This is a genomic window from Cognatishimia sp. F0-27, assembly GCF_020667845.1.
Lineage (GTDB): Bacteria > Pseudomonadota > Alphaproteobacteria > Rhodobacterales > Rhodobacteraceae > JAFMPQ01.
In genome coordinates this window covers 1-55,744 of record NZ_JAFMPQ010000022.1, presented here as the reverse complement: position 1 = coordinate 55,744, position 55,744 = coordinate 1, and the positions used below count along the sequence as shown (strand labels likewise).

Annotated in this window: 57 protein-coding genes (1 of these 57 cut by a window edge); 38 read left to right on the top strand and 19 right to left on the bottom strand. The window is 64.7% G+C overall.

Annotated elements, in window-relative coordinates; genetic code table 11:
• Positions 1-249 carry the 3' end of a M48 family metallopeptidase gene (locus tag J1C49_RS12995; RefSeq protein ID WP_227446258.1) on the top strand. Its footprint begins 468 nt before the window's first position, so only the last 249 of its 717 coding nucleotides appear in the window; its start codon lies off the left edge, out of view; it ends in the stop codon at positions 247-249.
• A 104-nt stretch (positions 250-353) separates the two neighbouring features.
• Here J1C49_RS12995 and J1C49_RS12990 read toward each other — a convergent pair whose 3' ends face one another.
• Together J1C49_RS12990 and J1C49_RS12985 are read right to left on the bottom strand one after the other, a co-directional pair.
• Positions 354-1,043, bottom strand: a complete 690-nt coding sequence (locus J1C49_RS12990) for an RES family NAD+ phosphorylase (RefSeq protein WP_370639413.1) — start codon at positions 1,041-1,043, stop codon at positions 354-356.
• Positions 1,040-1,453, bottom strand: a complete 414-nt coding sequence (locus tag J1C49_RS12985; protein WP_227446257.1) for an MbcA/ParS/Xre antitoxin family protein — start codon at positions 1,451-1,453, stop codon at positions 1,040-1,042. The genes J1C49_RS12990 and J1C49_RS12985 overlap by 4 nt, the downstream gene beginning before the upstream one ends.
• A 214-nt stretch (positions 1,454-1,667) precedes the next feature.
• Between J1C49_RS12985 and trbB the strand changes: the two genes are divergently transcribed.
• The 11 genes from trbB (at position 1,668) to J1C49_RS12930 (ending at position 11,231) form a co-directional block, all read left to right on the top strand.
• A complete protein-coding gene (gene trbB, locus J1C49_RS12980; RefSeq protein ID WP_227446256.1) occupies positions 1,668-2,666 on the top strand; it encodes a P-type conjugative transfer ATPase TrbB in 999 nt (332 codons plus the stop codon).
• A 65-nt stretch (positions 2,667-2,731) separates the two neighbouring features.
• Complete coding sequence (locus J1C49_RS12975; protein ID WP_367274677.1) at positions 2,732-2,995, top strand: TrbC/VirB2 family protein; 264 nt, start codon at positions 2,732-2,734, stop codon at positions 2,993-2,995.
• Positions 2,995-3,276, top strand: coding sequence for a VirB3 family type IV secretion system protein (locus tag J1C49_RS12970; RefSeq protein WP_227446254.1), 282 nt, complete (start codon positions 2,995-2,997; stop codon positions 3,274-3,276). Before J1C49_RS12975 ends, J1C49_RS12970 begins: the two co-directional genes overlap by 1 nt.
• Before the next feature lie 10 nt (positions 3,277-3,286).
• A complete protein-coding gene (gene trbE / locus J1C49_RS12965; protein ID WP_227446253.1) occupies positions 3,287-5,782 on the top strand; it encodes a conjugal transfer protein TrbE in 2,496 nt (831 codons plus the stop codon).
• Complete coding sequence (gene trbJ, locus J1C49_RS12960) at positions 5,779-6,567, top strand: P-type conjugative transfer protein TrbJ (RefSeq protein ID WP_227446252.1); 789 nt, start codon at positions 5,779-5,781, stop codon at positions 6,565-6,567. The genes trbE and trbJ overlap by 4 nt, the downstream gene beginning before the upstream one ends.
• Positions 6,568-6,580: 13 nt before the next feature.
• Entirely contained in the window at positions 6,581-6,853 is a 273-nt protein-coding gene (trbK-alt, locus tag J1C49_RS12955; protein ID WP_227446251.1) for a putative entry exclusion protein TrbK-alt, read from the top strand.
• 3 nt (positions 6,854-6,856) lie between these two features.
• Positions 6,857-8,206 (top strand): P-type conjugative transfer protein TrbL, encoded by a 1,350-nt coding sequence (gene trbL, locus J1C49_RS12950; RefSeq protein WP_227446250.1) that lies wholly within the window; start codon positions 6,857-6,859, stop codon positions 8,204-8,206.
• Positions 8,203-8,892, top strand: a complete 690-nt coding sequence (gene trbF / locus J1C49_RS12945) for a conjugal transfer protein TrbF (protein ID WP_227446249.1) — start codon at positions 8,203-8,205, stop codon at positions 8,890-8,892. Before trbL ends, trbF begins: the two co-directional genes overlap by 4 nt.
• A complete protein-coding gene (gene trbG, locus J1C49_RS12940) occupies positions 8,889-9,863 on the top strand; it encodes a P-type conjugative transfer protein TrbG (protein ID WP_227446248.1) in 975 nt (324 codons plus the stop codon). The genes trbF and trbG overlap by 4 nt, the downstream gene beginning before the upstream one ends.
• Complete coding sequence (locus J1C49_RS12935; RefSeq protein WP_227446247.1) at positions 9,860-10,996, top strand: TrbI/VirB10 family protein; 1,137 nt, start codon at positions 9,860-9,862, stop codon at positions 10,994-10,996. Before trbG ends, J1C49_RS12935 begins: the two co-directional genes overlap by 4 nt.
• A gap of 1 nt (position 10,997) precedes the next feature.
• Positions 10,998-11,231, top strand: coding sequence for a DUF2274 domain-containing protein (locus tag J1C49_RS12930; RefSeq protein WP_227446246.1), 234 nt, complete (start codon positions 10,998-11,000; stop codon positions 11,229-11,231).
• Positions 11,232-11,378: 147 nt separating this feature from the next.
• Here J1C49_RS12930 and J1C49_RS12925 read toward each other — a convergent pair whose 3' ends face one another.
• From J1C49_RS12925 to J1C49_RS12915, 3 genes are read right to left on the bottom strand one after another with little or no spacing between them, the layout of a single operon-like run.
• Positions 11,379-14,480, bottom strand: a complete 3,102-nt coding sequence (locus J1C49_RS12925) for an efflux RND transporter permease subunit (protein ID WP_227446245.1) — start codon at positions 14,478-14,480, stop codon at positions 11,379-11,381.
• Entirely contained in the window at positions 14,477-15,775 is a 1,299-nt protein-coding gene (locus tag J1C49_RS12920) for an efflux RND transporter periplasmic adaptor subunit (protein ID WP_227446244.1), read from the bottom strand. Before J1C49_RS12920 ends, J1C49_RS12925 begins: the two co-directional genes overlap by 4 nt.
• A 4-nt stretch (positions 15,776-15,779) precedes the next feature.
• Positions 15,780-16,277: a cytochrome b gene (locus J1C49_RS12915; RefSeq protein WP_227446243.1), complete on the bottom strand. Its 498-nt coding sequence runs from the start codon at positions 16,275-16,277 to the stop codon at positions 15,780-15,782.
• 138 nt (positions 16,278-16,415) lie between these two features.
• Between J1C49_RS12915 and J1C49_RS12910 the strand changes: the two genes are divergently transcribed.
• The gene (locus J1C49_RS12910) at positions 16,416-16,988 is read left to right on the top strand and encodes a TetR/AcrR family transcriptional regulator (protein ID WP_227446242.1); all 573 of its coding nucleotides are present in this window, start codon (positions 16,416-16,418) and stop codon (positions 16,986-16,988) included.
• A complete protein-coding gene (locus tag J1C49_RS12905) occupies positions 16,981-17,358 on the top strand; it encodes a hypothetical protein (protein ID WP_227446241.1) in 378 nt (125 codons plus the stop codon). The genes J1C49_RS12910 and J1C49_RS12905 overlap by 8 nt, the downstream gene beginning before the upstream one ends.
• Here the strand turns inward: J1C49_RS12905 and J1C49_RS12900 are convergent.
• On the bottom strand, positions 17,337-17,750 hold the full coding sequence (locus J1C49_RS12900; protein ID WP_050930825.1) for an Rrf2 family transcriptional regulator: 414 nt from the start codon (positions 17,748-17,750) through the stop codon (positions 17,337-17,339). The two genes, J1C49_RS12905 and J1C49_RS12900, sit on opposite strands and share 22 nt — an antisense overlap.
• Before the next feature lie 118 nt (positions 17,751-17,868).
• Here J1C49_RS12900 and J1C49_RS12895 point away from each other — a divergent pair, with 118 nt between their 5' ends.
• From J1C49_RS12895 to J1C49_RS12860, 8 genes are read left to right on the top strand one after another with little or no spacing between them, the layout of a single operon-like run.
• Entirely contained in the window at positions 17,869-18,351 is a 483-nt protein-coding gene (locus tag J1C49_RS12895) for a hemerythrin domain-containing protein (RefSeq protein WP_227446240.1), read from the top strand.
• Positions 18,320-18,892, top strand: a complete 573-nt coding sequence (locus J1C49_RS12890) for a DUF2478 domain-containing protein (RefSeq protein ID WP_370639412.1) — start codon at positions 18,320-18,322, stop codon at positions 18,890-18,892. Before J1C49_RS12895 ends, J1C49_RS12890 begins: the two co-directional genes overlap by 32 nt.
• Positions 18,889-19,575 (top strand): 5-formyltetrahydrofolate cyclo-ligase, encoded by a 687-nt coding sequence (locus tag J1C49_RS12885; RefSeq protein ID WP_227446238.1) that lies wholly within the window; start codon positions 18,889-18,891, stop codon positions 19,573-19,575. Before J1C49_RS12890 ends, J1C49_RS12885 begins: the two co-directional genes overlap by 4 nt.
• Entirely contained in the window at positions 19,572-20,099 is a 528-nt protein-coding gene (locus J1C49_RS12880; protein ID WP_137701859.1) for an SCP2 domain-containing protein, read from the top strand. The genes J1C49_RS12885 and J1C49_RS12880 overlap by 4 nt, the downstream gene beginning before the upstream one ends.
• The gene (locus tag J1C49_RS12875) at positions 20,096-21,094 is read left to right on the top strand and encodes a peptidase U32 family protein (protein ID WP_050930809.1); all 999 of its coding nucleotides are present in this window, start codon (positions 20,096-20,098) and stop codon (positions 21,092-21,094) included. The genes J1C49_RS12880 and J1C49_RS12875 overlap by 4 nt, the downstream gene beginning before the upstream one ends.
• Positions 21,095-21,099: 5 nt before the next feature.
• On the top strand, positions 21,100-22,011 hold the full coding sequence (locus J1C49_RS12870) for a U32 family peptidase (RefSeq protein ID WP_227446237.1): 912 nt from the start codon (positions 21,100-21,102) through the stop codon (positions 22,009-22,011).
• A 20-nt stretch (positions 22,012-22,031) separates the two neighbouring features.
• On the top strand, positions 22,032-23,237 hold the full coding sequence (locus tag J1C49_RS12865) for an NnrS family protein (RefSeq protein ID WP_227446236.1): 1,206 nt from the start codon (positions 22,032-22,034) through the stop codon (positions 23,235-23,237).
• Between the two features lie 11 nt (positions 23,238-23,248).
• Positions 23,249-23,914: an NnrU family protein gene (locus tag J1C49_RS12860; RefSeq protein ID WP_227446235.1), complete on the top strand. Its 666-nt coding sequence runs from the start codon at positions 23,249-23,251 to the stop codon at positions 23,912-23,914.
• A 3-nt stretch (positions 23,915-23,917) separates the two neighbouring features.
• Here the strand turns inward: J1C49_RS12860 and J1C49_RS12855 are convergent, their stop codons facing one another.
• Both J1C49_RS12855 and J1C49_RS12850 read right to left on the bottom strand, forming a co-directional pair.
• Positions 23,918-24,229 carry a carboxymuconolactone decarboxylase family protein gene (locus J1C49_RS12855; protein WP_050930797.1) on the bottom strand — a complete coding sequence of 104 codons (312 nt, stop codon included), beginning with the start codon at positions 24,227-24,229 and terminating at the stop codon, positions 23,918-23,920.
• Between the two features lie 11 nt (positions 24,230-24,240).
• Positions 24,241-24,939 (bottom strand): cyclic nucleotide-binding domain-containing protein, encoded by a 699-nt coding sequence (locus J1C49_RS12850; RefSeq protein ID WP_050930795.1) that lies wholly within the window; start codon positions 24,937-24,939, stop codon positions 24,241-24,243.
• A 256-nt stretch (positions 24,940-25,195) separates the two neighbouring features.
• Between J1C49_RS12850 and J1C49_RS12845 the strand changes: the two genes are divergently transcribed.
• The 10 genes from J1C49_RS12845 to J1C49_RS12800 all read left to right on the top strand — a co-directional run bounded on the left by J1C49_RS12845 (position 25,196) and on the right by J1C49_RS12800 (position 38,577).
• A complete protein-coding gene (locus J1C49_RS12845) occupies positions 25,196-27,919 on the top strand; it encodes an MFS transporter (RefSeq protein WP_227446234.1) in 2,724 nt (907 codons plus the stop codon).
• 64 nt (positions 27,920-27,983) lie between these two features.
• Positions 27,984-31,742 carry a nitrate reductase subunit alpha gene (locus J1C49_RS12840; protein ID WP_227446291.1) on the top strand — a complete coding sequence of 1,253 codons (3,759 nt, stop codon included), beginning with the start codon at positions 27,984-27,986 and terminating at the stop codon, positions 31,740-31,742.
• On the top strand, positions 31,739-33,265 hold the full coding sequence (gene narH / locus J1C49_RS12835; RefSeq protein WP_050930785.1) for a nitrate reductase subunit beta: 1,527 nt from the start codon (positions 31,739-31,741) through the stop codon (positions 33,263-33,265). The genes J1C49_RS12840 and narH overlap by 4 nt, the downstream gene beginning before the upstream one ends.
• The gene (gene narJ / locus J1C49_RS12830; protein ID WP_227446233.1) at positions 33,265-33,969 is read left to right on the top strand and encodes a nitrate reductase molybdenum cofactor assembly chaperone; all 705 of its coding nucleotides are present in this window, start codon (positions 33,265-33,267) and stop codon (positions 33,967-33,969) included. The genes narH and narJ overlap by 1 nt, the downstream gene beginning before the upstream one ends.
• A 1-nt stretch (position 33,970) precedes the next feature.
• On the top strand, positions 33,971-34,756 hold the full coding sequence (gene narI / locus J1C49_RS12825) for a respiratory nitrate reductase subunit gamma (protein WP_227446232.1): 786 nt from the start codon (positions 33,971-33,973) through the stop codon (positions 34,754-34,756).
• A 5-nt stretch (positions 34,757-34,761) separates the two neighbouring features.
• Entirely contained in the window at positions 34,762-35,556 is a 795-nt protein-coding gene (locus tag J1C49_RS12820) for a peptidylprolyl isomerase (protein WP_227446231.1), read from the top strand.
• Positions 35,557-35,576: 20 nt separating this feature from the next.
• Complete coding sequence (locus J1C49_RS12815) at positions 35,577-36,146, top strand: hemerythrin domain-containing protein (protein ID WP_227446230.1); 570 nt, start codon at positions 35,577-35,579, stop codon at positions 36,144-36,146.
• A complete protein-coding gene (locus tag J1C49_RS12810; protein WP_050930779.1) occupies positions 36,136-36,768 on the top strand; it encodes a carbonic anhydrase in 633 nt (210 codons plus the stop codon). Before J1C49_RS12815 ends, J1C49_RS12810 begins: the two co-directional genes overlap by 11 nt.
• Positions 36,765-38,042, top strand: coding sequence for a gephyrin-like molybdotransferase Glp (gene glp / locus J1C49_RS12805; protein ID WP_227446229.1), 1,278 nt, complete (start codon positions 36,765-36,767; stop codon positions 38,040-38,042). Before J1C49_RS12810 ends, glp begins: the two co-directional genes overlap by 4 nt.
• Before the next feature lie 13 nt (positions 38,043-38,055).
• Positions 38,056-38,577, top strand: a complete 522-nt coding sequence (locus J1C49_RS12800; RefSeq protein WP_227446228.1) for a DUF2478 domain-containing protein — start codon at positions 38,056-38,058, stop codon at positions 38,575-38,577.
• A gap of 855 nt (positions 38,578-39,432) precedes the next feature.
• Here J1C49_RS12800 and J1C49_RS12795 read toward each other — a convergent pair.
• From J1C49_RS12795 to J1C49_RS12745, 11 genes are all read right to left on the bottom strand, one after another.
• Positions 39,433-40,059: a hypothetical protein gene (locus J1C49_RS12795; RefSeq protein ID WP_227446227.1), complete on the bottom strand. Its 627-nt coding sequence runs from the start codon at positions 40,057-40,059 to the stop codon at positions 39,433-39,435.
• A gap of 172 nt (positions 40,060-40,231) precedes the next feature.
• Complete coding sequence (locus tag J1C49_RS12790; protein ID WP_227446226.1) at positions 40,232-41,050, bottom strand: DUF2189 domain-containing protein; 819 nt, start codon at positions 41,048-41,050, stop codon at positions 40,232-40,234.
• A 438-nt stretch (positions 41,051-41,488) separates the two neighbouring features.
• Positions 41,489-42,013 carry a DUF3833 family protein gene (locus J1C49_RS12785; RefSeq protein ID WP_227446225.1) on the bottom strand — a complete coding sequence of 175 codons (525 nt, stop codon included), beginning with the start codon at positions 42,011-42,013 and terminating at the stop codon, positions 41,489-41,491.
• 137 nt (positions 42,014-42,150) lie between these two features.
• On the bottom strand, positions 42,151-42,540 hold the full coding sequence (locus tag J1C49_RS12780; RefSeq protein WP_227446224.1) for a dihydroneopterin aldolase: 390 nt from the start codon (positions 42,538-42,540) through the stop codon (positions 42,151-42,153).
• Positions 42,541-42,576: 36 nt separating this feature from the next.
• Positions 42,577-42,774, bottom strand: a complete 198-nt coding sequence (locus J1C49_RS12775; protein ID WP_227446223.1) for a hypothetical protein — start codon at positions 42,772-42,774, stop codon at positions 42,577-42,579.
• A gap of 300 nt (positions 42,775-43,074) precedes the next feature.
• Positions 43,075-43,425 carry a hypothetical protein gene (locus J1C49_RS12770; RefSeq protein WP_227446222.1) on the bottom strand — a complete coding sequence of 117 codons (351 nt, stop codon included), beginning with the start codon at positions 43,423-43,425 and terminating at the stop codon, positions 43,075-43,077.
• Positions 43,426-43,662: 237 nt separating this feature from the next.
• Positions 43,663-44,205 (bottom strand): hypothetical protein, encoded by a 543-nt coding sequence (locus J1C49_RS12765; RefSeq protein WP_227446221.1) that lies wholly within the window; start codon positions 44,203-44,205, stop codon positions 43,663-43,665.
• 760 nt (positions 44,206-44,965) lie between these two features.
• Positions 44,966-45,679, bottom strand: a complete 714-nt coding sequence (locus tag J1C49_RS12760; protein ID WP_227446220.1) for an SDR family NAD(P)-dependent oxidoreductase — start codon at positions 45,677-45,679, stop codon at positions 44,966-44,968.
• On the bottom strand, positions 45,676-45,906 hold the full coding sequence (locus J1C49_RS12755) for a hypothetical protein (protein WP_227446219.1): 231 nt from the start codon (positions 45,904-45,906) through the stop codon (positions 45,676-45,678). The genes J1C49_RS12760 and J1C49_RS12755 overlap by 4 nt, the downstream gene beginning before the upstream one ends.
• Positions 45,896-46,576, bottom strand: a complete 681-nt coding sequence (locus tag J1C49_RS12750) for a GntR family transcriptional regulator (RefSeq protein ID WP_227446218.1) — start codon at positions 46,574-46,576, stop codon at positions 45,896-45,898. Before J1C49_RS12750 ends, J1C49_RS12755 begins: the two co-directional genes overlap by 11 nt.
• Entirely contained in the window at positions 46,576-47,478 is a 903-nt protein-coding gene (locus tag J1C49_RS12745) for a hydroxymethylglutaryl-CoA lyase (RefSeq protein ID WP_227446217.1), read from the bottom strand. Before J1C49_RS12745 ends, J1C49_RS12750 begins: the two co-directional genes overlap by 1 nt.
• 72 nt (positions 47,479-47,550) lie before the next feature.
• On the opposite strand from J1C49_RS12745, the gene J1C49_RS12740 reads away from it, so the two are divergent.
• From J1C49_RS12740 to J1C49_RS12715, 6 genes are all read left to right on the top strand, one after another.
• Positions 47,551-48,762 carry a CaiB/BaiF CoA-transferase family protein gene (locus J1C49_RS12740; protein WP_227446216.1) on the top strand — a complete coding sequence of 404 codons (1,212 nt, stop codon included), beginning with the start codon at positions 47,551-47,553 and terminating at the stop codon, positions 48,760-48,762.
• 4 nt (positions 48,763-48,766) lie between these two features.
• Complete coding sequence (locus J1C49_RS12735; protein WP_227446215.1) at positions 48,767-49,603, top strand: hypothetical protein; 837 nt, start codon at positions 48,767-48,769, stop codon at positions 49,601-49,603.
• A 36-nt stretch (positions 49,604-49,639) separates the two neighbouring features.
• On the top strand, positions 49,640-51,823 hold the full coding sequence (locus J1C49_RS12730) for a hydantoinase/oxoprolinase family protein (RefSeq protein ID WP_227446214.1): 2,184 nt from the start codon (positions 49,640-49,642) through the stop codon (positions 51,821-51,823).
• Between the two features lie 103 nt (positions 51,824-51,926).
• Entirely contained in the window at positions 51,927-53,819 is a 1,893-nt protein-coding gene (locus J1C49_RS12725) for a hydantoinase B/oxoprolinase family protein (RefSeq protein ID WP_227446213.1), read from the top strand.
• Positions 53,820-53,925: 106 nt separating this feature from the next.
• Positions 53,926-54,585, top strand: coding sequence for an isochorismatase family protein (locus tag J1C49_RS12720; protein WP_227446212.1), 660 nt, complete (start codon positions 53,926-53,928; stop codon positions 54,583-54,585).
• A complete protein-coding gene (locus J1C49_RS12715) occupies positions 54,582-55,667 on the top strand; it encodes a substrate-binding domain-containing protein (RefSeq protein WP_227446211.1) in 1,086 nt (361 codons plus the stop codon). The genes J1C49_RS12720 and J1C49_RS12715 overlap by 4 nt, the downstream gene beginning before the upstream one ends.
• The last annotated feature ends 77 nt before the right edge of the window (positions 55,668-55,744 follow it).

Sequence of the window (55,744 nt, the reverse complement as noted above, 5' to 3'; positions counted from 1 at the left end):
GCATTCCGGCCGAAGGGGCTCATCGTGCGTCAGACCCGGCAGCGATGGGGGTCCATGTCGCCCGCCGGACGTCTGCTACTGAACCGCCGCCTCGTGCAGGCGTCGGTCGACGCCATCGACTACGTGATCACACATGAGCTCTGCCATGTGGCCGAGCCTCATCACGGGGCGGCATTCTTTGACCTTCTCGACAAGGTGATGCCCGATTGGGACCGTCGAAAGCAAAGGCTCGAAAGGGCGATGGCCTAGCGGGATTAACACCAATCAATTCGACAACGTCCTGATGCTTTCTATTTGCTCAAGAAACGAGGCCAAGAATCTCCAGACGGCCTCTCACCTTTGGTCTTAAAGCGTCACAAGACGCGCAATACCTCCCCATCATCCAGCCGCTTAACATAATCGACTGCCGTGCCGTTCCAGTGGTACGCGAAATGCGCCCCTTGGGTCGGGATCGGGATCACGTCGGGCCAGAAGACGGCAATGCACTGGCCCTCGGGAAAGCGCACGCTGGGCCAGGTGATGCCGTTCGAGCCGGCCGCGCGGCGCTCTGCTCCGAAGAGTTGCGAGGGGCGGTAGTCGTCGGGGTCCAGCAGATCGGCGCGGCCCGTGACGTCGTCGAGATCGGTGTCGATCGACCCGATCAGCTCGCGGAATTGCGAGGTCCAGCCCGGCGCCTCGTCCGTGGCGCGCATGAAGCGGGCGTGGTGATGGGCGGTCTCGGCGATCGCCACCTCGGTGCGATCGCCCGCATAGTAGAGACCGAAGCTGCCGTCCGAGAACCGTCCCGGACGGAGCGGCGAGCAATGCACGAAGGGCGCCATGACCCAACTGGCGCCGGGCCCGGTCACGCGGCGGGCGACTGGCACCTTGGAGAGGTCGCCGATGCTCTCGCGGATGCGCGGGTTGAACTTGGCCTCGGCCGAGGCCAGCGCCTCCCAATCAGCCGGATCGGCGATGTCCTCGAAAAGGTCGATGGGCGGGTGGATCGAGCGGATGATGCGGACCGTCCGAGGCCAGGTGACGCGCCGGACAGGCACATTCACCAGGCGCCCCGTTCGGCATCGAGATAGGCGCGCAGATCGATCAGATCGGTGATCTCTCCCCGGAGCATGACGTCGAGCGCGCTCCGGCCCGCGAAAGCGGCGTTCGGCTTGCGAATCCAGGCATAGCCCCGGGCGGGGTCGGTGAAGAGATAGCGCAGCGCCTTGTGGATCCCCATCAGGATCGCCATGCGCGCGCGCAGGTCGCGGTCGATCCGGCCGATATCGCCGGTCTTCCACCGCGCCCACGTCCGTTGCGCCATGTCGCCCAGCAAGGTGCGGGCTTCGGTATCCGTCAGCTCCCAGGCCCGGAACAGGTTGACGGTGGTGCGTGCCAGCGCTGCGGCCTCCTCATTGGTGATGACGGGAAGGTCGGTGCGGGCGGTGACAGGCTGGACCGTGGCGAATTGCATGGCTTTCTCCTTTGGCATCAATATAGAGAATATGTGCCAAAAGGCAAGATGGGCTGTGCTGTGCCGCTTTGATCGTCTCTAACTCTATTCCCTGTCTTTGCACGCCACAGCTCTACGCCCCTTGAAGGCCTGTTGAGCGCAGCCGGGTTCCGGTTTTCTTGATGGACCCGATCCAGGGCCGCCCGTCGGTGGCCACTCACGGAACGGGGACAGCATGGCAGAGGCAGCTCGGAAACCGGAAGCGATGGCCCGCGGCGCGCGGATGCTGCGCACCGCGCTCGGGCCCGCCATCGCCGGGTTTCTGGAAGACCCGATGACCGTCGAGGTCATGCTCAATCCCGACGGGCGGCTCTGGATCGACCGGCTGTCCGAGGGACTCTCCGATACCGGGGCCATGCTGTCCCCCGCCGATGGCGAGCGGATCGTGCGCCTCGTCGCCCATCACGTCGGGGCCGAAGTGCACGCCGCGCGGCCGCGCGTCTCGGCCGAACTGCCCGAGACCGGGGAACGCTTCGAGGGGCTCCTGCCGCCCGTGGTCACCGCGCCCTGTTTCGCGATCCGCAAACCCGCCGTCGCGGTCTTCACGCTCGCCGATTACGTCTCTGCCGGGATCATGACCGAGACTCAGGCGGCACTCTTGCGCGACGGCGTCGCCACGCGGGCCAATATCCTCGTGGCGGGCGGGACCTCCACCGGCAAGACGACGCTGACCAATGCGCTCCTGGCGGAAGTGGCCGGATCGTCGGACCGCGTCGTGATCATCGAGGACACGCGAGAGCTGCAATGCACAGCACCCAACCTCGTGGCCCTGCGCACGAAGGACGGCGTCGCCTCGCTCTCCGATCTCGTCCGCTCCTCGCTGCGCCTGCGCCCCGACCGCATTCCCATCGGCGAGGTGCGCGGGGCCGAGGCGCTGGACCTCCTGAAGGCCTGGGGCACCGGGCATCCCGGCGGGATCGGCACCATCCATGCGGGCTCGGCGCTGGGCGCCCTGCGCCGGATGGAGCAGCTCATCCAGGAGGCGGTGGTCACCGTGCCGCGCGCCCTCATCGCCGAGACCATCGATCTCATCGCCGTCCTCTCTGGGCGCGGGGCCAACCGCCACCTCGCCGAGCTGGCCCATGTCGGCGGGCTGGGACCGGACGGCGACTACCGCATCACCCCAGCGGCGCTGTTGGCTGGGCTGGAAACTGACACAGGAGACTCTTCATGACCCGAAACCTGCATCATCTGCGCGCGCAGGCCGCGCATACCGTCATCTACGCCAGCGTCACCCTGATGCTGGCCGGACCCGCCCGGGCGGCAGGGTCCTCCATGCCCTGGGAGGCGCCGCTGCAATCGATCCTCGAGTCGATCGAGGGGCCTGTCGCCAAGATCATCGCGGTGATCATCATCATCGTCACCGGCCTGACGCTGGCCTTCGGCGACACCTCCGGGGGGTTCCGCCGCCTGATCCAGATCGTCTTCGGCATCTCCATCGCCTTCGCGGCGAGCTCCTTCTTCCTGAGCTTCTTCAGCTTTGGCGGCGGGGCACTGATCTGATGGACGGTACATTCGAACAGCTGGTGGACGTCCCGGGCTTCACTGTCCCGGTGCACCGCGCGTTGACCGAGCCGATCCTGCTGGCCGGTGCGCCGCGGGCCTTCGCGATCCTGAACGGCACGCTGGCCGGGGCCATTGGGCTCGGGCTGCAGCTCTGGGTCGCGGGAGTCGTCATCGGCCTTCTGGGCCACCTGGTCGCGGTCTGGGCCGCGCGGCGCGATCCGCTCTTCGTCGAGGTCGGACGCCGGCATCTGCGGCTTCCCGGTCATCTCGAGGTCTGAGGGCACGCCCATGATGAACCTCGCGGAGTATCGCCGGAAAGGGACGCGGCTCGCGGATTACCTGCCCTGGGCGGCGCTGGTGGCGCCCGGCGTGGTGCTGAACAAGGATGGCAGCCTGCAGCGCTCGGCCCGGTTTCGCGGCCCCGATCTCGACAGCGCGGTCGCGGCGGAACTCATCGCCGTGGCGGGCCGCATCAACAACGCCTTTCGCCGTCTTCGCTCCGGCTGGGCGATCTTCGTCGAGGCGCAACGGGTCGCGGCGGCCGGCTATCCCGACAGCCGCTTTCCCGATCCGGCCTCGGCGCTGCTCGATGCCGAACGCCGCGCGGGGTTCGCCGAGCAGGGGGCGCATTTCCAGTCGGATTATCTTTTCACCCTCCTCTACCTGCCCCCCGCCGAGGAGGCCGCGCGGGCCGAGACCTGGCTCTACGAAGGCCGCGACAAGACCGGCGTGGATGCCGGCGAGGTGCTGCGCGGCTTCATCGACCGCACCGACCGGGTGCTGGCGCTCTTCGACGGCATCATGCCGGAATGCCGCTGGATGGGTGACAGCGAGACACTAACCTACCTGCATTCGACGATCTCGACGCAAGCCCACCGTGTTCGTGTGCCGGAAACCCCGGCCTATCTCGACGCGCTTCTGGCCGATCAGCCGCTGACCGGCGGGCTCGAGCCCCGGCTGGGGAATGCCCATCTGCGCGTTCTCACCCTCTCGGGGTTTCCGACCGCCACCACGCCGGGGATCCTCGACGACCTCAACCGGCTGGCCTTTCCCTATCGCTGGGCAACCCGCGCGATCCTGATGGACAAGATGGAGGCCGCGCGGATGGTCGCGCGCATCCGCCGCCAATGGTTCGCCAAGCGCAAATCCATCGCCGCGATCCTGAAGGAGGTGATGACCAACGAGCAATCGGCGCTAGTCGACACGGACGCCGCCAACAAGGCCGCCGATGCCGACATGGCGCTCCAGGAACTCGGCGCCGATATCGCGGGCGAAGCCTATGTCACGGCGACGCTCATCGTCTGGGACGAGGACGCGCGCCGCGCCGACGAGAAACTCCGTCTCGTCGAGAAGGTCGTGCAGGGCCGGGACTTCACCGCCATGGTCGAAACGGTCAACGCGGTCGATGCCTGGCTCGGCTCGCTGCCAGGACACGCCTATGCCAATGTCCGCCAGCCGCCGATCTCCACCCTGAACCTCGCCCATATGATCCCCCTCTCCGCCGTCTGGGCCGGGGAGGAGCGGGATGCGCATTTCGACGGGCCGCCGCTCCTCTACGGCAAGACCGAGGGGGCAACGCCGTTCCGCCTTGCACTCCATGTGGGCGATGTGGGCCATACGTTGGTGGTCGGCCCGACCGGGGCGGGCAAATCCGTCCTGCTCGCGCTCATGGCGCTGCAGTTCCGCCGCTACTCGGACGCACAGGTCTTCGCCTTCGATTTCGGGGGCTCGATCCGCGCCGCCACCCTCGCGATGGGCGGGGACTGGCATGATCTCGGCGGCGAATTGACCGAGGCGGTGGATGCGACGGTCTCCCTCCAGCCGCTCGCCCGGATCGATGATCCCGCCGAACGCAGCTGGGCCGCAGGCTGGATCGGTGCAATCCTCGCCCGCGAAGGCATCGCAATCACCCCGGAGGTGAAGGAGCATCTCTGGTCCGCCCTGACCTCGCTGGCCTCGGCCCCGGTCGGCGAGCGCACCATCACCGGTCTCGCGGTCCTGCTGCAATCCTCTGAGCTGAAACAGGCCCTGCGCCCCTATTGTCTGGGCGGCGCCCATGGGCGGCTGCTCGATGCCGAGACCGAAGAGCTCGGCGCGGCCTCGGTCCAGGCCTTCGAGATCGAGGGGCTGGTCGGCACCGCCGCGGCGCCTGCGGTCCTCTCCTATCTCTTCCATCGCATCGGCGACCGGCTCGACGGGCGGCCGACGCTCCTGATCATCGACGAGGGCTGGCTGGCCCTGGATGACGAGGGCTTCGCGGGCCAGCTCCGCGAATGGCTGAAGACGCTGCGCAAGAAGAACGCCTCGGTGATCTTCGCGACCCAGTCGCTCTCGGATATCGACGCCTCCGTCATCGCGCCCGCGATCATCGAAAGCTGCCCGACCCGGCTGCTCCTGCCCAACGAACGCGCCATCGAGCCTCAGATCACCGCGATCTACCGCCGTTTCGGCCTCAATGACCGGCAGATCGAGATCCTCGCCCGCGCCACGCCCAAGCGCGACTACTACTGCCAGTCGCGGCGTGGGAACCGGCTTTTCGAACTCGGCCTCTCCGAGGTCGGCCTCGCGCTTTGCGCCGCCTCTTCCAAATCCGACCAGGCCATGATCTCGGAGCTCCTCGCAGAGCATGGGCGTGAGGGCTTCCTCGCAGCCTGGCTCGACGCCCGCGGGGTCGGCTGGGCTGCCGAGCTGATCCCGGACCTCACCAATCTCGCGCCGGAGTCTGAAGTTCCGGATGCACCGATCCCCCAAGCCCCCGAACCCGCAGAGGAGACCACCCCATGACCCATGCCGCCCATCAACTGTCCCGTCTCGCCAGCGCCTCCGCGCTCGCCCTTGCGCTCGCCGCCCCCCTCGGCCTTTCGCCGATCTTCGCGACGCCCGCCCAAGCCTTCCTCTTCGGCGGGGGCGGGCGCATCGTCTACGACCCGCGCAATCACGCCGAGAACATCCTCTCCGCCGCCCGGGCGCTTGAGCAGATCAACAACCAGATCACCCAGCTGCAGAACGAGGCGCAGATGCTGATGAACGAGGCGCGCAACCTTGCGAGCCTGCCCTATTCCTCGCTGCAGGCACTGCAGCAGAATGTCGACCGGACGCGGCAGCTTCTGAGCCAAGCGCAGAACATCGCCTTCGATGTCGCCCAGATCGACCAGGTCTTCCAGCAGGACTATGCCAATATCCCGATGGCCGCGCCCGAGGCGCAGCTTCTGGCCGATGCGCGCTCCCGCTGGGAAAACACCGTCGGCGGGCTGCAGGACGCGCTTCGTGTGCAGGCGGGCGTCGTCGGCAATCTCGACGGCCAGCGTGCCGAGCTCTCCGCCCTTGTCGGCGAAAGCCAATCCGCGGTCGGTGCATTGCAGGCCACGCAGGCCGGCAACCAGCTCCTGGCGCTGCAATCCCAGCAGATCGCCGACCTGATCGCGGTCGTGGCCGCCAATGGCCGTGCAACCGCGCTGGTCGAGGCCGAACGGTCCGCGGCCGCCGAACAGGGCCGGGTCCAGCGCGAGCGGTTCCTCACCCCGGGCGCGGGCTACCAGCCCGGCAATGCCCGGATGTTCAACAACTGAAGGGAGGTAATCCATGGAGGGATCGGTCCTCGCGCGCATCGCCGCCATCGTCTTCGTCGCCATCGCGATCACCGCGGCACTGGTGGAGATGGGCCGGGACGAGGAAGGGCAGGCGACGCGTTCGGCGGCGCCCCTCATGCCGGAGGTCGATCCGCTGCGCGCCGAACAGAGGCGCTGCCAGGAACTGGGCGAGGCCGCGGCTTCCGATCCTGACTGCCTCGCCGTCTGGGCCGAAACCCGCGACCGCTTCCTCGGGCGGGACCGCGACCGGGCCGGGGGCGAGTGAGCCATGGGCGGCACCGGCGTCATCGACACCTTTCTCGGGGTCTTCACCTCTTACATCGACAGCGGCTTCGGGCTGCTGGGCGGCGAGGTCGCCTTCATCGCCAGCACGCTCATCGTGATTGACGTGACGCTGGCCGCGCTCTTCTGGGCCTGGGGTGCGGATGACGACATCATCGCCCGCCTCGTGAAAAAGACCCTCTTCGTCGGTGTCTTCGCCTGGCTCATCTCGAACTGGAACAGCCTCGCCGCCATCGTCTTCGACAGTTTCGCGGGGCTGGGGCTCTTGGCCTCCGGCACCGGCTTCTCGCCCGCCGATCTCCTGCGTCCGGGCCGGGTCGCGCAGACCGGTCTCGATGCCGGGCGACCGCTTCTCGAATCCACCGCCGATCTCATGGGCTTCGTTGCCTTCTTCGAGAACTTCATCCAGATCGCCTGTCTTCTTTTCGCCTGGGCGCTGGTGCTCCTGGCCTTCTTCCTGCTCGCGGTGCAGCTCTTCGTGACGCTGATCGAGTTCAAGCTGACGACGCTCGCGGGCTTCGTGCTGATCCCCTTCGGCCTCTTCGGCAAAACCGCCTTCATGGCCGAGCGCGTGCTCGGCAATGTCGTCTCCTCCGGCATCAAGGTGCTGGTGCTGGCGGTGATCATCGGCATCGGCTCGACGCTTTTCGGCCAGTTCACCGCCGGGTTCGGGGGCGTAACGCCTACGATCGACGAGGCCATGGCGATCGTGCTGGCCGCGCTTTCGCTCCTCGGTCTCGGCATCTTCGGACCGGGCATCGCCACGGGCCTCGTCTCGGGCGGGCCGCAACTGGGCGCGGGGGCCGCCGTCGGCACCGGGCTTGCCGTGGGCGGCGCGGCCGTTGCGGCGGGTGGCGGGGCGATGCTCGGCGCCCGCGGGGCCGGGGCGCTCGCCTCGGGTGGGGCCGCCGCCACGCGCGGAGCTGCTGCCGCCACCGGGGCCGCGTCCACCGCCTACAGTCTCGGATCCATGGGTCAGACTGGGGCCGCCGGTGTGGTCTCTGGTCTCGGCGGCGTAGCAAGAGCCGCGGGATCCGCGGCTGCATCGCCCCTGCGCCGGGCCGCCGCTTCGGCTTCCGAAGCGGTCAAGTCAAGCCACGCCGGAGGCGCGCGCGCGGGCTTCGCCGCCACCGGCGGCACCTCCTCGCTCGGCAGCGGGACAGGCGCGTCGACCGCCATGTCCGCCCCCGCAGGCAGCCCGCCTGCCTGGGCGCAGTCCATGCGCCGCAGCCAGGCCATGAGCCATGGCGTTTCCGCCGCCACCCATGCGCTGCGCGCCGGGGACAGCCCCGGCTCCGGCGCCTCCGTTTCCCTCTCCGAAAGTGACCGCCAATGAGCCTCTTCAAACGCGCCGCCGCGCATTACGGCAAGACCCCAGCCCCCGAGACCCCTTACCAGAAGGCCGCCCAGGTCTGGGACGAGCGCATCGGTTCCGCCCGGGTGCAGGCGAAAAACTGGCGCCTCATGGCCTTCGGCTGCCTGATCCTCGCGGGCGGTTTCGCGACCGCGCTGGTCTGGCAATCGGCGCGCGGCACCGTTGTTCCTTACGTCGTCGAGATCGACCGGCATGGCGAGGCGCGCGCCGTCGAGGCCGCGAGCGCCGAGTATCGTCCGAGCGACCCGCAGATCGCCTGGCATCTCGCCCGCTTCATCGAGGAGGTCCGGGGCCTTCCGGCAGATCCCATCGTCGTCCGGCAGAACTGGCTCCGCGCCTATGAGTTCACCACCGACCGCGGCGCGCTGGCGCTGAACGATCATGCCCGCGCCAACGATCCTTTTACGCGGGTGGGCGAGGATCAGGTCTCGGTCGAGGTCTCGAGCGTGATCCGTGCCTCGCCCGACAGTTTCCGGGTGGCCTGGTCCGAGCGGCACTATGAGAACGGCCAACTCGCCCGCACCGAACGCTGGACCGCGATCCTGACCCTCGTGATCGACCCGCCGCGCACGGCGGACCGCCTGCGCGCCAACCCCCTCGGAATCTACGTGAACGCGATCAACTGGTCGCGGGAGATGAGCCAATGACCCGACCGATCCTGCCTACCGTTCTTCTGGCCACCACGCTTCTGACCGGCTGCGCCAGCGACCCCCCGCCTGCATTCGCCTATGACGAGGCGGTTCCGCCTTTGCCGTCGCTGCCTGCCACCACGCCCGATGATCGGCCGCGCCCGCTCCATGTCCCGCCGGCCTGGACGCCGAGCCGGGGCGGCGAGGCCGCCGCCACACCCGTCGCCCAGGTCGGCAATGCCAATGCGGCCGCGCGTGTCGAGCCGCGGCAGGCCGGGTATTTCAACGCGATCCAGATCTACCCGTGGTCCGAGGGCGCGCTCTATCAGGTCTATGCAGCGCCGGGTCAGATCACGACGATCGCGCTCGAACCCGGCGAACGCCTGGCCGGCACCGGCCCGATCGCGGCAGGGGACACGGCGCGCTGGATCATCGGCGACACCGAAAGCGGCGCGGGTCGCGACACCCGCGTCCTCGTCCTCGTGAAGCCCACCCGGCCCGATATCAGCACCAACCTCGTGATCTCGACCGACCGGCGCACCTACCTGATCGAACTCAACGCCAGCGAAGAGACCTGGATGCCCGCCATCTCCTGGGCCTATCCGCGCGCACCCGAGACTCCCCGTGTCGCGCCGGCCACGCCGCGCATCCCGCCCGCGCATGCGCGCAACCACCGCTACGGGCTGCAGGGCGACAGCCCGCCCTGGCGGCCGGTTTCGGTCTTCGACGACGGGCGCCGGGTCTATGTCGTCTTCCCACGCGGCATCGCCCAGGGCGAAATGCCGCCGCTCTTCGTTCTCGGGGCCGATGGCGAGTTGGAGATTGTGAACTCCCGCATCCACGGCAATGTGCTGATCGTCGACCAGCTCTTCGGTGCGGCCGAGTTGCGTCTCGGACACGGACCCCGGCAGCAGGTGGTCCGCATCCTGCGGATCGAGCCCCAGACCGAGGCGACCGTGGTGCGGCAGGGCGCGGGGCTGGGCACATGAGCGGGGCACCGACCGACACCGCTGCCGGCATGCGCCTGCGCGCCGATCCGCCGCGCGTCACGCGGATTTCCCGCAAGGTGATCATCGGCCTCGGCGTCATCGCAGGCCTCGGTGTCGGCGCGGCGCTGATCTACGGGCTGCAACGTCCAGACCGCACCACTGCCCCGGAAGAGCTGATCACCACCGATCGCCGCCAGCCCGCCGACGGCCTCCGCGATCTACCCGGCAGCTATGACACGATCCCGCGCCTCGGACCGCCCCTGCCGGGCGACCTCGGCGGCGGCATCCTCGACGCACAGCAACGCGGCCAGCCCATCGCGGCTCCAAGCCTCGCGCCCCCGACCATGGACCCGGCGGAGCAGCAGCGGCTTGCGGAACTGGAGGCCGCCCGGGTCAGCGACCTCTTCTTCCAGACGCGCCCCGGGACACCCGCGTCCACCGGGTTGCAGATGCCGCCTGCCGCACCGGCTGGCGGTTTGACCGCTACCTCGGAGACCGATCCACGCCAGGCCTTCCTGACCGGGCCGATCGACCGCCGCACGGTCGCCCCTGACCGCGTGCAGCCACCAGCGTCTCCGTACCTCCTGCAGGCCGGCTCCGTCATCCCGGCCGCGCTGATCACCGGGATCCGGTCAGACCTTCCCGGTCAGATCACCGCGCAGGTCACCCAGAGCGTCTATGACAGCCCCACGGGAAGCCTCCTTCTGATCCCTCAAGGCACCCGCCTGATCGGCGCCTACGACGACAGCGTGACCGTCGGCCAGCGTCGTGTGCTCCTGGTCTGGACCCGGCTGATCTTCCCCGATGGGCGATCCCTCGTGCTCGAACGCCAGCCCGGGGCGGATGCTGCGGGCTATGCCGGTCTCGAAGACCGCGTCGACAATCACTGGGCCAGCATCCTACGCGCGGCTGGGCTTTCGACCTTGCTCGCCGCCGGCGCGGAGCTTTCCCTCGACGAGGAAGACCGCCTCGCTCGGGCCCTCCGCGACGGAGCCCTCGATACAGTAAACGAGTCCGGGCAGCGCATCGTTCAACGCCAGCTGGAGGTCCCGCCGACCCTCACCATTCGCCCGGGCTTTCCGGTCCGCGTGATCGTCACTCGGGATCTTGTTTTCGCGCCATCCGGAGGCTGACATGACCAAGCTGAAACTCGGTCCGATCCCGGACGACAAGCCGGTGAAGCTAACCGTGGACCTGCCCGCGGAACTGCATCGCGACCTGATCGCCTATGGTGAAATACTTGGCCGGGAGGCAGGGCAGGGACCAATCGAACCGAAAAAGCTGGTGGTTCCCATGCTGGAGCGGTTCATCGCAACGGATCGCGGCTTTGCAAAAGCACGTCGAAGCGAGGTGTCCCATGGTCCATAGTATGCGAAGTACGGATCGCCTTGATCACCTGATCCAGTATTGGAAATCGCGTGGGTGTGCGTTGACTGGTTTTGTCTGCGTATGCTCTGGGGCGCGGAGGATTGAATAGCAGACGCGCAAAGCCGTCTCTTGAGAAAGCGTGAAGGGTCATTGACCAATTGGGCCCACGGCGTAGGTCTGTTTGCGTGGCCGGATATCCTCGAGCGCTGAGTAGAATGCAGGTAGCACGACCAGTATAAGCACGGTTGCGGCGAGAAGGCCGAACACCACGGAAATTACGAGGGGCTTGAGCGTCTGGGCCTGGGTGGAGGATTCCAGCAGCAGCGGTGCCATGCCCATGATCGTGGTCGAGACCGACACGAAGATCGGGCGGAAGCGGGCGCGCACGGCCTCTCCTGCGGCCAGCGCGGCCGACAGTCCCTTGGCGCGACGGGCGTTGATGACACCGACCAGCAGGATTGCGTTGTTCACGACGATCCCCGCAAGCGAAGCCGCCCCCACCAGTGACGGCATCGAGATGTTGTAGCCCATCAGCACATGGCCCCAGATGACGCCCAAAAATGCCAGCGGGATGGTGATCATCACGATCAGCGGCTCCACATAGCTGCGGAACTGGAAACTGAGCACGAGGTAGATGCCCACCAGCCCGATCAGGAACCCGCGCAGGATCGAGGCGACGGTTTCCGTCGAATTCGCGGCCTGCCCGCCGATGTCAAAGCCAAGGCCGGGGGTGGTGGCCACCAGACCGGGCAGGAAGCCCTCGGCCAGCCGCGCGGTGATCGCGTCGGCATTGCCGATGCGGCCGTCCACATCGGCCGCGACGGTCAGCGTGCGCAGCCCGTTGCGCCGCGAGATGGTGTCCCAGCCGCGCGCCTCCTCGATGGTGGCGATGCTCGACAGCGGCACGGTGCGGCCACCGGGCAGCGCGATTTCGAAAAGGTTCAGGTCAGCGCGGTTGGCGCGGTCCTCATCGGCAAGCCGCAGCTCGATATCCCAGGCCAGATCGCCGCGCCGAATTTCCGCAAGCTGCGTGCCGAGAAAGGCCGCGCGAAGCTGGCCAGCCACATCTGTGGCGGTCAGCCCCAAGGCCTCGGCGCCGGGTGACAGATTCAGCCGTAATTCGGGTGCGCCGAGGCGCAGGTCGAGGATCGCGTTGCGCACACCGGTATAGGTTTCAAGCTCCGCCAAAGTGGCGCGGCCCGCTGCCTCCAGCGTGGCGAGGTCGGGGTGGCTCAGGCGCAGTTCGACCGCGATGCCCTGCGGGCCGATCCCCGGCTCGGTCAGGATCAACGAGGACACCCCGGGCAGTGGCCCGATCTCTTCGCGCCAAAGCGTGATGATTTCGTCCAACGTGCTGCTGCGTGTCTCGGCGCCGAGCAGGTCCACCGCGACGGTGGCGACATGGGCACCGGTCTCGCCCGCCGACCGGTTGCGGCCCAGCCGGGTGAGGCGGCGGATCACCAGCGGTTGTGCCTGGGGCTGATCGGGGGTGAGGCGGGCGTTCACGCGGTCGAGCGCCGCCTCGACCTGCGCGACGGCTTGGCCCGTGCGCGCCAGCGGTGTGCCTGCGGGTAGCATCAGCCGCGCCTCGAGCACGTCGCCGTCGATCTCGGGCATTGCCTCGCGCTTGACCACGCCGCCGCCCAGCGCGCCGACGGTCAGGATCAAGGCCCCGATGGCCAGCCCCGCGACCAGCCAACGGCCCCTGATCGCGGCATCGGCCAGACGGCCCACGCCACGCTCGCGCAGGGCATCGAAGCCTGCGTCGAAGCGGGCGCGGAAGCGGGAGGGGGCAGTGTCCTTCATGCCCCCTTTCAGGTGGTGGGGCAGGATCAGGAAGGCCTCGATCAGCGACGCGGCGAGTGCGGCCAGCAGGACCACCGGCAGAACTTCCAGCACGGCGCCCAACTCGCCCGCCAGGAAGGCGAGGGGCAGGAAAACGGCCAGCGTCGTTAGAAAGGAAGAGATCACGCCGGGCGCCACGGCTGCGACGCCCGCCGCGACGGTTTCGACCGTCGCGCCCTTGGCGGCATGCACCGCGATGGAATCCGCGATCACGATGGAATCGTCCATCACGATACCGATCGCCATCAACAGCGCCACTAGTGTCATCATGTTCAGGCTGAGCCCGGTCAGCGCCATCCAGAGGAACGCGCCTGCAAAGGCCACAGGCAGGCCCATCGCGGCCCAGATCGCGAAGCCGGGGCGAAAGAACAGGCTCATCACCACGACGACGAGAACCAGCCCGATCACGCCGTTCTGCACCAACATCACCAGACGGTCGCGGATGATCGATGTCACGTCCTGCACCACTTCAACGGAGATCGTGTCCGGCAGGCGGGCAGTTTCCTCGGCCACCAGCGCGGCAACGCCGTCCAGCACCCGAAGCGCGTCGGCATCCAGCGCCTTTGATACGTCGAGCACGATGGCAGGCACCCCGTCGACAAAAGCCCGGTCCTGCGGCGGTTCGAACCGTTCCTCGATCTCCGCCACATCGCCCAGCGTCAGGGTTGCGCCATTGGGCAGGACCAGCAGCGGGATCGTGGCCAGCGCCGTGGCCGTGTCGCGTTCAGCAGTGAAGCGAAGGGTCAGGTCCGCGCCCGGTCCCTCCAGCGTGCCTGCGGGCAGGTCGATGTTCTGCGCGGCGATGGCGGCGGCCAAGGCGGCAGGCGTCAGCCCGTGGCTGTCGAGTACAGGGCGTGATGCGGTTACTAAAAGTGTCCGGGTGCCGAGGCCCCCGCGCATCACGCTGGCAACGCCCGGCAAGGCGGTAAAGCGGTCCGACAGGGCGTCGGCGTAAAGATCCAGTTCGCCCAGCGGCAGATCGCCCGAGATGGCGACCGATGTGACAGGATCCGAGCGGTGCAATTCGCGCACCACGGCAGGATCGGCGCGGTCGGGGAAGGTGTCGATGGCCGACACCTCGGTGCGCAGCGAATTGACGAAGCGCAGCGCATCGTTACCGGGCGCCATGGTTGCCACGGCCCGCGCGCGGCCAGTCTGGGCCGTGCACGTGAAGGTTTCCAGCCCCTCGACACCCTGCACTCCGTCCCAGAGCGGCGCGCAGATCGCGGCCTCTACATCCTCGGCTGCAGCGCCCCGGTAGGGCACGGTGACCTCGGCCTCGACGGCGCGGAAATCGGGGAAGGTTTCGCGCAACAGGCCCGGCGCGGCAAAGATGCCCGCTGCAAGGAACAAAAGAAGCAGCAGGTTGCCCGCCGTCGGGTGGCCGGTGAACCAGCGTATCATGGCTCGACCTCGACCGGGGTCAGGGTCATGCCGGGAATGGCCGGCGCGATTTCGTCGATCACCACGCGTTCGCCCGGCAACAGGCCAGCGGCGATAACGACGCGGCCATCCTGCTCGAAGGCTGCGGTGACGGGGCGCAATTCCAGCAAGCCATCGGGGCCAAGGATACGCACCATGTCGCCATGCAACGCCGCCTCGGGGATCGCGATGAGGCCTGTCATGGAAGCGCCCGAAAAGGAAAGCTGCACCTGCATGTTGGGCACCAGCGGCAAGCGGCGGGGCGGGTCCGCGCCCTCATAGGGGTCGTCAACCCTGACCACGACCGGCACGGTGCGCGCACGGGCATCCAGCGCGCCCTCGATCCCGACAACACGGGCGCTCCAGATCTGCCTCGGGTCCGCCATAGGGCTGAGCGTCACCTCGATCTGCGTGGCGGGCATGTCGCGCATCATGTCGCCAAGGGTGATGCCCTCCGGTGTATCTCCCAATAGCCGTCGAAAGCTGTCTATCGGCAAATGCGCCACGACCTCGGCCGCCGCAATCCCGTCAGCACGGATCACCACCTGACCGGGGGCGACGGTCTGAAACAGCTCAGCATTCACCTCGGTCACGCGCAGGTCAAACGGCGTCGTCAGGGTCGTGCGGTCGAGCGAGCGGCGCGCCTGGTCGATGGCGGCCTCGCTGCGTGCAACCTGCGCCGCGATCCGCGCTTGGCGAGACGGGATCAGGGCGAGCGTGTTCTCCAGTTCCGCCACCGTGCGGCGGGCCAGAAGGGTTGCGCGCTCGGCCTCGTCGGCGCGCGATTGCGGAACAGCGCCTTGCGCGACGAGTGTGCGCGTGCGTTCCAGATCGGTCTCGGCCAGGGCCAGCCGGTTCTGTTCCAGCGAAAGGATGCGCCGCGTGTTGTCCGCCTCTGCCGTAAGCTGCGCGCGCTCGGCCTCCAGCACCGCGAGGTCGGCCTGCGATTGCGCCAGCGCCAGCTCGTAGTCGGCGGGGTCGATCCTCAGCACTTCCGTCCCCGCCGGGATCAGGCGACCCGGCTCAAGGTCCGGATGGCGCCAGATCACCTCGCCCTGCACCTCGGCCACGGCGACCCAGGTCTCGGCCGCGCGCAGGTTGCCCCAAGCGGTTGCGGCGGGCCGAATATCCTGCGCCGCGACCGTGATCACCCGAACGGGTAGCGCCGGCGCGTCGCCCCCGACCTGCGCGGGGCCGGGGGCAGACGCGATCATCCAGGCCGCCGCGGCAATGCCGAGCGCGATGGGTGGCAGCGCCAGGAGCGGGGCGAGGCGCATGGGTTCAGCCCTGCGCCCGGCGCATCCGCGCCAGCGTGCCGTCGCGCAGGATGAACTGGTGGTAGAGCGCGCCAATCACATGCAGCGCAACCAGCGCCAGCAGGACAATCTTCAACACATTGTGCCCCTGCGCCGCGGCCTCGGCCCCGCCGAACCACGCGACAGACCCGCTGAGTGGCATCAGGATCATCAGCGCGTAAAGCCCGACATGGGTGAGCTTCGCGAGAATGCCCTGCACCTTGCTGGCCTCGATCGCCGGGGGCACGCCGCGCCGGGCGTGCAGGGTCAACCGCCACAGCGCGAAGATCATCACCAGCGCGCCGCCCGCCACATGGGCCAGCACGAGCGGTTCGAACCCAGCCTCCAGCCCATCAGTGATGCGGTCCCATGCGGCCGACATCGCGTCCTTGAAAAGGTACTGCTGCGCGATCAGTGCGAAGACGAGCCAATGCAGCGCGATCTGAAGGCGGGAATAGCCGGTGGGGGCGGTTTTGGCAGGCATGACGGGGGTCCTTTCGGTCAGGGTGCGCGACTCGGGATAGAGGTTGCGGTTGTCAACAGTATATGTTAGTAAGTTATAACTAACAAGAGGTGACACATGTCGGGCCGTCAAAGTGCTGAAGAGAGAAAGGCGCAAATCGTGGCCGAGGTTCTGCGACTGGCCGACGAGATCGGACCCGACCGGCTGAGCACCACAGATGTCGCGCGTGCCATCGGCCTCAGTCAGCCTGCGATCTTCCGGCATTTCCCCACCAAGGGCGCGCTCTGGCTGGCGGTGGCCGAGGAAATCGCTGACCGGTTGCAGAGTTACTGGGCTGCGGCCGAGGCAGGGGCCACCGGGCCGCAGGCGCGCCTGAAAGCGCTGATCGGTGCGCAACTGACGGCCATTGCTGAAACGCCTGCCCTGCCGTCGATCCTGTTCTCGCGCGAGTTGCAGGTGGACAATCCAGCCCTGCGCGAGGTGTTCCGGGGGCTTCTGAGCGCTTTTGAGGGCCGCCTTGTTGCCGTGATCCGGGAACTTCAGGCGGCGGGCGATCTGAAGCGCGACGTCAGCCCAGAGGATGTCGCCATCCTGCTGACGTCGCTGGTGCAGGGTGTCGCCATCCGCTGGACGCTCGGCGCCCGGGGCTTTGCGCTCGTGCCTGAGGGGTTCCGGCTGTTTGACGTGCAGATGGAACTTCTACGCGCGAAGGAGGGCGCTTGCGATGCCTAGAACCAGTCTGACGCTCCGCATAGCGGGCGGTGTTGCGATTGCCTTTGGCGTGCTGACCATTTTCTCTGGTGGCCGAACATTGCTCGGATCAGCCGACATGGGGGCAGTCGTACCCTTTGTGCTGTGGTTCAACACGCTGGCCGGGCTCGCCTATGTCGTCGCGGGTCTCGGCCTGTGGCAGGGGCGGCGATGGGCCTGGCCCCTATCGTTCGTGATCGTCGCTGCAACGCTGCTGGTTTTCGCGGCCTTCGGCCTGCATGTCGCCCAAGGTGGAGCCTTCGAGATGCGTACCGTTTACGCCATGGCCCTGCGCAGCGCGGTCTGGGGCTGGATTGCGTGGGCGGCGCGTCAGGCGTTTTCCGGTCGGTAAACGCAATCGGCCAGGGTGCTGCGGTTCAGATCGGCAACAAATGCCGCCTCTGCATGAGCCAGCCGCGCTTTCAACCGGCATTGCGGGGTCAAGGTGCAGCTGTTGGTGCCTGCGGCGAAGCACTCCACCAGAGCCTGATCTGCTTCGAGGGCCGCCACCACATCGCCCAGGCGGATGTCCTCCGGCGCGCGGGCCAGCATGGCGCCGCCCCCACCGCCGCGCCGGGTTTCCAGAAGACCTGCGGCGGCAAGCGCCGTGATCACCTTGGCAAGATGGTTGCGGGAGATGCGGAATTCATCGGCGAGTTCCGACGTGGTGAAGGCCCGGTCGGGTGCGCCCGCCATCCGCATCAGAACGCGCAGGCCGTAATCGGTGAAAGAGGTGAGGCGCAAGGTCGCGCTCCTGATTTGGTAGTTGAAGTGCGCATTCACGAGAGGTATGCGTATCTCAAATACCAATTCGCCGCGACCCACGCAAGGACCGGGCGACGCGCGAGGGAAAGGACCCGCGATGAAAGACCTCCCCGAAACGGACGTGCCGCAGGACACCGGCGCCCTGATCGACCATATCCTGACGCGCTATCACGAGATGCACCGGGAGGATCTCGCCTCGCTCATACCGCTGGCCGACCGGGTCGAGCGGGTGCACGCGGACGATCCCGAGGCACCCAAGGGGCTGGCCGCCGCCATCCGGACGCTCGCCGGGGAGATGGAGGATCACATGATGAAGGAGGAGATGATTTTGTTTCCGGCCATGCGCGCGGGCGGCGGGCCGGGCATCGAACACCCCATCGCGGTGATGCGCGCCGACCACGACGATCACGCCGAAAACATCGCGCTGATCCGGCGGCTCACCTGCGATCTGACGCCGCCCGAGCACGCCTGCGGCTCCTGGCGCTCGCTCTATGGCGGCCTGGCGGCGCTGTTCGACGACCTTGCCGCCCATATCGCGCTGGAGAACGATGTGCTGTTCCCGCGCTTCGAGTCGGCTTGAGGCGAAGATGCGGCTTGCGGGAGTGACAGTCGAGGGACGCGGCGGGACGGATCGTCTTATGGACGCGGTGGCTGACCGGCTAACGCGGGACGGCGTCCGGCTGGTGGGTGCGTTGCGCGCGGCCTCGCCCGATGCCGGATCGGGATCGTGCGACTGCGATCTCTGGCTTCTGCCCAACGGGCCGCGCTGGCGCATCACGCAGGATCTCGGACCCGGCGCCACCGCCTGCCGGATGGATGCGGGCGCCTTCGAGGAGGCCGTCGGGTTGGCGATGTCGCGGCTTCGGGCCGGCCGGGCAGACCTCGTGATCCTCAACAAGTTTGGCCTGAGCGAGGCAGAGGGGCGCGGTTTCCGCGCGCTGATCTCCGAGGCGCTTGCCCGCGGCGTTCCTGTCCTGACTGGCCTCTCCGAAACCCACAGGGCCGCGTTCGACCGCTATGCCGATGGCATGGCGACGATCCTCACACCGACCGAGGCTGCCGTCACGGACTGGTGCAACGCCACCGTCGGAACCGTGGCCGAGGAGGGCGCGTCTCCATGAGCGGACAGGGAGCCTATGCCTCGCCCCCCTGCATGGCGGCGGAGGTGGACCCGACCTATTTCGATCCGCTTGGCACGGATGTGCAGCAGGCGCACGACGTGGCGCGCTGGCGTCGAGCCGAGCGGGCAAGGCTGGCCAGCCTGAGGGAGGGGTTGGGCCAGACAGGACGGGCGCAGGTGAGCAGTTCCATCTGCGGTCATCTCGAAACGGTCCTCGCCGCGCGCGTGACCCTCCGGGAGACCGTGCTCGCCGGCTACTGGCCGATCCGAGGAGAACCGGATCTGCGCCCGATCCTGTCCGATCTTCACGCGGCGGGCGTCTGTATCGCGCTGCCGGTGGTGGAGACCCCCGCAGCGCCGTTCGTGTTCCGACGATGGATGCCGGGCATGCGCATGCTGCGCGGCCATTGGAACATCCCCGTTCCGCCGCCCGAGGCGGAGGTCCTGACGCCCGATATCGCGCTTGCGCCCTGCCTCGGCTGGGATGCAGGCTGTTATCGGCTCGGCTGGGGCGGCGGCTATTACGACCGGACACTGGCCGCGCTCTCGCCGCGGCCCGTCACCATCGGCATCGCGCTGGCGGCAGCCCGACTGACCACAATCTACCCGCAGCCCCATGACATTCCCCTCGACAGGATCGTGACCGAGACGGGCGTACCGGGGGAGCGAAAGGACCCATCATGATCCCGACGAGCGAACCAACTGCCCGGTTGCGGCCCGGCGAGGGCGCGATCGCACGGCTTGCCTGCCTTGTGCTGCAACCGGTTCTGACGCGCGTTGTCCGTCGGGTCGCGACGCGGCACCCGTCTCTCTTCGCGCGGCTCGGTCCGCACCAGGCGACCGACTTCCTGATCGACCCCGTGGAACTGCCCTTTGCGCTGCATCTGCGCCCCGACCCGCAGGCGCTCGTCTTCCGCGCCGTGCCGCGCGATACGGCGCCGCAGGCCGGGGCCACGATCCGCGGGCGGTTCCTGCTGCTTCTGGAACTGATCGACGCCGAGCAGGACGGCGACGCGGCCTTCTTCTCGCGCGATCTGGAAGTCAGCGGGGACACCGAGGCCGTCGTTCGTCTTAGGAATGCGCTCGACGACATGGACGGCTCGCTGGCCGAGGAGGCGTCGGCGATGTTCGGAGCTCCCGGACGGGCGGTTCTCGCACGGTTGCGGCGGGCCTATCCGGATGCCACCAAACCGCAGGAATACGCATGAGCCTTGCCGAACTGATCTGCCCCGCAGGCACCCCCGCCGCGCTGCGCACTGCCGTCGACGCGGGCGCCGATGCCGTTTATTGCGGCTTCCAGGATGCGACCAATGCGCGGAACTTCCCGGGGCTGAACTTCACCCCCGATGAACTGGCCGAGGCGGTGACTTATGCCCATGCGCGCGGCACCAAGGTGCTGCTGGCGCTGAATACCTATCCGCCTGCGGGCAAGGTCGATCTCTGGCGACATGCGGCGGACACCGGCGCGCGCTTGGGCGTTGATGCCTTCATCGTGGCCGACATGGGCGTGGCCGACTACATCGCCCGGACGTATCCGGGCATCCGGCTGCACCTGTCGGTACAGGCCGCGGCCTCATCGCCCGAGGCGATCCGCTACTATTGCGAGAACTTCGGTGTAAAGCGTGTGGTCCTGCCGCGCATCCTCACGATCCCCGAGATCCGCCAGCTCCGCCGCGAAATTCCCTGCGAGATCGAGACCTTTATCTTCGGCAATCACGGGCTGATGGTGGAAGGGCGGTGCAGCCTGACCAATTACCTGACGGGTCAATCCACGAACATGGACGGGGTGTGCTCGCCCGCCTCAGATGTGGAATATGTACGCGACGCTGACGGGTCGATGTCCTCGCAGCTCGCGGGTTTCACCATCGACCGGTTCGGAGTCGATGAGAAGGCCGGCTATCCCACGATCTGCAAGGGCCGCTACGCCGCGCCCCATCGCCCCGAGGGCTACTACGCCTTCGAGGAACCGATCAGCCTGAATCTGTCGCGGCTCCTGCCCGAATTAATCGAGGCGGGCGTGCATGCTTTCAAGATCGAAGGGCGTCAGCGCTCGAAGAGCTATGTCCGCGGCGTTGTGCGTGCGTTCCGCGCAGCGGTGGATGACATCAAGGCCGGACGCGAGGCAAACATCGCCGACCTGATCGCCCTGACCGAGGGGCAGAAGCAGACCCAGGGCGCCTTCGAGACAAAGAAATGGCGGTGAATACCATGACGAAACTGACGCTCGGCCCGATCGCCTACCACTGGTCCGCGGATGCACGGCGTGACTACTACGCCCGCATCGCGGATGAGGCGCCCGTCGACGAGGTTTATCTGGGCGAGGTGATTTGCTCCAAGCGCGCGCCCTTCCACGAGGCAGACCTGCCGGCCACGATCGAGCGGTTGGAGCGCGCAGGCAAGACCGTGATCCTGTCAACGCTGGCCGAGGTGATGCTGAAACGCGAGCGCAAGGCAACCGAGGATCTGGCCGCGATGGACACGCCCGAGATCGAGGTGAACAACGCCGCAGGGCTTTACGCGCGCGGTAAGCGTCCGCATCGGATCGGCCCCTTCATGAACGCCTACAACGACGCGACGATAGCCTGGATGGCCGGGCAGGGCGCGACCCATGTCTGCCTACCGGCCGAGATGCCGGCCCCGGCCATTGCAGCCGCGGCGCAGGCCGCAGTTGCGTTGGGCCTGGGTGTCGAGGTGCAGGTTTACGGCCGCGCGTCTCTGGCTGTGTCAGCGCGGTGCTATCACGCCCGCGCGCACGGCCGCACCAAGGACAACTGCCAGTTCGTCTGTGAAGAAGACCCCGACGGCATGCCGCTCCGCACCCGCGACGACCGGCCGATCATGCGGGTGAACGGCATCCAGACCCTGTCGGAAAGCTATGTCGACCTGCTCCCCGAAGCGGCCCGTCTGATTGCCGATGGCGTCACGCACCTGCGGCTGATGCCACAGGCGGTGGACATGGTCGCGGTGGCGCAGGTGTTTCGTGATGCGCTCGATGGGCGCGTGCCGACAGGCGAGGCTGATGCTCGCCTTGCGACGCTGAGCGGGCATGCGGGCCTGAGCAACGGTTTCTATCATGGCACGGCGGGCTACCGCCGCATTGCCGCCGCCGCGCCGGCCTGAGCGCGCAAGGGACGCCACAAATGACCTCGACCGCCGAACAGATGCGCGCCTGGACCGGACCCGCGATCCTGACCTACGGGTTCCGCCCGTTCTTTTTCGGCGCGGCGGTCTGGACCGTGCTGGCGATGGCGCTTTGGGTGCCGATGCTGTCAGGGCACCTGATGTTGCCCACAGCCTTCGACCCCGTGTCATGGCACGCGCACGAGTTCCTCTACGGTTATCTCGGCGCCGTCGTCGCGGGCTTTCTCCTGACTGCGGTGCCAAACTGGACGGGGCGCCTGCCAATCGTCGGCTGGCCGCTGGGCGGACTGGCGGCGCTGTGGCTCGTGGGGCGCGTGGCTGTGATCTTTTCGGCGGGGTTGCCGGGGCTGCTGGTGGCGGCGGTCGACCTTGCCTTCCCGGTCGTACTGGCCACGGTGATTGGGCGCGAAATCGTGGCGGGTCGGAACTGGCGCAATCTGATCGTGCTGGGGATGCTCGCGGTCTTTGCCCTCGGTAACGCGCTGTTTCACTGGGAGGCCGCGCGAGGCGAGTATGCCGCGCAAGGTTACGGCCTGCGACTAGGCCTGGGCGCGGGCGTGATGATGATCGCGGTCATCGGCGGCCGAATAGTGCCGTCCTTCACCCGTAACTGGCTGGTGAAACGGCGCAGCGCCGTACTGCCCGCAGCGCCGATGCAGCCCTTCGATAAGGGGGCGCTCGCGGCTCTTCTGGTGGCGCTTGTGCTGTGGGTAGCACTGCCTCTCGGGACGCTGACTGGATTCGCGCTTGCGCTGGCAGCCGTGTTGCACGCCCTGCGATTGGTCCGTTGGGCCGGACACCACACCTTTGCCGAGCCGCTGGTGACTGTGTTGCACGCAGGCTATGCCTTCGTGCCGTTGGGGGCCCTGGCATTGGCCGCAGAAATCTTGGCTCCCGGGTCCTTCGGAATAGCGGGCGCGCAGCATTTCTGGATGGCGGGTGCAATCGGCTTGATGACACTGGCCGTGATGACACGCGCCACGCTTGGTCATACCGGGCAGGACCTGCGGGCGGGAGCAGGGACCGTCATGATCTTTCTGGCCCTGATCCTGTCCGTATTCGCGCGGGTCGCGGGCGGCGTATGGCCCGAATTTTCCAGCCCCTTGAACACTTTGGCAGGGCTATTCTGGACACTTGCCTTCGGCAGCTTTGCGGTCATCTACGGCGGGCTATTGCTACGTCTGCCCGCCGCCAAGCGGATCTGAGACGCGCATCCATGGGATGGTTCGAGTTCGCCCTCGCCTATGTCGTGTTCTTCCTGTCGCATTCGTTGCCCGTGCGACCGCCGCTGCGACCCTGGCTTCAGAGGCGGCTTGGCCCTGTCGGTTTCACGCTGGTCTATTCCGCCCTGTCGCTCGCGGTGCTGGCCTGGCTGATCGCGGCGGCAGGCCGCGCCCCGCATGTGGCCCTTTGGGACTGGGCGCCATGGCAGATCCATGTCCCTTTGACGGTCATGGGGCCGGTCTGCCTGATCCTTGCGCTCTCCATCGGCCGGCCCAACCCTTTCTCGTTCGGGGGAGCACGCAATGACCAGTTCGACCCGGCACGGCCCGGCATCGTTCGCTTGTCGCGTCATCCGCTGCTTCTGGCGTTGGCGCTTTGGGCGGCGGCCCATGTCGTGCCCAACGGAGATCTGGCCCACGTGATCCTGTTCGGCACCTTCGCCGCTTTCGCGCTGCTGGGAGACCGACTGATCGACCGGCGCAAACGCCGCGAGATGGGGCCAGAGTGGCAACGGAAGCTTGAGCGCGTGGCGGAGGCGCCGCTCCTCTCGGCGTCCCCGTCGGGGGGCACTCTCCTGCGGCTTGCGGCAGGCATTGCGCTTTACGGGGCGCTGCTCTGGGCTCATCCGTTTCTTTTTGGGGTCAGCCCGCTTCCTTGAAGGTCAATCCTTGATGTCTTCGATCCAGGTCTTCGCGGCGACAGCCCGGGGCAGGCCGAGCGGGCCGATGGCCAGCATCGCGACCTGCATGATCGCCTCAGCCTCAATCCCCTCCGATCTGGCGCGCCGGGTGTGGGAATGGACCGCGCCTTCGGAGCCCGCGCCAATCGCGAGGGCGAGCTTGACGAGGCGCTTCTCGCGGTCTGTCAGGGGGCCGCAATTGGCCGTTGCCTTGCCCAAGGCAGCATAGGCCTTCCAGACATCAGGGTGTTCCTCGGCGAGATCTCCGGCGGCGCCGGGCATGGATTTGGTCATCTGTCAGTCCCTCAGGTTGAAAAGTCATCAATCAGTGGATTTGGTTTCGCAAAGCGCTCAAGGTCCGCCTGATTGTCGATGGAGATGCGCGTGCCGGTCACGGAAACGCCATAGGGCTGCAGGCCCTTGAAGGCGCGGCTGAGATTTTCAGGAGTCATGCCCAGCACAGAGGCCAGGCGCCGCTTCTCGAAGTCCAGCTCGAACGCAGCCCCACCTCCCGCGTGCCTTTGTTGCCTCAGTAGGTAGTTCGCGAGCCGCTCGAGCGAGGTTCTGAGTTTCAGATCCTTTTGCGCCTTGATGACCGAGCGATAGCACTGCGCCAGTTCCGTGACGATCGCACGGGCAAAGTTGCTGTCGGCGTCGAAGATCGCGCGCACGTCCTGACTGGGGATCAGCGCGATCCGGCTTTTCTCCAACGTGCGGGCCGACATCAGGTAGGGCGCATCCTTGATGGTCGCGGCAAGAATGAAGGTCGAGATCGGGCGGACGGTCGCCATGCTGGTCTCTCGGCCATTCCAAGTCGAAAACAGATCGACCGAGCCCGAAACGACGATATGAAGAAAATCGCTCGGTTCTCCTTCAGTGATCAATTCGATCTGTGCAGGGAAATTCTGCACATAGGCGCCCCGCATCAAGGATGTGAAATTATCATCCGCCATCTGCGCAAAGAGATCGAGTTTTCGAATATCCCGGTATTCGGAATCGGGCATGTCGGTCCCCCTTGGACTTTGCGCGCTTAACAATTGTCACCAAATCAATTGATATATGTCAACCCGTCGGTTGACCTTCGCGACCGCAGCCTTGATCTGCGCCCGCTCATCGGATGACATATTTCTGTAAGCCATTTATTTCGTTAGCATTTTCTCAGTTTTGTGATCTAGATCAAGTCATGAGCGTCGCTGTGGCGTCAGGTCTGGCACTGATCCCCACGCAGGGGTGAAAGACCCTTTTTGCCGGAGACCCGCCATGCAGACCGTTGCAACAGCCTCACGCGCCGATCAGACGCGCGCCTTGAGCCTGAGCACGATCGCCTTCACCGCCTGTTTCGCGGTCTGGACGATCTTTTCCATCATCGGTGTAGCCATCAAGGCCGAGCTTGGCCTGAACGACACCCAGTTCGGCCTGCTGGTCGCCACCCCGATCCTGACCGGATCGGTCACCCGCCTGTTCCTGGGCGTCTGGACTGAGAAGTACGGCGGGCGGCTGGTGTTCTCGAGCCAGATGATCCTGACGGCGCTGGCCACATGGGCGCTGACGCTGGCCGACAGCTACATCATGTATCTGATCGCGGCCCTCGGCATCGGCCTCGCGGGCGGGTCGTTCATCATCGGCGTCGCCTATGTCAGCCGCTGGTATGACGCAGGCCACCAGGGGACCGCGCTGGGTATTTTCGGTGCGGGCAACGTCGGCGCCGCGGTCACCAAGTTCGTCGCTCCCTTCGTCATGGTCGCCTATGGCTGGCACGGTGTGGCCTATGTCTGGGCCGCGGGGCTCGCCATCATCGGCGTACTGTTCTTCCTGCTGGCAAAGGACGATCCCGAGCTGGTCGAGCGGCGCAAGACAGGGGCGAAGGCACCGTCGCTGGCGCAGCAATTCGCACCGCTGAAGAACCTGCAGGTCTGGCGCTTTTCGCTCTACTACTTCTTCGTCTTTGGTGCCTTCGTCGCGCTGGCGCTGTGGATGCCGCACTACCTGATCGACGTCTACGGAATCGACGTGCGCTTCGCGGGCATGGCGGCGGCGTCGTTCAGTCTGTCGGCTTCGCTCTTTCGCGCATACGGCGGCCATCTCAGCGACAAGTTCGGCGCGCGCCGGGTCATGTACTGGACCTTCGGCTTTTCGCTGCTGTTCCTGTTCATGCTGAGCTACCCGCCCACGGACTACGTCGTCCAGGGCAAGGACGGCGCCATCGCCTTCTCGACGCAAATGGGTCTTTGGCCCTTCATCGTCACGCTCTTCGCTCTGGGCTTCTTCATGAGCCTCGGCAAGGCGGCGGTCTTCAAGCACATCCCGGTCTACTACCCCAAACATGTGGGTGCCGTCGGCGGACTTGTCGGCATGATCGGGGGCCTTGGTGGTTTCGTTCTGCCGATCGCCTTCGGCGCACTCCTCGATCTCACGGGCATCTACACGTCATGCTTTGCGCTGCTCTTCGGACTGGTCGCCATCGCACTGACCTGGATGCATCTGTCGATCCGCGCGATGGAGCGCGCCGCGCATGGCGAAGTGCTCGACCAACTGCCGCAGCTGCCCGAGATGCAGGACATTCACCACCCCGAACGCACCGCCATGCCGCGCGTGCTGGAGGATTGGCGGCCGGAGGACCAGCAATTCTGGGCCGCAAAGGGCCGTGCCGTTGCACGCCGCAACCTGTGGATCTCGATCCCGGCGCTTCTGCTGGCCTTCTCGGTCTGGATGGTGTGGTCGGTGGTCGTGGCTCGTTTGCCCGCCATCGGGTTCGACTTCACCCCAGGCCAGTTGTTCTGGCTGGCGGCTTTGCCGGGCCTGTCGGGCGCGACGCTGCGGATCTTCTACAGCTTCATGGTCCCGATCTTCGGCGGGCGGCTGTGGACGACGCTGTCGACCGCCTCCCTGCTGCTGCCTGCCATGGGCATCGGATACGCTGTGCAGAACCCCGAGACGCCTTACCTGATCTTCCTCGTCCTTGCTCTTCTGTGCGGCTTTGGCGGCGGCAACTTCGCCTCGTCGATGGCCAATATCGGCTATTTCTTCCCGAAGGCCGAAAAGGGCAACGCATTGGCGCTGAACGCGGGGCTGGGGAACCTCGGCGTGTCGGTCATGCAGTTCCTTGTGCCCATCGTCATCACGGCGGGTGTCTTCGGGGCACTTGGCGGGCAACCGCAGACCATGTCCGACGGCGGTCAGCTGTGGATGCAGAACGCAGGCTTCGTCTGGGTGCCCTTCATCCTCGCAGCGACCATAGCGGCCTGGTTGGGCATGAACGACATCGCAGATGCACGCGCCAGCTTTGCCGACCAGGCGGTGATCTTCGGACGCAAGCAGAACTGGTTGATGTGCATCCTCTACACCGGCACCTTCGGCAGCTTCATCGGCTACTCGGCGGGTTTCCCTCTGCTGACGCGCCTCGCCTTTCCCGAGGTGAACGCACTCAACTACGTGTTCCTTGGGCCGCTCGTGGGGGCGCTGAGCCGCGCTGCCACCGGCTGGATCTCGGACAAGTTTGGGGGCGGTCGCGTGACCTTCTGGACTTTCGCCCTGATGATCGTCGCCACCTTCGGTGTGATCAGCTTCCTTGGATTGGGCTCCTTCGTCGGCTTCTTCGCCTGCTTCATGGCGCTCTTCTTCCTGACCGGTGTCGGCAATGCGTCGACCTTCCAGATGATCCCGGTGATCATGGGTCGCGAAATTCCGCGCCTGATGCCGCACTTGGGTGCTGAAGAGCGCAAGCGTCAGATCGCGATGGAGTCCGGCGCGATCGTGGCCTTCACCTCGGCCATCGCGGCTTACGGCGCCTTCTTCATCCCCAAGGCCTACGGGACATCAATCGCGATGACCGGGTCTGCCGTTGGGGCGCTGTGGGGTTTCCTGATCTTCTACGTGATCTGCGTCGTCATCACCTGGGTGGTCTACACGCGCCCCGGCGGCCTTCTCCACGACATCGAACATGGCCGCACGCCGCAGGGCACCGCAGCCCAGCCCGCTGAATGACCCAATTGATTTCCCGGGCGGCGGAGCACGCCGCCCGGACTCAGACACCCGAAAGGACAGCCCAATGAGCCATCTGCTCGACAAACTGAACTTCTTCCAGAGCAAGGAACTGGAGCAATTCTCCGACGGTTGGGGCCAGACCACCCGTGAGAACCGCGACTGGGAGGACACCTACCGGAACCGCTGGCGGCACGACAAGATCGTCCGCTCGACGCATGGGGTGAACTGCACCGGGTCGTGTTCGTGGAAGATCTACGTCAAGTCCGGCATCGTCACCTGGGAAACCCAGCAGACCGACTATCCGCGCACCCGCGCGGGCCTGCCCAACCACGAACCGCGCGGCTGCGCGCGGGGAGCGTCCTACAGCTGGTATCTCTATTCCGCGAACCGGGTGAAGAACCCGCTCATCCGGAGCGCCCTGATGCGGGCCTGGCGCAAGATGCGCGAGACGATGACGCCGGTGGCCGCCTGGGCCGCGATCCAGGGCGATCCTGCCCTGCGCAACGGGATCAACAAGACCCGCGGCAAGGGCGGCTTCGTGCGGGCAAGCTGGGACGAAGCTACCGAGATCATCGCCGCCGCCAACGCCTACACGGCCAAGACCTACGGGCCCGACCGCGTCTTCGGTTTCTCGCCGATCCCGGCCATGTCGATGGTCAGCTACGCCGCGGGCTCACGCTACCTGTCGCTTCTGGGCGGCACCTGCATGTCGTTCTACGACTGGTACTGCGACTTGCCGCCGGCTTCCCCCCAGACCTGGGGCGAACAGACCGACGTGCCGGAATCGGCCGACTGGTACAACGCGGGATTCCTGATGCTCTGGGGCTCGAACGTGCCGCAGACCCGCACGCCCGACGCCCATTTCTACACCGAAGTGCGCTATCGCGGCACCAAGTCGGCCGTGGTCAGCCCCGACTATTCGGAAGCCGCCAAGTTCGGCGACATCTGGCTGAACCCGCAGGCGGGCACCGACGCGGCGCTGGCGATGGCCATGGGCCATGTGATCCTGCGCGAATTCCACCTCGACCGGCAGGCCGAGTATTTCGAGGAGTATGCCCGCAAGTATACCGACATGCCGATGCTGGTGCGGCTCGATGAGAAGGACGGCCACCTGGTGCCGGGCCGGATGCTGCGCGCCGACGATTTCGACGGGAACCTGGGCGAGTCGAACAACCCCGACTGGAAGACGGTCGCCTACGACGAGGCATCGGGCAAGATCGTGGCGCCCAATGGATCCATAGGGTTCCGTTGGGGCGAAGAGGGCAAGTGGAACCTCGAGGAGCAGGCGAAAGGCGCGGAAACCAAACTGCGCCTCAGCCAGATCCTTGACGAGGATCACGACGAGGTGGTTGGGGTCGACTTCCCCTATTTCGGGGGTGCTGCCACCGGCGATTTCGTCAAATGCGATCACCCCGAGGTGCTGACCCGGAACATTCCCGCCCGGCGTATCGCGCTCGCCGATGGCAAGGAGGTGCTGGTCGCCACCGTATTCGACCTCTTCTGCGCCAATTACGGTCTCGACCGGGGCCTTGGCGGTGAGTGGGTGTCCAAGGACTTCAATGACGACAGCCCCTACACCCCGGCCTGGGCCGAAAAGATCACCGGCGTGGAGCGCGAGAAGATCATCGCGGTTGCGCGGGAATTCGCCGGCAACGCCGAAAAGACCCATGGCAAGTCCATGGTCATCCTCGGGGCCGGTCTGAACCACTGGTACCACATGGACATGAACTACCGCGGCATCATCAACATGCTGGTGATGTGCGGCTGCATTGGGCAGGAAGGCGGCGGCTGGTCGCATTACGTTGGTCAGGAGAAGCTGCGCCCGCAGACGGGCTGGCAGCCTTTGGCCTTCGCGCTCGACTGGAACCGCCCGCCGCGGCACATGAACTCCACCTCGTGCTGGTACGCGCATACCGACCAATGGCGCTATGAGACATTGCGCGCCGGCGAGATCCTGTCGCCGACCGCACCCGAGGGCGATTGGGACATCAGCCTGATCGACTATAACATCCGGGCCGAGCGCATGGGCTGGCTGCCGTCTGCCCCACAGCTCAAGACCAATCCTCTGGAAGTCTCGAAAGCCGCAAAGAAGGCCGGGAAGGAGATCAAGGACTACGTCGCCGAACAGCTGAAATCCGGCGATCTGGAAATGTCCTGCCAGGATCCGGACGCCCCGGAAAACTGGCCGCGCAACCTGTTTGTCTGGCGGTCAAACCTTCTGGGGTCGTCCGGCAAGGGGCACGAATACTTCCTCAAGCACCTTCTGGGCACCGATCACGGCGTCATGGGCAAGGATCTGGGCGAGGAAGGCGGCGTGATGCCGAAGGAGGCCCGCTGGCATGACGAGGCGCCGAAGGGCAAGCTTGACCTGCTGGTCTGCATCGACTTCCGGATGTCCACGACGGCGGTGTACTCCGACATCGTTCTACCGACGGCTTCCTGGTACGAAAAGGACGACCTCAACACCTCGGACATGCACCCCTTCATCCACCCGCTGCAGGCGGCGGTGGACCCGGCCTACGAGTCGAAGTCTGACTGGGAGATCTTCAAGTCGATCGCCCGGAAATTCTCCGAAGTGGCGCCCGAGGTGCTGGGCGTGGAAACCGACATCGTCCAGCTTCCTCTCCTGCACGATACCGCCGCCGAACTGGCGCAGGCGCAAGTGAAGGACTGGAAGAAGGGCGAATGCGACCTGATCCCGGGCAAGACCGCGCCGAACTACATCGCGGTCGAGCGGGATTATCCAAACCTCTACAAGAAGTTCACCTCGGTCGGGCCGCTGCTCGAGAAACTCGGCAACGGCGGCAAGGGGATCAACTGGGACACCAAGACCGAAGTCAAGCACCTGCGCGACCTGAACGGGGTCGTGCTGGATGAGGGCGTGTCCAAAGGCCAGCCGAAACTCGAAACCGCCATCGACGCGGCCGAGATGATCCTGATGCTCGCCCCGGAAACCAACGGCGAAGTGGCCGTGAAGGCCTGGGAAGAACTTGAGAAGCCCACGGGGCAGCACCATGCCCACCTCGCGGAGGGCGCCCATCACACCAAGATCCGCTTCCGCGACATCGCCGCGCAACCGCGCAAGATCATCTCGTCGCCCACATGGTCAGGCATCGAGAGCGAGGAGGTCTGCTACAACGCTGGCTACACCAACGTCCACGAACTCATCCCGTGGCGCACCCTGACGGGCCGCCAGCAACTCTATCAGGATCACGAATGGATGCGCGCCTTCGGTGAGGGTTTCGTCAGCTATCGCCCGCCGGTGGACCTCAAGACCATCACAGTGGCCGTCAACAACGACGCGGCCGAGGGCAGCCCGCACGTGGTGCTGAACTTCATCACGCCCCACCAGAAATGGGGCATCCACAGCACCTACACCGACAACCTGCTGATGCTGACGCTGAACAGGGGCGGCCCGGTGGTCTGGATGTCCGAGGTAGACGCGAAGAAGGCTGGGCTGGTCGATAACGACTGGGTCGAGGCCTACAACACGAACGGCGCTCTGACCGCGCGGGTGGTGGTGTCCCAGCGGATCAAGCAGGGGACGCTATTCATGTATCACGCGCAGGAAAAGATCGTGAACACGCCCGGTTCGGAAAAGACCGGCAATCGCGGCGGCATCCACAACTCGGTGACCCGCGCCACCCTGAAACCCACGCACATGATCGGCGGCTACGCGCAGCTGTCCTACGGCTTCAACTACTACGGCACCGTGGGCAGCAACCGCGACGAGTTCGTGATCGTGCGGAAAATGAAGAAGATCGACTGGCTCGACAAACCCGCAAGCCGGTCCGCAACCCAGAACGTGGAGGCAGCGGAATGAGAGTTCGTGCACAAATCGGAAAGGTCCTGAACCTCGACAAATGCATCGGGTGTCACACCTGCTCGGTCACCTGCAAGAATGTGTGGACGACGCGCGAAGGTGTCGAATACGCGTGGTTCAACAACGTCGAGACCAAGCCCGGCACCGGCTATCCGACGGACTGGGAAAACCAGAAACGCTGGAACGGCGGCTGGGTACGCTCGGCTTCGGGCAAATTGCATCCCAAGCAGGGCAGCAAATGGCGCATCCTGGCGAACATCTTCGCCAACCCGGCCATGCCCGAGATCGACGACTACTACGAGCCGTTCGATTTCGACTACGACCACCTGAAATCGGCGCCCGACATGACCGCGTTCCCGACCGCGCGCCCCCGCTCGAAGATCACCGGCGAGCGGATGGAGAAGATCGAGAAGGGTCCGAACTGGGAGGAGATCCTCGGCGGCGAATTCTCGAAGCGGTCTCAGGACTACAACTTCGATCAGGTGCAGAAGGACATTTATGGAGAGTATGAAAACACCTTCATGATGTATCTGCCGCGCCTGTGCGAGCACTGCCTTAACCCCACCTGTTCCGCCTCCTGTCCCTCGGGCGCGATCTACAAGCGCGAGGAGGACGGCATCGTTCTGATCGACCAGGAGAAGTGCCGCGGCTGGCGGATGTGCGTCTCGGGCTGCCCCTACAAGAAGGTCTATTACAACTGGGACACCGGCAAATCCGAGAAATGCACCTTCTGCTATCCGCGGATCGAAAGCGGCCAGCCGACGGTCTGCTCGGAAACCTGCGTCGGGCGCATTCGCTATCTGGGCGTGATCCTTTATGACGCAGACAAGATCGAAGCTGCGGCCAGCGCCGAGCGCGAGACCGATCTCTACGGCGCGCAGCTCGACGTCTTCCTCGACCCGAACGACCCCGAGGTGATCGCCGCGGCGCGCCGCGACGGCGTGCCCGAGGACTGGATCGAGGCGGCGAAGGTCAGCCCGGTCTGGAAGATGGCGATGGATTGGAAGGTCGCCTTCCCGCTGCACCCGGAATACCGGACGCTGCCGATGGTGTGGTACATCCCGCCGCTCAGCCCGATCCAGAACGCCGCTCAGGCGGGCCAGATCGCGATGAGCGACCAGATGCCCGACGTCCGATCCCTGCGCATCCCCGTCAAATACCTCGCCAACATGCTGACGGCGGGCGACGAGGAGCCCATCGTTCACGCCCTCGAACGCATGTCGGCGATGCGGCTCTACATGCGGGCCCTCAGCGTTGACGGCGTGCGGGACGAGGCGATCGCCGCACGGGTCGGCATGTCCGGTCGGGTGATCGAGGACATGTACAAGATCATGGCCATCGCCGATTACGAGGATCGTTTCGCGATCCCCACGGCGCACCGCGAACAGAACGAGCATGGCGCCGACATCCGCGGCGGCTGCGGCTTCACCGACGGCAACGGCTGTTCCACCGGCGAGGCGGGCAAGACGACGCTCTTTGGCGGCAAGAAAAAGAAATTCGCCCTTCCGCAGGAGACCTTCTGATGCTGGACCGTTCCCTGAAAGCCCTGTCGCTGATCCTGAGCTATCCCTCGCGGGAACTTCAGGAGGCGATGCCCGAGATCGGGACAATTCTTGGTTCCGATCCCCGCATCGCCACCGATACACGCGCTGCGCTGCGCTCGTTGACCGATGGCTTCGCAGACTCCGACCTCTACGATCTGCAGGAGAGCTACGTGATGCTCTTCGACCGGTCGCGGACGCTATCGCTCAATCTCTTCGAGCACGTTCATGGCGAAAGCCGGGACCGTGGCGGTGCAATGGTCAGTCTGATCGAGACCTACCGGGCAGGCGGGTTCGAGCCCGCCACAACGGAATTGCCGGATCACCTGCCGGTGCTGCTGGAATTCCTGTCGACGCGTCCCTTCGCAGAAGTGCAGGAAACCTTGGCGGACGCGGCGCATATCCTCGATGCTCTCGCGGCCCGGCTCGTCCGGCGCGACAGCGGATATGCCGCCGCGTTCGCCGCTCTTTTGCAGCTGTCAGGTGACAAGGCCGACGCCGAAGCGGTGGCCGACATGCTGGCCCAGCCCGATGATGATCCGACCGACCTCGCGGCGCTCGACGCTGTCTGGGAGGAAACGGAAGTCACCTTCGGCCCCGATCCGAACGCCGGTTGTCCGCAGGTCCGCGACATGCTCGCGGCGATGGACAAACCGACCCCGCAACAATTGAATAGGAGTGCATGACATGTTCGGCGACTTCGACATCAACTTCATCATCTTCGGGGTCATGCCCTATGTCGCGCTGACGATCTTCCTGGTGGGATCGATCGTGCGTTACGAGCGGGACCCCTTTACCTGGAAGAGTTCCTCGAGCCAGCTTCTGCGCCGAAAGCAGTTGATCTGGGGCTCGATCCTTTTCCACGTCGGCATCCTGACCGTGTTCTTCGGTCACCTCGTCGGCCTCTTCACGCCGATCTGGGTGCTGGATGCCATCGGCATTCCCTATGCGCTCAAGCAATGGATGGCGGTGCTGATCGGCGGCCCGGCTGGTATCGCCGCCCTGATCGGATCGACCATGTTGATCCATCGCCGCCTGGTCGATCCGCGCATCCGCGTGACATCGACTTTCCCTGACATCCTGATCATGGTCCTGATCTGGCTGCAGCTGGCCATCGGCCTGCTGACGATCACCCAGACACTGCAACACATGGACGGGTCGGAAATGGTCCGTTTCATGACCTGGTCGCAGAGCGTGGTCAGCTGGAACATCAACGCCTGGGTCACCGTCGTGGACGTGCACTGGCTCTACAAGCTGCACATCTTCCTCGGTCTCATCATCACGGCGCTGTTTCCGTTCACGCGGCTCGTCCACATCTGGTCCGGTTTCGCCGCGCCGTTCCGCTACCTGCTGACGCGGCCCGGCTACCAGATCGTGCGGTCGCGGCGGCATCGCCCGCTCGAGGAACGCCGCCGCGCCTATGACAAGGTGCAAGCCAAGCGCGGTCCTACCGCCACGACGCCAGCGGAGTGAGCCAGATGAACGTGGCCCTGTTTCCCGATGTCGTCGTGAACGGCGAAACCATCCCCTCGGCGGCAATCGCCGCCGAGGCCCAGAACCACAGCGCTCCCAAGGACAAGCCGGGGATCGCCTGGCGCAAGGCGGCGCAGGCGCTGGCGATCCGTACGCTGCTCTTGCAGGAGGCAAAACGGCGCGGGTTGACGCCCGACCCGCTCGAGCTGGCGCCGGGGCGGTTCGAGACGGACGACGAAGCCCTGATCCGCGCCTTGCTGGACGAGGCACTGGTGATCGAACCCGTCGGTGAAGAGGCTGTGCGCGGGGAATGGGAGAAGGACCCCGCCCGATATCGTTCGGCACCGCTCTGGGATGTCTCGCACATCCTGTGCGCCTGCGATCCGCGCGACGAAGCCGAGTGCGCCGCGGCCGAGGCACGGGCCGTTACCCTGCTGGCGCGACTCGACGGCGATGCCAAGGGATTTGCCGCTGCCGCGCGCGAAAGCGATTGCGGTTCGAAGGCTTCTGGCGGCCATCTGGGTCAGCTTGGCCCCGGTGACACCGTGCCGGAGTTCGAGGCAGCCCTGCGCTCCCTGACCGAAGGGGCCGTGACCCCGGCGCCCGTGTTGTCGCGCCACGGCTGGCATATCATCCGACTGAATGCCACGGCGCCGGGGCAGGTGCTGCCCTACGACACCGTTCGGCCGAAGATCGCGCAGGCGTTGGAAAAGGCAGCCTGGGCGCGCGCCTCGCGCGCCTTCGTGGAGAGCCTCGGTCAAGGGGCGCAGATCTCCGGCGCAAGCCTGACGCCGATCTGAACCACGCGAAAGGACGTGTGATGAAACCGTCAGAGACAGTGACGCGCGGAAGTGGCGACAAACCGACGAGTCCGAGCCTGCTCGCAAATCCTCTGGACTTCATCAGCGAAGACCACCTGCGCGAACGTCAGATTTGCGCAGTAATCGACGCGCTGGCAACGGCGGACGCTTTCAATCGCCAAGAAGCGACAGCGGTGCTGCGCTTTGTGAACGAGGAACTGAACGTCCACCTCCGCGACGAGGCTGAGGACCTGTTCCCGCTTCTTGCCCGGCGCTGCACAGAAGAGGATGCGATTGAGGGTGCGATCGACCGGATCAGGGCCGATCAGGATGAGGCGATGCGTCTTCTGCCCGAAGTGCGAGCGATGCTCACTCGTTGCCTCGATAGAGGGGCCGATCTGTCCGCCAAGGAGCGCGGGGTGTTGTCCAGGTTTGCGGGGCACGTGCGGCGCCACCTCGTTGCCGAAAACGCGATCCTCTTGCCGATTGCCCGCGCCCGGCTGACCCGGGCCGATCTGCGGATCCTGTCGAAACACATGCGCTCAAGACGCGGGCTGCCAGATTTCCCGGAGACGACCGATGTTGAATGACCTTCTGGCGCGCAATGTGGCGTGGTCGAAAAAACGTCACGACGAAGAGCCTGACTATTTCACCCGCCTTGCCGCCCTTCAGGCGCCCGAGTTCTTCTGGATCGGCTGTTCGGACAGCCGGGTGCCGGCCAACGTGGTCGCGGGGCTGGATCCAGGCGAAGTGTTCGTCCATCGCAACGTCGCCAACATCGTTCATTCCTCGGACATGAACCTCCTGTCGGCGCTGGAATTCGCGGTCGATGCCTTGCATGTACGCGAGATCATCGTTTGCGGCCACTATGGCTGCGGCGGGGTCAAGGCCGCGACCGAGGATCTGCCACACGGTCTGGCCGATCACTGGCTCGAGCCGATCCGGCGCCTCGCCCGTGCTTATGCGGTCGATCTGGGGCGCGAAGCCGACCTCGAGGCACAACGCGACCGGCTGGCCGAACTCAACGTGGTCGAAGGCGTGCGGCGCGTCTGCGAGACGCCGATCCTGCAGAAGGCATGGCGCCGCGGAGCCGATGTCCGCGTGCATGGCCTGATTTACGGGCTCAAGGACGGGCGCCTGCGAGATCTCGATTGCAGCATCGGGCCCGGGCATTTCCAGCCTACCCATTCCGCCGAGGAGGCAGCACAATGACCATCCATCAAGCCATCGCGTCACCGGGCTGCGGCTGTGACAGTCATGACATCCTTCACGCGCTGATCAGCATCGACGAGGCACTGACCCGGATTGCAGGAAATGTAGCACCGGTCAGCCGCACCGAGGCCCTGTCGCTCGACCACGCCTTTGGCCGCATTCTTGCCCAGCCGGTCCGGTCCCGGTCCATGGCACCGGCTTTCGATAATGCGGCAATGGATGGCTATGCGATCGCGACATCGGCCCTGACTGGCGCCGGACCTTGGGTGTTGCCAGTCGTTGCGCGCGTGCCTGCCGGGCAGGCGGTGACGACGCCGGTTGCAGGAGCCGTGGCGGCCCGGATCTTCACGGGCGCACCAATCCCGGATGGCGCGGACGCGGTCGTGATGCAGGAGGAGGTTCAGCGTGACGGGGACGTGGTTCATCTGTCGCGCCGACCTGGATCGGGACTGAATATCCGCCGTGCGGGCAGTGACATGGCCAGCGGCGCGACCGTCCTCGACAAGGGGCAGAGGCTCGGCCCGAGGGAGATCGCCGCCTGTGCCGCCGCCGGTGCAGGCATCCTGCGCGTTCGGCGCAGGCTACGCGTGGCACTACTGGTCACCGGCGACGAGGTTCGGCGCGCCGGAGGCGCGCGTGAGGCCGCCCAGATCTGGGACGTCAACACTCCGATGCTGACGGCAAGCCTTGCAGCTGCGGATGTCGACATCGTTGCCTCGGATCATGGTGCCGACAACCTTTCCGGCCTTGTCCGTCAATTGGGCGACATGGCGGCGCAAGCCGATCTTGTCATCACCACGGGCGGTATCTCGGTGGGCGAAGAAGATCATGTGAAGCCGGCCGTCATGGCATTGGGCGGCGAAACCCTGTTCAGCGGCGTTGCGATCAAACCGGGCAAGCCGGTGTCGGTCGGGCGCATCGGCAAGGCGCACTGGCTTGGATTGCCCGGCAACCCGGTATCGGCCTTCGTCACATGGCAGGTCTTTGGACTGGCGCTGATGCGTGCCCTGAGCGGCGAGGGACCCGCACCGACCCGGCGGCATGTCGTGATCGCAGGCCCAATCCGCCGCAAGCCCGGGCGCTGCGAACTCCGACCCGCCACGCTGGCCGGTTTCGATGGCCATGGTCGCGAGATTGTCTCCTTCGAGGATGCCACGCATTCGGCCCGTGTCGGGCTGCTCTCTCCAGCGGACGGGCTGATGTTTCTGCCCGCCGACGTCGAATCCCTGCCAGCCGGTGCGCTGGTTGAATTCCAACCTTTTTGCCAATCCTGAAGGAGCCCCGGACATGAAACTCGCCTACACGATGGCGCCAGGACGCGGCGATACGGATCTGGTGCTTGAACGGCTGGCAGCGAACCTCGCAGCCCGGGGCCTCAGATGCTGCGGCACTGTCCAGATCAACAGCGAGCGCGCCGATGCCGGCCCCTGCGACATGGATGTGCGGGTGCTGCCAGAAGGTCCCGTTCTGCGCATCAGCCAGGATCTTGGCCCGCAGGCGCGGGGGTGCCGCCTCGACCCTGCCGCGCTGGAAACGGCGGTGGGTCTGGTCAAGGTCAGCCTCTCATCCGGCGCGGACCTGCTGATCGTCAACAAGTTCGGAAAGCACGAGGCGGAGGGGCGGGGGTTCCGCGACGTGATCGCCGAGGCGGTTGCGATGGAGATCCCCGTTCTGGTCGGTCTAAATGCGCTCAACCGACCGGCCTTCGAGAGTTTCGCAGAAGGGCTGGCAATCCAGCTCGCGCCCACGACCGAAGCGCTGATGGCGTGGGTAAACGAGGTGACAGCGTTGGCGGACGAACTGGTCTGATTTCGACCGATCGTCGGAAGTTGCTGTTCGTCTTTCGGAGATGAAGGCCGGCGGTCACTGGAACAGGGCATCTTCTGCCCGGTTTCGGAAATGGGCCAAGCGCATGCCACGCTGGTAGGCACGAAGATATGCAACCAAGTCCACGCAGACGGCAGGCTTATTCAATGGGCCCGGATCACTGGAGGATCTGGCCGAGACCCAAGGAGTCAGAGATGTTTGGGCCGCTTGTGTGCGCGCGGATCAATTACACAGGGTGTATTGGCGGGCCGTTCTGGCGTCGAGGAAGCTGAAATCGCGCAGTCCGCACCTTTTCACGCCGCACTTGCCAATCTTACGCCGCAACCCGAGGGACCACTCGCTCGACTAACCGCAGAAATCGTGAGTTGCGAGCCCCCGCAACCAACGATATTTGCGATGCCTCCGCCGGTCCTGCCGCGGAGGTTTTTGCGTTTGGGGTTCCCGCGTGCCGGGGTCGTCTGCTGCGCCCTCCCGCAACCAACTTTACATTGGCAGTTCTCGAAACTCCGAGGTAAGGGCCAACAAAAGCCCCCACAACAGACGTGCCTTTCGATGCCTTCGTCGGTCCTGCCGCGGAGGTTTTTGCGTTTAGGCCCCCACAGCCCCCCAGGAGCGTCTGTCGCCCCATCCCGCAACCAACCCTTGCGAAAACAGAACGTCCAAAACCTCGGCCTCCAAAAGGACGGCGGCGTTTGCTTGTCCACACCAAAGAGCAAAATCGAACCCTCGTCACACCAAAAAACAATGCAAAGAAAATTGCAGTGTTCGAACACCGTACGCACGAGGCTCATCAAGCGCACAATGTGTCACCCAGCCAGAGCCGCCCTTTTCCATTGGCTATCTGGCACGTGCACCCCCTCTCGCCGCGACATCCTTTCGGCTTCGCTTGTCATTCAAATGCCAACCAGACGCACAGCGATCCCAAGATAGCTGTATCGGCCAAATCGCCGCGTCGGCCGGACATGTGCAGGAACATCCAACGTCAAAAGGGAAATCATCGGTCGCGATCTCGGCCTGAATGAACGCGCTGGCCACGAACATAGAAAAATGTGCAAAGCGAAGCCTCCCTCCCGAGGCAGGTGGCACACAGACAGCTGTGTTACCGAAGGAAATGACGCGCCTGTTGCCCACCCAAGATGCTCGTTCTTCGGAGCGTTGCGGGCAGCGGCCATCAATGCTGCAATGGCTGCAGACCGAGGCAATGCGCACGGCGGCAAATATGGTGTCAGGCAGCGTCTCGTCCAGGTTTTCCGACGCAAGATCGACTACCCGGTCGATCGCCGTCAATTCAAGCGGCAGGCGAGGATAGTGGCAGAGGATTTCTGGATCGAAATGATCTGATGGAGGCCAAAACCGGTGCTGATGCGGATGCGGATGACCGCGCGGCGCCGCGCGCAATCCGGCCACCTCGCCTTGCACCTCCTCGAGCGCGACGAAGATCTCTTGCGCCCGCGGAGACTGCATCACGCCCTCCGAAGTCTGCGAAAGGCGCCCCGTCCGATAGAGCAAGCAATCCCGCCGATCCTCAAGCGGGTCGACGCGCTTCGAAACCGCTGGCCGCGTCAGGCCCGGGATGTGACGGCGCAGGAATTGTGGCCACGAGAGCAGCCGCTCCTCAAGGTGATGGCTGGAACGATCAGCCTTCGATTGGTGGCACGGCCCGCAGATAGAGATGCCATGTGGTGTGGCCAAGGATAGGCAGGGTGAAGATCAGGCCCAGAAACGCCGGAACCAGCGACGCCAGCAAAACGACCGCGATGATCGCCGCCCATGTAAGCATGACTGCCGGGTTTTCCTTGACGACGCGAATGGATGTGAGCATCGCGGAAATGAAATCGATATCCCTGTCGAGCAGCATCGGCATGGCGACGACGGTCACCGTGAACATCACAGCAGACAGGAACGCACCTGCACAGGTGCCAATGGCAAGAAAGGTCCAACCCTCCGGTGTGAAGAAAACCGTGTTGAAGAAACCGTCCAGATCCGAAAAGGATGAATCCTGAAGCACGATCACCAGCACGGTCCGAAACTGGTAAAACCAAACCCATAGAACGAACAGGGTGACAAAAGCCATCCAGCCCATCTCGCGATTGCGTTGTTGAACCATCACGGTGAGGATTTCAGGCCAGCCGAAATGATCTCCCTTCTGCAACCGGCGTGACATCTCATAAAGCCCGGCGGCGGCGAATGGTGCGATCAATGGAAAGGCGACGGCGGCTGGAATGACCATCCAGACCTTGCCGAGCCAGACTAGGCTCCAAACAGACAGGATTCCAAAAACCGCGTAGAAAAGGCCGAAGAAGCCGCTCATTAAGGGGCGCGCCTGAAAGTCGGAAAACCCTGCTTTCAGCGATGCGGTGATATCTTCGCCGGTCAGCGTGTTGACCTCGGGCATGGTTGCCCGCTGCGGCGTCAGATCGCCCGGTGGTGTGGAGCCTTTGCCGTTGAATGTCATGACATGATCCTTTCAAACAGGGGCATCGCGCAGCTCCGTTGCCCAAAAAACCGACTGTGAAACCGCCATCGCTCCTGCAGGCATAGGTTCGCATCAGAAGAGGCGCGAGAGCAAGCGGGGAGCATGGCAGCGATGCCGGCTTTGCCGAGGTCGCTACCAGAAAATGCCGCGCGCGGCCGCTATGACCGGTCGGATGAAGCAGCGTTGCACCATCGTGACGGACTGCAGAGGTCGGCTTTGCGCCGTCCTTGTCGGGGAGCGGAGATTGGACGGACAATGTGCCGTGGCCGATCCAATCGCGGCAACGGATCCGCTGCAGAGGCAATTGGAAGATTCCAACAACCGTTCAGGCAATGCTTCCGATATTTGGCAGGACCCTGCGTCGGACCCCGACGCCAGGTCGAGAGCATCTGCGCAACCTGCTCATGTGAAAGGTGATCAAACCGGCTGCATCTCAAAGCGCACGCGTCCAACCGGAACGCCCAACCGTGTAACGATGGCGTCGTTGATCACGCGACCATCGGCCCCGAAATAGATGACGTCTTCAAATCCCAGTCTTGTGACGTCGCTTCCTGATCGAAAGTCAGCCGTGTATGACAGGCGAATCTCGTTTTCGGTCTCGATCACCTCCGGGAACCGTACGGTGTCTTCACGCTGCCCGGTCCACCTGCCAGGGCCTGCTCTATCAAAGACCCACGTCAGGCGGTTCTCTTCACCGTCGTCGTAGACAAAGTCCTCCACAACGGTCAGGCGATCGCCAACCAGTTGGCTATGGAGGCGCGCTGTGAACCGTCGTTCTGCGCCGGTGAGGTCAACCCGAAAGACACCCGCCCCAATCGCGTAACCAGAGAAGGCGCGATCAAGCGTTATCGGTTTGAGCGGTCCGGCGGGGGAAGCCGGCACACGGGCGCATGCCGTGAGCGCAACAGACCCAAGAAGGAGCGAGCGGCGTGTGATCGACATTGTTCACCTGTTGATAAGGGGCACACAGCTCTCAAACATATGGATTGTCAGCTTGAGATAACCCGACACGTCGCGGCGTCGACATGGGTTTTGAGGCAACTCGGCGGTCAACCGGATGTCGCCGGCGTTTCTTGGCGTCATGTTTCGCGGATTTGCATAATCACCCGTTCATCCAGCGCCAAATGCACGCCCAGTTGTCCTGTTTTCCCGACCACCGGGGTTTTGGACAGCTTGACTTCAATCGCCATGATCTGGGGGAATGCCGCACATGCGTGGACAATCCGGGTCATCAGGCGTTCTTGGGTTTCGTAATGCCCATCCCGGGCCAATCGGTCAATTTCCGCGATGAGCGGATCATAGTCGAAGACGCGGTCCATGTCGTCGGTGTCTATCAAGACCAAGCGCGGGTCGATCTTCAATCGCAAGTCAAGGATATGCGCCTCTGGCACAACGTCTCCGGGGCCGTAAGTCCCGATATCTGTTGTGAGCTTGAGCCCGGAAAGTTCGATATGGCTTTGCCCGTCCACGTATCACCTCTGAGAGATTTGTTTGCGTTGAAGATATCAGTCCAGGATGTCTGGGTCGTCGTGATGCACCAAGCGCACCAATTCGTCGGTCAGCCTCTTCTTGTATCGCCGCTGCCTGCGGCGCGCCTTGGCCGCGTTTGCCCGCCACCCCTCACGTTTGTCAGAAACGATTTCTTCAAGGTCATCGACGGTCTCGACCTTTGCCGCATCCTTTGGCGATGTTCGTTTTGGCATTTCGGGATATCTCGGTGATGTGCCTGCGGTCCAACGACCGAGGTCTTGAAGTATTGGCAATCTGGGGCGCCATATGCGCCGGCATTTGGCGAATTTGCTAACGGCCCTTGCGGTCTCCGCTTCTGGTTTGGGGACTCAGCCCGTTGGCCGATCTTTGCGAAGGCTGTGAGCGGTGTGTGCGGCGGGTGATCTTTCCTGTTTTCGGTGGTGCGTGCCGCGATGCAACAAGGACAGCGGCAAGCCGACTGTGCCTAACGCGGGACTGTTCATTGGTTCACCCATGTCACACGCGGTAATTTCCTATGGTCTCGATACGCCCCGAGCTGCGTTGCGGATCGAAATTATCCAGACGTTTTTGGGCTGTGCTAAGTCATGTCGGGAAAATGTATTTTTATCAGTAGGTTGGGTAATCTGCGTCAAGCGGTCGCATGACTGGTGAAGAAGGGTAACTCTGGCCGTGAAATGCAGCCCAACATCAATCCAGCCAATGCTGGCCACATCATGTGAAAATAAACCCGCAACCGCCATCTCGGTATGGATGCAGTTCTTGGGCTGCTGCTCCAAACCGTGCAGGTCCGCATGCAAATCTCGACGCAAGACGCTGCCAGGAAACAGGTCTTCTACTGCCCGTTGATGTGCGGCCGTGTCCATGGCTGCGCATGATCAGGGTGTCAAACCGGCTCCCCTTCGATTGTGGGCCTGTGGTCAATTGCTGTGACGTTGGACCCGGTCCCTGCCTGGAGCCAGGATCGCTCCCTCACATCGTGCGCGGCGCATGCCCGCCAAGTCTGGCATGCTCGTCCCTCATCCCGAACCTCACGCAGTATCCACCTTGCCATGAAAGGGGCTGAGCGACGAGAGCTTCTGTGATCGTCCGGGATGGAACACCTAGTCAGTATATCTGCGACCATCATCCCGCGTCAGACGCTCCCAGAGGTAAATGGTGAACGTTCCACCACCACCGCAGGTATGCTGCGCATTGATGAAAAACCCGGAAGCGCTGTAAATCGCATCCATATTGCAGGATCCCGAAACATCGTTGCCTTCCCTGTTGATCGACCAAGTATCTGGCGGACCGTCCCAATTCAGCCAAACAACGCGCCAGCTATTCGTGAGGCAGCCATCAACCCGATATAAATCCGCAATCCAGTCACCTGCATTCTGACTATTGTATTTCATGTGTGCAATTGTCCCAAAACAGTCATCACATACGCATTGCTGTGCATGTACCGGGAAACTGGAAACAGCATAGAAAAAGGCTGCAATTAAGGTGAAAGATCTTAGCATCACGTCTCTCCCATAGAGGTGCAAAGCACATCGCCCTCTTGCCTTTTGGCGACGCGCCACCACCAAGTCCCTAAAAGTATACAAAAATATGGTTGTTTGGGCGTTGATTTCAGTCAAATCAGGACGTTCAACGCCTTGTGTCACCGACGGCGCGCTTGCGTCGTCCCCCGGTTTCGGAGGCCGCATGAGGAGAGTTCAAGCGGCCCTCACTTTCTTAGTGGAGGGCATTGCGCCAATGCCCATGCCTGGCCTTTCCTTGGTGTCGGTCCAGTGGCATTTGGGTGGGTGTTCGTCCACATCCTCGATGCCATCGCAGTCACATCGCCCCGGCCATTCGATGCGGATGGTTCGATTGAACAAGTCACCCATTGCGCGCTTTCTTTGTCCAACCTCGCGACCGAGGCAGGGCTGAAAAAGGAGCAGAGATCTGTATCTATCGATCTTTGAAGATGCGGCGCCACGCAATATCGTTCTGGCATGGCGCGCTTAATCGGTGCATTTCCTGGGTATCGGTTCAACCCTGCGCCGATCACGCGACACTCTGCGGTGGTTTGTCTGACGCGCCTGCGATTGCCGCAGTATTCGCGATTATCCGCACATCCGGGGCCGGGGCCGGTGCGACGGTGAAGGATAGCGCGTCGCAGCGTGCGAGAGCGGGCGTCAGAGAACACACTTCCAGTCTTGCGTTGCTGATCACGCTGAAGGCGCGTTTGTCACGCGTTTGACCCAAGTGCCGTGGTGAGCCCCGCGTCGACGCCCAAAAGGGGCCATGTCGCACGATTCTGCTCAATTGCAGCGGTCTGCGCTCTTGCACCGGGTAAAAGGCAAAAGGCGGGCGAAACCCCGAGCGGTGCCGCCGTGTCGTTTCCGGTCAAATCCGATCGAGCACCCTAAAAGCGCGCATTCAGGGCATGTAGGCTCCGCCATTCACGTGCAGAACCTGACCCGTCATGTAGCGGGCCGCATCCGAAAGCAGAAACAGGATCGGTCCGGTGACGTCCTCCGCTTCGGCGATGCGTCCCAACGGGATTGTGGCGGCATAGGCGTCCCGGTCGATCGGTGCGCCGCCGCGCTCATCTGATCGACCCGTGCCGCCGCGCAGAAAGGCGGTTTCGACGGCGGAGGGGGCGACGCAATTGACCCGAATGCGGGGTGCACAATCCAGCGCCAGTTGGCGGGTCAGCGCGCTGATCCCGGCCTTGGCAACCGCGTAGGCGCCGAAGCCCGGGCGCGCGTTGTGACCGAGGCCGGACCCCACATGGACCATCGCGCCGCCATCCGCGAGATGCGGCACGGCAAAGCGGGACGCATGAAACGCGGCGGAAAGATTGCCGGTCAGGACTTCATCCCATAGCGACTGATCGTAGCTGCCAATCGGGCGCGGCGGGGCCATGAAGCCGCACAGGTTCACGAAGCCGTCGATCTGGCCCACGTCGTCAAAGGCGCGTTCAAGCGTTGCAGGCACAGAAGCATCAACTTCGATCGCCGGTCCGTCAGGAGGATGCCGATCCAGCGATGCGGCAAGGTCGAGCACGGTGACGGTGTGTCCGGCGTCAAGGGCGGCCCGGGCAAGCGCGCGTCCGATGCCGCCTGCGCCTCCAAGAATGCTCAGTCTCATAACACCTCCTCCAGCCAGACCACATCGGCACGCGCGGCGTCCAGCGCGGCGTCGACGCACTCAAACCCGGCCGCGTTTCCTTCGCTGCTCCGCCAGCCGGTCGGGTCTTCCGGGTCGCGCCGGAACGCGGCCCAGCCATAGCCGCCCTCCGCGCGTGCGGTGATATCCACGCAGCGTAGCCCACAGGGGCTTTCGAATGATTTCAGAACCTTGTGCCTATGTGCCATGCGTATCTCCCGGTTTGCCCGCGCGCCGGGCGGCAGATTTGGCGGCGGCAAGCACATGGCTTGACATCACGCTTTCGGCCCAGTCGGCAGCACCGGCCTGAAAGGCATCCACCAATTCGCGATGGTGCCGTGTGGAGCGGATCAGATCACCTTCCGAATAACTGTGATAGGTGCGTGCCACGATGCCGACATCAACCGCCATTTGCAAAATTGCGACAAGACGCGGCGACGCGGCGGCCTCGGCGATGATGCGGTGGAACTCCGCATTGATGATGGAGATTTCTTCGTAGTCTTCCGCCGATTGCGGCGGTGTCAGCGCCTCCATGCGCGTTGTAAGAGCGTCCAGCCGGGCGATCTGGCTGTCATTGATCAGCGTCGCGGCGCGACCGGCAGCGTAGCATTCGAGCCGGCGACGGATCTCGAAGATCTGGTCGAGCTCGTCCTCGGGAAAATCCGCCACACGGGTGGAATAGCCTTCGCCACGCTCCACGAAGCCTTCATGGATCAAACGATTGATAGCCTCGCGCACCGGCGTCCGGGAGAGCCCCAGTTCGGTGGCCAGCGTGCGTTCCTTGAGCCGTCCGCCACTCGGCAGATCTCCGGATATGATCCGGGAGCGGATGATCTGGTACGCCTGTTCGGCCGCAGGGATACGGCTGTCTCCGTCCATCAGGCGGCTTGCGGGCTGGGAAACCCGCCGGCCTTCATCACCTGTCCCGGCACGGGATGACCGAGTGCGTCTTCCAGCCATTCCGCGGCGCGGATTGCAGCATCGAGGTCGACCCCTGTTTCGACGCCTGAGCGGTCCAGCATGTAGACGAGGTCTTCGGTGGCGATATTGCCGGTTGCCCTTGGGGCGAAAGGGCATCCCCCGGTGCCGCCAAGCGAGGCATCCAGTCGGCGTACGCCCGCGTCAAGCCCGGCCCAGGCGTTGGCGATCCCGGTGTTGCGGGTGTTGTGCAGGTGCAGACGGAGCGGCACATCGGGAAACGCCGCGCGAACGGCGGCGACGCGTTCGGTCACGTCGCGGGGCGTGGCCACGCCGATGGTATCCGCAAGCGCAAGCTCGTGCGGGTCATGGGCCATGACCGCCTCCACCACCGCCATCAGCCGGGCCACCGAGACGTCGCCCTCGAATGGGCAGCCAAAGGCCGCCCCGATGGTCAGCCCGAGGCCGATGCCGTCTGGGGCGTCCGCACTGACCGCGCCGAATGCGGCAACGCTGTCAAAGGTGCCGGTTCCCTGATTTTTCTGGTTGAAGGTCTCTGAAGCGACCACGACAAAATTTGCCTCGTCCAGACCGGCGTCCACGGCGCGGTCAAAACCGCGCTTGTTGAGGGTCAGCCCAATGGATCGGATACCCGGGGGCAAGCCGGCGGCAACGTCTGCGGCATCGGCCATCTGGGGCACGCGCTTGGGGTTGACGAAGCTTGTGACCTCTGCGCGCCGCAATCCGGCATCGCGGGCACGGGTGATCAAGGACAGTTTTTGTGCAGTCGACAGGATCGTTTTTTCGTTTTGTATCCCGTCTCTGGGGGAAACTTCTATAATCTCGCAAAAATTCGTTGCCATTCTGTCGCACCCTCTTATTTCTGTATACCAAATAAGGATGCAGCAAGCGTCGTCAACCATGGGGAGCAACAGATGACCGAGTCTCAGGAGCGGCAGGGACCGCTGACGGATCTGCGTGTGATCGAGATGGGGCAGCTTTTGGCAGGCCCGTTTTGTGGACAGCTGCTGGCAGATTTCGGCGCCGAGGTGATCAAGATCGAAGCGCCCGAAGTGGGTGATCCGATGCGCCAGTGGGGTCGTGAAAAACCGCATGGGAAGTCGCTCTGGTGGCCCGTGGTTGCGCGCAACAAGAAATCCATCACTCTGAACCTGCGCACCGAAGACGGGCAGGAGATCGTGCGCAATCTCGTCCGCAACGCCGATATCCTGATCGAGAATTTCCGTCCCGGGACCATGGAGCGCTGGAATCTTGGCTTCGACGACCTGCACAAGATCAACCCGCGGCTCATCATGGTGCGCGTCACCGGGTTCGGCCAGACCGGCCCTTATTCGTCGCGCGCGGGATATGGCGCGATCGGCGAGGCGATGGGCGGCTTGCGCTATGTCGTCGGGGACCCAAGCACGCAGCCGAGTCGCATGGGGATTTCCATCGGGGACGAGCTTGCCGCCGTGCATGCCTGTATGGGGGCCTTGATGGCGGTGCACGCCCGCGAGCGCACCGGGAAAGGCCAGATCGTTGACAGCGCCATTTACGAGGCTGTGCTCAACATGATGGAGAGCCTCGTCACGGAATACGATGTGGCCGGTTATGTGCGCGAACGCACCGGGGCGATCTTGCCCAATGTTTCGCCGTCCAACGTGTTCGACACCGCCGATGGCAAGCTGCTCCTGATCGCCGCAAACCAGGACACCGTGTTCAAGCGGCTGGCACAAGCCATGGGCCGCCCGGAGCTGGCCGAGGACGCGCGCTACGCCACTCACGGTGCGCGAGGGGCGCACCAGGTCGAACTCGACTCGATGATCAATGACTGGACCAAGACGATCCCGCTCGATGATCTCGAAGAACTGATGAACGCGCATGGCGTGCCCTGTGGCCTGATCTACAAGGCCGAGGACATGATGAAGGACGAACACTTCAAGGCGCGCGAGGCGCTTGTAAAGGTGGATCACCCCGATTTCGGACCGATCACCATGCAAAACGTGGCACCGCGGCTCAGCGATACGCCTGGCAAGGTGCGCCACGTTGGACCCGAGCTCGGCGAGCACAACGATTACGTGTTCTCTGAATTGCTGGGCATAGACCAAGACAAGCAGAACGCCTTGCGCGACGCGGGCATCATCTGATCCGATGACGGAACCGCGCGCGCCAGATTTACCGGAATCTGCCAGCTTTCTGACGGTCGACGAGGCCGCGGAACGGCTCGGCACCTCGCGGTTGCGGGTGCGCGAGGCGGCTGCGCGGGGGCTCTTGCCGGTGCGGCGCGACAATGAGGGTCGGTTGCGGGTCGATCTGCCGGAGGGCCGGCGCGTGATTCCGCCGGGGCGGCACGGTCTCAAGCCAGACGCGATCATGGGCTTCCTCTTTGACGATATCGAAGAGCTCGAAGCCGCGGTCTCGGCCCGTGACGAGACGATCCAGCGGTTAACGGCCCTGTTGGAGCGGCAGGATGCGGCTCTGGAGGTCGCCAGAAAGACGCTTGAGACAGATCAAGACCACAAGGCCCGGCTGAGCGCTCTGCTCGACCGGGCCTTGTTGCATCTGGAGGCCGGGGCCGCGCGCGAAAACCGGCTTGCGGCGCTGTCGGATCGGTCCCTGTCCGCGCTGGAGGACGCTTTGCTGCGCTCGGAGGACGGGGCCGAAAAGGCACGGGCGCTGGCTGGATTGCTCGAGCGGGCGATGACCATCGCCGAAGACGGGGCCGGCACGAAGGACGTGGCGGATCGCGCGCTGGGATTGCTAGACGGCGCCGTGTCCAGGGCAGAGGCCGAAGCCCGTGCGCGGAGCGCGGCGGACGCGGCCCGGGCGGCAGCGGAAGAAACGCTCGCGGCGCGCGAAGCCGCTCTGGCAGAGCGGGAGGAATCGCTGGAACGGACGCTTGCGCTGTCGGAGCGCGCAGCGGCGCTGGCGGATCTGAACCAGACGCCCGTTCAAAAGGGTTTTTGGCAACGGTTGTTCGGGTTGTGAGACCCGTGTGGATGCAGGATTGCGAGGGGAGACATCATGTCGGTCACCGATGAACTGATACGCAAATACGAAGAGCGGCTGGCCGCGTTCGAGGACCGGCTGCGTCGGATCGAAACGGGCGGGCCGGTCGCGATGCCAAGCGGGCGCGCGCCTCAGGGGTTGCGCCTTGGCGTTGATGTCGGAGGCACGTTTACAGACCTTCTGTTGCTTGATGAACGCAACGGTCGGACATTTACGGCGAAAGTGCCCTCGACACCGGAGGACAGCTCCAAGGGCGTGCTGAACGGGATCGAGAAGATCTGCCGTATCGCGGGCATCGACCCGACCGACATCACCGAAGTCATGCACGGCACCACCGTGGCAACGAACACCGTGCTCACCTCGTCGGGCGCGCTTGTGGGGCTTGTGACCACGAAGGGCTATCGCGACGTGTTGCAGATCGCGCGCTCCTACGTGCCGGGCGGGCTCGGCGGCTGGGTCATCTGGAACAAGACCGATCCGCTCGCACCGCTGGAATACACCATCGAGGCCGAAGAGCGCATGGATGCGCAAGGCAATGTGCTTGTGCCGCTGAACGAGAAGGCGCTGCGCAAGGACCTCGAGACGCTTTTGAAATCTGGCATCGAGGCGCTGACCGTGGCGCTCTTCAACGGCTATGCAAACGATGCGCATGAACGGCGCATTGCCCAGATCGCACAGGAGATCGCGCCGGATATCCCGGTGTCGACATCCGCCAGCGTGATGCCGGAGATGTATGAATACGAACGCACCGAAACCACGGTGGTGAATTCCTATGTCCGACCCGTGGTGTCGAAATACGTGCGTAACCTTCAGGATGAGCTGCGCCGCCGGATGGGCGAGGGCACGATGCTTCAGATCCTGCGGTCCGATGGCGGGCTGTCATCGGCTCAGGCGGCGATGGACCAGCCGGTCAACCTGCTGATGTCCGGCCCCGCGGGCGGTGTCGCGGGCGCGCTCTGGATTTCCAAACAGGCCAATTTCAAGAACCTTCTGACTTTCGACATGGGCGGCACGTCGACGGATGTGGCACTGATCGAAGGTGGCGTGGCCCGCACGCGGCGCGAGACCCGGGTCGGCGATGTGACGGTGCGGGCGCCTTCCATCGATGTGCGCACTGTGGGCGCGGGCGGTGGCTCCATTGCCTATACGCCCGAACTCACGAAGGCTTTGCGCGTCGGGCCGCAATCCGCGGGCGCGACGCCCGGTCCTGCGGCGTACAAGAAGGGCGGCGAAGAGCCGACCGTGACCGATGCCAACGTGGTGCTGGGGTATTTGCCGTCGGATGCCAAACTTGGCGGCGACATGGATATTTCGCGCGATCTGGCCGCGAAAGCGGTGGCGAAGGTTGCAGAGACGCTCGATTTGAGCATCGAGGATGCCGCAGAGGGCATCATTCGCATAGTCAATGAAAACATGGTTGGGGCGTTGCGGCTGGTCTCGGTCGAACAAGGCTATGATCCCCGCGACTTCGCCCTGATCGGGTTTGGCGGGGCGGGGCCGCTGCACGCCAATGCGCTGGCGCGGCTGGTCAATGCCTGGCCCGCCATCGTGCCGCCGGGGCCGGGGGTGCTCTGCGCCTATGGCGATGCGACCACACGGCTGCGCAACGAAGCCTCGCAAACCTATGTCACGCCGGTATCTGAAACCTCCGACAGCGAAATGCGCGGCATGCTGTCGGATCTCGCGGCACAGGCCGCCGAGACGCTGTCCGCCGAGGGTGTGCCGGCTCATGAGCAGGAAACGCTCTACCAGATCGATATCCGCTACAAGGGGCAGGGGATGAAGCTGACGGTGGATCTCGCGCCGGAGGCGTTTTCGCTGGCGGAGGTCACGCGGCAATTTGATGCCGAACATGAGCAGCTTTTTACCTTCGCGCTGGATGCCGAGCACGAGATCGTGGGGCTGCGCGCTGTCGTGCAGGGCGCAGAGAAGGCTTTCATCAACCCCGAGACCACCCGTGGCGAGGCTGACTCCAGCCACGCACAAGTGCAGCGCACGCGGATATTCGAGGGCGGTGGTTGGCAGGAGGGCTGGATCTATGACCGCGCCAAGCTCAGCCCGGGGAACCGAGTGCCGGGCCCCGCGGTGGTGACGGAGATGGACAGCACGTCTGTGATCCTGCCGGGCCATGTGGGTGTCATCGATGCCGTGGGCAACATCCTGATCTGGCCCGACGATCATCCGGAGGCACGGCCATGACCGGTTTGCGCCTGACCGGGGCTGGATCGCGCGGCGACCGCCCCACCCACCCACCCGCGTCCGCCGCGCGATCCCTGCACTTCCTGACCGGAGGCCTGTTCTGATGCCCGCCCGTATCATCGAGACCAATTCCACCCCGTTCAACCGCGTCACCGTTGACCCGATCACGCTCGACATCGTCGAAAACGCCTTGCGCAACGCCCGCAACGAGATGGACGCGGTTCTGTTCCGCACGGCCATGTCGCCGGGTATCCGCGAACAGCACGACGCCTTCCCGCTGATCGCCAACGAGGAGGGCAAGATGGTTGTGGGCCAGTTTGGCTCCTTCCTCTATGGCTTCATGCAAGGCTATGACGGCACGATCGAGGATGGCGATGTCTTCATCACCAACGATCCCTACAGCTGCAATGGCGCGGTGAGCCACCTCAACGACTGGCTTCTGATGATGCCGATCTTCCATGACGGCAAGCTGGTGTCCTGGGCGGCGATGTTTGGCCACATGACGGATGTTGGCGGCAAAGTGCCTGGCTCACTGCCGACGGACGCCAAGATGATCTACGAAGAGGGCATCATCGTCCCGCCGACGAAGATCTACCGGGGCGGTGCGCTTCAGGACGAGTTGCTCAACATCCTGTTGCACAACACCCGCATGCCGGAATGGAACAAGTCGGACTTCTTCGCGATCATCGCGGCGCTGCGTCTCGCGGAACGCCGCGTCCGGGAAAACATCGAGCGCTTCGGCACCGATACCTACATCTCGGCCATGCAGGACATGCTGGACCGAAACAAGGCCGCCATGGGCGCGATCATCCAGATGATCATTCCCGAGGCCGTGGACGGCAAAAAGGCGTATTTCGAAGACTGGATCGACGATGACGGGATGGGCAACGGCCCCTACAAGATCGCCTGCCACCTGCACCGCGAGGGTGAGATCGCCTATTTCGATTTCACTGGCAGCGATCCGCAGAGCTTCTCGTCGATCAATTTCCTGCTCAACGAAGAAATGTTCAAGATGTTCTTCGGCGCGTTCACGATCAACCTCTTCGATCCGCAGATCCTCTTCAACGACGGGTTCTACGACCTGGTCGATGTCCACATCCCCGAAGGCTGCATCCTGAAGCCCAAGAAACCGGCCGCCCTGTCCTGCCGGACACATATGCTGGGGCGGATCTTCGATTTGATGGGCGGTCTGTTGGGGCAGGGCGCGCCCGATGCGTTGAATGCTGCCGGGTTCTCCGACAGCCCGCACTTCATGTATTCCGGCTTCGACGGCGATGGTGAGTGGTATCAGCTCTTCCAGATCGGCTTCGGCGGCATCCCCGGGCGGCCCGCCGGTGACGGCGCCGATGGCCATTCGCTCTGGCCTGCCTTCACCAACGTGCCCAATGAATTCCTCGAGGCCTATTTCCCGCTGCGCATCCGCACCTACGCCACCATCCCCGACAGCGGCGGCGCGGGCCTGCATCGCGGTGGCAACGGCATCACCATCGCCTACGAGATGCTGGAGGCCGGCGAGGTCTCGATCCATGATGACCGCTGGCTGACCTACCCCTGGGGGGTCAACGGCGGCGAACCGGGTATGCGCTCGACCAAGCGGCTGGTGCGTGCGGATGGCACGGAGGAAAACATCCCGTCGAAATGCGACCGTCTTGCGGTGCAACCCGGCGACATCCTGCATTTCAATACCTGGGGCGGCGGCGGCTGGGGCGATCCCTTTGCACGCGATCCGGCGCTTGTCCTGCGCGACGTAAAGCGTGGCCTCGTGACCGAAGACGGCGCACGGCGCTATGGCGTGGTCATCGCCCAAGGCGCCATCGACATCAAGGCAACCGAGACGCTGCGCCGTGACCTGACATCTGCGCGTGGCGACACGAAGCTCTTCGACCGCGGCTTCGAAAGCATCGAAGAACTCAAGAAGCGGGCCTTGCGCCAAACAGGCTTCGAACCCCCGAAGGCGCCGATCTTCCGACAACGCTACGCGAGGGCCGCCGAATGACACCCCGCTTGCTTCCACACAGCGCCTGTCTTCTTTGGGCCGCAAATATCCCGGGGAGCGCGAGGGGCTGGCCCCTCGCCACCCAGGACGACAGGAGCGCGAACCCATGACAGACGCGCTCGATACCAATTATGCCCGCGCGGGCTACCATGCGGCGCAAACGCGGGGCACGCGCCCGGCGGTGCTCTTCATCGACTTTGCCAATGCCTATTTCGATCCGGCTGCGCCGCTCTATGGCGGTGAGGGCTGCCAGACGGCGCTCGACAATGCCGCCCGTCTCGCGCCCGCGGCGCGTAGGCTTGGCATTCCGACGATCTTCACGGAGGTGAAATACCAACCCGGCGGGGCTGATGGCGGGGCATTCTACGCAAAAGTCCCCGCGCTGAGTTGCTTCGATGCCGGCGCACCCACCCAAAAGCTGCAACCGCCACTGGAATACACGCCGCAAGACATCGTGGTGACCAAGCAATACCCGTCGGCGTTTTTCGGCACCACCCTCGCCGCGACCCTGCACTGGCTGAAGATCGACACGCTGCTGCTGACCGGGGTCACGACGTCCGGCTGCGTGCGGGCAAGCTGCATCGACAGCATCAGCCACGGGCTTGTGACGCTGGTGGTCGAGGATGCGGTTGGCGATCGCGCCGAAGAGCCACACCGCGCCAACCTCTTCGACATGAGCGCCAAATATGCCGACCTGATCTCGACAGACGACGCGATTGCCTATCTCGAATCCTTACAAAAACCCAGCATGGAGGCTCAGTCATGACCCGTATTCTCGCCACATCCGCGACGCTCGCCCTTCTGGCAAGCCCCGCACTTGCCGATATGGACGCGGCCCGCGCCCTGATCGAACAATACTCGGCGACCCCCACTTTCGAGGCTCCCGGCGCGCCGTTTGATGCGCGCGCCTGCATGGCGGACAAGAAGATGTTCGTGATCCCGCTGACCAACGCCAATCCGTTCAACGCGGCAATCAGTCAGGGATTTGTCGATGCGGCCGAAATGGTCGGCTTCGAGCTGCGGGACTGGGAAACCCAGATGGATCCCTCCGGCTGGATTCAGGGCATCAGCACCGCCGTTGCAGAAGGCTTCGATCTGATCGACCTGCAGGGTGGCCTGCCGCCGGAATTCCTCGTGCCGCAAATCACCGAGGCGCGCGCAGCCGGGGTGAAGGTCACCGCGACGCATAACTGGGACGCGACCACGCAGGAGACGCCGGAATTCATGGATGGCGCGGCCAATACCGATTACGTCACCATTGGCGAGATCATCGCCGCCTGGACCATGGTGCAGACCGACGGCAAGGTGAACGCGCTGGTGCTGGGCCCCGACGAAATCACCCCCACCGCTCCGCTGCGCGACGCCATCATCGGTTATCTCGAAACCAACTGCCCCGACTGCACGACCAACTATATCAACGTGCCGGTCAACGACTGGGCGACGCAGGGGCAGCCCGCGGTGCAGAACGCGCTGCTGGCGGATCCGAGCATCAACTACGTGTTGCCGGTCTACGACTCGATGTCCCAGTTCATCGTGCCCGCCATCCAGATTGCCGGATCGAGCGCCAAGATCGTCAGCTATAACGGCACGCCCTTTGTGCTCGACATGATGCGCGATGGCGATATCGTGGAGATGAACGTGGGCGAAAGCCTCGGTTGGGTCGGCATGGCGGGAACGGACGCCAATATGCGCCTGCTTTGTGACGCCGGTTCGGTGACAAAACTGAACACGCCGGCCTTCATCTTCACCGATGACAATGTCGAAACCGCGGGCATCCCCGCCACCTTCAACGACGGTTACGGTGATGTGCACACCGAAGGCTTCCGCAAGCTCTGGATGCTCGACTGACGCAAGCCCGCCGCGCGGCCCCCGTTTCTTCTGTCCGGAAATACCTCTCGGGGGGTGCGGGGGGCAGACAGCCCCCC

Excerpts from the sequence above, each read along its gene's own strand:
- J1C49_RS12985 (WP_227446257.1), bottom strand. The coding sequence starts at position 1,453 with ATGCAATTCGCCACGGTCCAGCCTGTCACCGCCCGCACCGACCTTCCC.
- trbB (WP_227446256.1), top strand. The coding sequence starts at position 1,668 with ATGGCAGAGGCAGCTCGGAAACCGGAAGCGATGGCCCGCGGCGCGCGG.
- J1C49_RS12975 (WP_367274677.1), top strand. The coding sequence starts at position 2,732 with ATGCTGGCCGGACCCGCCCGGGCGGCAGGGTCCTCCATGCCCTGGGAG.
- J1C49_RS12970 (WP_227446254.1), top strand. The coding sequence starts at position 2,995 with ATGGACGGTACATTCGAACAGCTGGTGGACGTCCCGGGCTTCACTGTC.
- trbE (WP_227446253.1), top strand. The coding sequence starts at position 3,287 with ATGATGAACCTCGCGGAGTATCGCCGGAAAGGGACGCGGCTCGCGGAT.
- trbJ (WP_227446252.1), top strand. The coding sequence starts at position 5,779 with ATGACCCATGCCGCCCATCAACTGTCCCGTCTCGCCAGCGCCTCCGCG.
- trbK-alt (WP_227446251.1), top strand. The coding sequence starts at position 6,581 with ATGGAGGGATCGGTCCTCGCGCGCATCGCCGCCATCGTCTTCGTCGCC.
- trbL (WP_227446250.1), top strand. The coding sequence starts at position 6,857 with ATGGGCGGCACCGGCGTCATCGACACCTTTCTCGGGGTCTTCACCTCT.
- trbF (WP_227446249.1), top strand. The coding sequence starts at position 8,203 with ATGAGCCTCTTCAAACGCGCCGCCGCGCATTACGGCAAGACCCCAGCC.
- trbG (WP_227446248.1), top strand. The coding sequence starts at position 8,889 with ATGACCCGACCGATCCTGCCTACCGTTCTTCTGGCCACCACGCTTCTG.
- J1C49_RS12935 (WP_227446247.1), top strand. The coding sequence starts at position 9,860 with ATGAGCGGGGCACCGACCGACACCGCTGCCGGCATGCGCCTGCGCGCC.
- J1C49_RS12930 (WP_227446246.1), top strand. The coding sequence starts at position 10,998 with ATGACCAAGCTGAAACTCGGTCCGATCCCGGACGACAAGCCGGTGAAG.
- J1C49_RS12925 (WP_227446245.1), bottom strand. The coding sequence starts at position 14,480 with ATGATACGCTGGTTCACCGGCCACCCGACGGCGGGCAACCTGCTGCTT.
- J1C49_RS12920 (WP_227446244.1), bottom strand. The coding sequence starts at position 15,775 with ATGCGCCTCGCCCCGCTCCTGGCGCTGCCACCCATCGCGCTCGGCATT.
- J1C49_RS12915 (WP_227446243.1), bottom strand. The coding sequence starts at position 16,277 with ATGCCTGCCAAAACCGCCCCCACCGGCTATTCCCGCCTTCAGATCGCG.
- J1C49_RS12905 (WP_227446241.1), top strand. The coding sequence starts at position 16,981 with ATGCCTAGAACCAGTCTGACGCTCCGCATAGCGGGCGGTGTTGCGATT.
- J1C49_RS12895 (WP_227446240.1), top strand. The coding sequence starts at position 17,869 with ATGAAAGACCTCCCCGAAACGGACGTGCCGCAGGACACCGGCGCCCTG.
- J1C49_RS12890 (WP_370639412.1), top strand. The coding sequence starts at position 18,320 with ATGTGCTGTTCCCGCGCTTCGAGTCGGCTTGAGGCGAAGATGCGGCTT.
- J1C49_RS12885 (WP_227446238.1), top strand. The coding sequence starts at position 18,889 with ATGAGCGGACAGGGAGCCTATGCCTCGCCCCCCTGCATGGCGGCGGAG.
- J1C49_RS12880 (WP_137701859.1), top strand. The coding sequence starts at position 19,572 with ATGATCCCGACGAGCGAACCAACTGCCCGGTTGCGGCCCGGCGAGGGC.
- J1C49_RS12875 (WP_050930809.1), top strand. The coding sequence starts at position 20,096 with ATGAGCCTTGCCGAACTGATCTGCCCCGCAGGCACCCCCGCCGCGCTG.
- J1C49_RS12870 (WP_227446237.1), top strand. The coding sequence starts at position 21,100 with ATGACGAAACTGACGCTCGGCCCGATCGCCTACCACTGGTCCGCGGAT.
- J1C49_RS12865 (WP_227446236.1), top strand. The coding sequence starts at position 22,032 with ATGACCTCGACCGCCGAACAGATGCGCGCCTGGACCGGACCCGCGATC.
- J1C49_RS12860 (WP_227446235.1), top strand. The coding sequence starts at position 23,249 with ATGGGATGGTTCGAGTTCGCCCTCGCCTATGTCGTGTTCTTCCTGTCG.
- J1C49_RS12855 (WP_050930797.1), bottom strand. The coding sequence starts at position 24,229 with ATGACCAAATCCATGCCCGGCGCCGCCGGAGATCTCGCCGAGGAACAC.
- J1C49_RS12850 (WP_050930795.1), bottom strand. The coding sequence starts at position 24,939 with ATGCCCGATTCCGAATACCGGGATATTCGAAAACTCGATCTCTTTGCG.
- J1C49_RS12845 (WP_227446234.1), top strand. The coding sequence starts at position 25,196 with ATGCAGACCGTTGCAACAGCCTCACGCGCCGATCAGACGCGCGCCTTG.
- J1C49_RS12840 (WP_227446291.1), top strand. The coding sequence starts at position 27,984 with ATGAGCCATCTGCTCGACAAACTGAACTTCTTCCAGAGCAAGGAACTG.
- narH (WP_050930785.1), top strand. The coding sequence starts at position 31,739 with ATGAGAGTTCGTGCACAAATCGGAAAGGTCCTGAACCTCGACAAATGC.
- narJ (WP_227446233.1), top strand. The coding sequence starts at position 33,265 with ATGCTGGACCGTTCCCTGAAAGCCCTGTCGCTGATCCTGAGCTATCCC.
- narI (WP_227446232.1), top strand. The coding sequence starts at position 33,971 with ATGTTCGGCGACTTCGACATCAACTTCATCATCTTCGGGGTCATGCCC.
- J1C49_RS12820 (WP_227446231.1), top strand. The coding sequence starts at position 34,762 with ATGAACGTGGCCCTGTTTCCCGATGTCGTCGTGAACGGCGAAACCATC.
- J1C49_RS12815 (WP_227446230.1), top strand. The coding sequence starts at position 35,577 with ATGAAACCGTCAGAGACAGTGACGCGCGGAAGTGGCGACAAACCGACG.
- J1C49_RS12810 (WP_050930779.1), top strand. The coding sequence starts at position 36,136 with ATGTTGAATGACCTTCTGGCGCGCAATGTGGCGTGGTCGAAAAAACGT.
- glp (WP_227446229.1), top strand. The coding sequence starts at position 36,765 with ATGACCATCCATCAAGCCATCGCGTCACCGGGCTGCGGCTGTGACAGT.
- J1C49_RS12800 (WP_227446228.1), top strand. The coding sequence starts at position 38,056 with ATGAAACTCGCCTACACGATGGCGCCAGGACGCGGCGATACGGATCTG.
- J1C49_RS12795 (WP_227446227.1), bottom strand. The coding sequence starts at position 40,059 with ATGCAGTCTCCGCGGGCGCAAGAGATCTTCGTCGCGCTCGAGGAGGTG.
- J1C49_RS12790 (WP_227446226.1), bottom strand. The coding sequence starts at position 41,050 with ATGACATTCAACGGCAAAGGCTCCACACCACCGGGCGATCTGACGCCG.
- J1C49_RS12785 (WP_227446225.1), bottom strand. The coding sequence starts at position 42,013 with ATGTCGATCACACGCCGCTCGCTCCTTCTTGGGTCTGTTGCGCTCACG.
- J1C49_RS12775 (WP_227446223.1), bottom strand. The coding sequence starts at position 42,774 with ATGCCAAAACGAACATCGCCAAAGGATGCGGCAAAGGTCGAGACCGTC.
- J1C49_RS12770 (WP_227446222.1), bottom strand. The coding sequence starts at position 43,425 with ATGGACACGGCCGCACATCAACGGGCAGTAGAAGACCTGTTTCCTGGC.
- J1C49_RS12760 (WP_227446220.1), bottom strand. The coding sequence starts at position 45,679 with ATGAGACTGAGCATTCTTGGAGGCGCAGGCGGCATCGGACGCGCGCTT.
- J1C49_RS12755 (WP_227446219.1), bottom strand. The coding sequence starts at position 45,906 with ATGGCACATAGGCACAAGGTTCTGAAATCATTCGAAAGCCCCTGTGGG.
- J1C49_RS12750 (WP_227446218.1), bottom strand. The coding sequence starts at position 46,576 with ATGGACGGAGACAGCCGTATCCCTGCGGCCGAACAGGCGTACCAGATC.
- J1C49_RS12745 (WP_227446217.1), bottom strand. The coding sequence starts at position 47,478 with ATGGCAACGAATTTTTGCGAGATTATAGAAGTTTCCCCCAGAGACGGG.
- J1C49_RS12740 (WP_227446216.1), top strand. The coding sequence starts at position 47,551 with ATGACCGAGTCTCAGGAGCGGCAGGGACCGCTGACGGATCTGCGTGTG.
- J1C49_RS12735 (WP_227446215.1), top strand. The coding sequence starts at position 48,767 with ATGACGGAACCGCGCGCGCCAGATTTACCGGAATCTGCCAGCTTTCTG.
- J1C49_RS12730 (WP_227446214.1), top strand. The coding sequence starts at position 49,640 with ATGTCGGTCACCGATGAACTGATACGCAAATACGAAGAGCGGCTGGCC.
- J1C49_RS12725 (WP_227446213.1), top strand. The coding sequence starts at position 51,927 with ATGCCCGCCCGTATCATCGAGACCAATTCCACCCCGTTCAACCGCGTC.
- J1C49_RS12720 (WP_227446212.1), top strand. The coding sequence starts at position 53,926 with ATGACAGACGCGCTCGATACCAATTATGCCCGCGCGGGCTACCATGCG.
- J1C49_RS12715 (WP_227446211.1), top strand. The coding sequence starts at position 54,582 with ATGACCCGTATTCTCGCCACATCCGCGACGCTCGCCCTTCTGGCAAGC.